Source organism: Streptomyces sp. NPDC054770, assembly GCF_053611985.1.
Genome location: NZ_JBSHBL010000005.1, coordinates 205,427 through 259,809, shown reverse-complemented (window position 1 = coordinate 259,809; position 54,383 = coordinate 205,427). Strand labels below are relative to the sequence as shown.

The following is a 54,383-nucleotide window of genomic DNA, read 5'->3' as shown; positions in this document are numbered from 1 at the left end:
CCCCGACGACCGCTGGTGGGACGACCCCTCCGGCGACCCGAAGTCCGACGAGTGGTGGGACGAACTGGACGGCAAGAGGCGGCCGCGCTCCTAGCCCGCCGGCCTGCTCGCCGGGTCCGCGGCGCGGATGCGCTGGGTGAGGAAGAGGGCCGCCCGGTCCAGCGCCTCGTCGGCCTCGTCGAGGACGCCGGCGTACGACTGGAACACGTGCGGGACGTCGGCGGTGATGTCGAGGACGACGTCCACTCCGGCCGCTCTCGCGCGCGCGGCCGTGCGCGTGGAGTCGTCCAGGAGTACTTCGTTGGTGCCCGACTGCAGCAGCATCGGCGGAAACCCGGTCAGGTCGGCGTGGACGGCCGGGCTGAGCAGGGGGTCGTGCGGGTCCCTCCCCCCGCGGTACATGGCCCCGGTGTGCTCCAGGGACTCCCGGGTGAAGAACGGGTCGAGGCCGGCCTTGGTGCGCATGCTCTCTCCCGTCCGGGTGGCGTCGAGCCCGGGTGAGAACGCCACGATCGCCGCGGGCAGCGGGAGGCCCGCGTCGCGTGCGGCCAGGCAGGTGGTGATGGTGAGGCCGCCACCCGCGGAGTCACCGGCGAACGCGACGGCCGCCGGGTCCGTGCCGCCGTCGAGCAGCGCGCGGTACGCACTCAGCGTGTCCTCGATCGCGGCCGGGAACGGATGCTCGGGGGCGAGCCGGTAGTCCAGCGAGAGGGCCCGGAAGCCGGTCCTGGCCACGAGGTTGCCCGTCAGCGACAGGGCGGTCTCGGGTGAGCCGAACACGAAGCCGCCGCCGTGGAAGTACAGGAGTGTCCCCGCCCGCGGCCCCTCGGCAGGTTCGACGAGCAGCGCGGGGCGCGGGCCCAGCGTCGTGGCCGTGGTGCGGATCCCCTCCGGGACGATCATCTCCGCCATCAGCGCCCTGAACCCGGCCCGGATCCCCTCGACCGACGGGGTTCCCACGGGCCGGGGCTGCCGCAGCCGCGCGTCGAGCAGCGCCCGCTGTTCCTTGCTCATCCCTGCTCCCCTCGGAAGTGCATGCCGCTACACTATATGCCGTGGCATATAGATCGGGTGATGACAGCGCCGACCTCCTGGGGTTCTTCCACGACCTCGTCCGGTGTGAGACGCGTCTGTACAACGCCCTCAACGACCGGCTTCGCGACCGGCACGGGATCGTCACGTCGCAGTTCGAGTTCCTGCGCCACCTCCGCGACCACCCGGGGTCCCGGGTGGGGGACCTCGCCGCCGCGTTCGCCATCGGGGTCGGGGCGACCAGCAAGAGCGTCGACCGCCTGGAGCAGCAGGGCTGGGTCGCCCGGCAGGCCAACCCGGCGGACCGCCGGTCGTCACTGCTGGTGCTGACGGACGACGGCGCGGCCCTCGTCGACGCGGCGGAGGCCACCGCCGCCGAGCGGCTGGCCGGGCTGGTCGCGGACACCCTCGGGGAGTCCGCCCCGGCCGTCGCACAGACCTTCGCGCAGCTCCGCGCCGCCCTGGAACGCGACGACGTCGGCACTCCCACCGGCTGACCCGCGCCCCGGCACGCCCCTAGTACACGAGGGCCTGCGTCCCGTCCTCCATCGCCTCCTGCACGAAGACCTGCGCGCCCGCGATCCGTACGCCCTCGATGACGTCCTTCTCGGTGATGTCCCGGCGGGCCGCGCACTGCGTGCAGAGCGTGAGCGTGCCCCCGGCGAGGATCGAGTCGATCAGGTCGGGGAGCGGGGCGGCGTGGGGGAGTTCGAACTCGGCGGCCCGGCCCGGCAGGGCGAACCACGCGGACTCGCCGGTCAGCCACATCGACACCTCGACGCCACTGGCCACGGCCACCGCCGCCACCGTGAACGCCTGCGAACACCGCTCAGGGGCGTCCGCCCCCGCCGTCACCTTGATCACCAGCTTCTTCGCCATGCCGGAAGCGTAACCACCGGCCGGGACGCCCGCCCGGGACGCCCGTGCTGGGCAGCGCGCCCGTCAGTATCCGATGGCCTCGCGGAGCAGCAGCACGGTGCCGCGCCCCGGGCGGGGGTCCGCGTTGAGGACGAGCAGACGGTTGACGGCGCTGGGCACCCCGTACACCTCCCGGGAGCGGACGTCCTCCAGCGGAAGGGCGTGCTCCTCGAGGCGGCGCAGCGCCGTGCTCAGGTCGGGCACCACCTTCTGCGCGCCGACGACCCAGACCGCGTGGCCGGCTCCGCCCGCGTTCGCGGGGAGCTGGCTGCCGCTGCCCGAGGCGAGGACGAGCGAGCCGGTCTCGGTGACCGCGGCGACGCTGTTGACGACGAACTCGGGACTGGCCACCAGCCTGCGGATCTCGTCGGCGCCGGTGGCCCGGTCGATCGCCAGCACGCGCGGCCTGACGGCGTCGTACCGGCCGCCGGCGTTGAGGTCCTCGTCGATGCCGGACAGCCGGAGCGTCTCGCTCGCCCCGGTGAGCACGCCGGCGCCCTCGGGGATCAGTTCCCCGACGCGGGCGCGCGCCGCCGCGGCGTCGTCCAGGATCTCGGCGGCGAACCCGTTGGCACGCAGCGCGGCGGCCGTCCGCTCCAGTCGTCCGGCCGATGCCGGGTCGGTGAACTCGCCGCGCGTGGTGGCCTGGAAGGCGTTCATCGAAATCCCCTCACTGTCCGCGTGCTGCTCTGGCCTGTTCTGGCCTGCTCTGACCGGTACGACAACGCAGCCTCGCGGAATGTGAGGCGGCGCGGACCTCACATTCCGGCGCGCTGTCCCGTCGTAACGGGTGGAGGGCACAGCCACAGGGGCGAGCGAGGGAGACGACCGACCATGACCACCGGAGCCGAGCCCGGCGACGAGCGGGGCGAGCAGGGCGGCGAGCGGAGTGATCCGGCACTCGGCGCGATCATGAGCGAGCGGCGTCGGCTGATCAACCTCGCCTATCGGCTGCTCGGGTCGCTCGCCGACGCCGAGGACGTCGTGCAGGAGACGTACGCCCGCTGGTACGCCATGCCCGCACGGGAGCAGCAGGCCATCGAGTCGCCCGGCGCCTGGCTGATGACGGTCGCCGGCCGCATCTGCCTGAACCTGCTCGGCTCCGCGCGGGCCAGGCGGGAGACGTACGTGGGCGACTGGCTCCCGGAACCGCTGCCCGAACCCACGGAGTGGATCACCGGGCGCCCCGGCGCCGACGGTACCGACCCGGCCGACCGGATCACCCTGGACGAGTCGGTGACGATGGCCTTCCTGGTCGTCCTCGACGCGATGACCCCGGCCGAGCGCGTCGCGTTCGTCCTCCACGACGTCTTCCGCTACCCCTTCGGCGAGGTCGCCGAGATCGTCGGCCGCACCCCGGCGGCCTGCCGCCAACTCGCCTCGTCCGCCCGCCGCCGCATCCGCACCGCCCGGACCCCCGCGGTCCCGGGGGCCGGACAGGCCGACATCGTCAGGCGGTTCAGAACGGCGTGGGAGGCCAAGGACATCGAGGCCCTGATCGGTCTGCTCGACCCGGACGCCACCGCGACCGCCGACGGCGGCGGGCTGGCCGTCACCCACCTGGACCCGATCGTGGGCGGCGAGCGGATCGCCCGTGCCTACGCCGAGATCGCCCGCGTGTCGGGCCACCGCACCACGTTCCTGGAGTGCACGGTCAACGGCCTGCCCGGCCTGGTCGCGCAGCAGGAGGGCGAAGTCGCGACCGTCTTCGCCTTCGAGATCGCGGCCGGCCGGATCAGGCGCATCTGGGCGGTACGCAACCCCGAGAAGCTCCGCCCCTGGCGGTCCTAGACGCGGGCGACCCGCACCGGGCCGCCCGTGGTGACCGACTCGACGGCCGCCAGGGCGACGGCCAGGGCCGCGCGGGCGTCCTCGCCGGTCACGGACGGGGTGCGGCCGGTGCGGACGGCCTCCGCGAAGTCGGCCAGTTCGGCGACGTAGGCGTCCCGGAACAGGTCCTGGTCGTACGTCGTGCAGTCGGCGCTGATGCCGTCGGGACCGTAGGCGGTGAGGTGGGTGCGGCGGATGTCCCCCAGGGTGAGCATGCCGTTCGAGCTGAACACCTCGCCGCGCACGTCGTACCCGTACACCGCCTGGAAGTTGGCCTCCGCCGTGGCCAGGGCGCCGTTGTCGAAGCGGATGGTGACGATCGCGGTGTCCAGCAGGCCCCGGTCCTTGAAGTCCGGGCGGACCAACGCGTCGGCCATCGCGAAGACCTCGACCGGTTCGGCGCCGGGGTTGAGGTAGCGCAGGGTGTCGAAGTCGTGGATGAGGGTCTCAAGGAAGATCGTCCACGGCGGGATGCGGGACGGGTCGGCGAGCCGCGGGTCCCGGGTCAGCGAACGCAGCAGCTGTGGCGTGCCGATGCCACCGGCGGTGATCCGCTCGTGGGCCGCGCGGAAGCCCGCGTCGTAGCGGCGGCTGAAGCCCACCTGGAGCGGTACGCCCGCCGCCCGCGCCGCCTCGACGGCCCGGTCGGCGTCGGCGAGGGTGATGGCCATGGGCTTCTCGCAGTAGACCGCCTTGCCGGCCTTCGCCGCGGCCTCGACCAGGTCGGCGTGGGTGCGGGCCGGGGTCGCGATTACCACCGCGTCGATGCCCGGGTCCGTGAACAGGTCGGCCACGTCGGTGTGGGCGGTGGGACAGCCGAGCCGGTCGGCGAGGGCCCGGGCGGCGCCCGGCGCGGGGTCGGCGAGGGCGCCGAGCCGGACGCCGGGGAGCCGGCGGGCGAGCGTCTCGGCGTGGAAGGAGCCCATGCGGCCGGTGCCGATGAGGCCGACGGAGAGGGCGGGTGACGTGGTCATGAGGGGCTTCCTTGTGTCCGTGGGGCGCTGGTCAGACGGTGAACGCGGTGCGGAACCGGCGGAGCGCGCTCTCGCTGTCCTCGCTCGCCCAGGCCTCCATCGCCACCGTGCCGTCGTAACCGAGGCCGGCCAGGGCGCGGGCGACCGCCGGGTAGTTGATCTCTCCGGTGCCGGGTTCGCGGCGGCCGGGCACGTCGGCCACCTGGATCTCGCCGATCAGGCCTGCGCCGTGCGCCTTGCGGACCAGCTCGATGAGATTCCCCTCGCCGATCTGGGCGTGGTAGAGGTCCAGGTTCATCCGCAGGCCCGGCCGGTCCACGGCGGCGACCAGGGCCAGGGTGTCGGCGGCCTTCGCGAACGGCACGCCGGGGTGGTCGACGGCGGTGTTGAGGTTCTCCAGCGTGAAGACGACACCGGCCTGCTCGCCCAGTTCGGCGATCCGCGTCAGCGTGTCCTGCGCGGCGGCCCACATCTCCTGCGTCGGCTCGCCCTTCACCGGGTCCACGGGCAGTCCGTCCCCGTCCAGGCCGGTGCCGTGCAGGTTGAGGCGCGGGCAGCCGAGCCGGTCGGCCGCGTCGATCGACTCCCGCGCGGTGCGCAGCAGTTCGGCCACACCGTCGGGGTCCGTGAGGTTGCCCCGCACATACCCGGTCATCGAGCCGAACTCGGCCGGGGTGCGGGCCAGCGCGTCGAGGTCGTGCCGGGTCCAATCCCAGATCTCGACCTGGAACCCCTCGTCGTGCAGCCGTCGCGCCCGCTCGTCGACGGGCAGGTCCCGGAAGACCATCTCGGCACAGACCGCCAGTGTGAACATCGTCGTTCGCCTCTCTCCGGGTTCTCGGGCCGCGGGCCGCGTTCGTCGCCTAGAACGTTCTAGATGCGCCCCAAGGAATGTTCCAGAACGTTCTAGAACGTTCTAGGGATGGCATGGAAATGGCAGGGCGGCCTAGAACGTTCTAGAAGCCGTCGCCAGTACGCCAGCCCGCGACGGCTGTGTCAAGACATGCGCTCCAGAACGTTGCAGTAGAACGTTGCAGTATCGCTGACCTGAGGATTCTCCTTCGTCTACGATCGCCCTCGGGCTGTCAGCGCATACGACCACGGAGGTTGCCGTGCCACCTACCCCCGGGGTTCCCGACGGCCGTCGGCCGACCCTCGCCGACGTCGCGGCCCGCGCCGGCGTCTCCACGGCGCTGGTCTCCATCGTGATGCGCGGTGTGGCGGGCGCGAGTGCGGCCACCCGCGAACGCGTCCTCCAGGCCGCCCGGGAGATCGGCTACCGCCCCGACTCCCGCGCCCGCCTCCTGCGCAGCAACCGCACCCACCTGATCGGCGTGCAGTTCGAGATCCAGGAACCCTTCCACACCGACCTGGTGGAGCGCCTCTACGCCGCCGCCGAGGCCGCGGGCTACCAGCTCGCGCTCAGCGCGGTCGCGGCCAGCCGCAGTGAGCGCCAGGCCGTCGAGTCCCTGCTCGGCGACCGTTGCGAGGCGCTGATCCTGCTGGGCCCGCAGGCTCCGGCCGCCCGCCTCGCCGAACTCGCCGCCCTGCTGCCCGTCGTGTCCGTGGCCCGGCGCCTGCGTCCCGCCGTCCCCGGCGTCCAGGTCATCCGTACCGCCGACGACGAGGGCGCCCGCCAGGCCGTCGACCACCTCGTGGCCCTCGGCCACCGGGACATCCTGCACATCGACGGCGGCCGGGCGCCGGGCGCGGCCGAGCGCCGCCGCGGCTACCGCACGGCGATGAACGACCACGGTCTCGCCGACCGTGTCCGGATCCTGCCCGGCGGCCTGACCGAGCAGGAGGGCGCCAAGGCCGCCCGCACGATCCTCGACGCCACCCCCTGGCCCTCCGCCGTCCTCGCCTTCAACGACGCCTGCGCCACCGGCCTGCTCGGCGCGTTCTTCCGGGCCGGGGTCTCGGTGCCCGGCGAGATCTCCGTGGTCGGCTTCGACGACAGCCGCCCGGCCCGCCTGCCCCACATCGACCTCACGACGGTGGCCCAGGACATTCCCCGGATCGCCGAACTGGCCGTGGCCGCCGCGACGGTCCGTCCGCAGAGCGGCGAACCGCGGATCGGCGAGGACGTGGTCGCGCCGCGGCTGGTGGTCCGGGGCACCACAGCGCCTCGCTAGCGTGGCGCCGATGTGCGTCCGGGGGTGGGAGTCGCACAGGTTCTCGGTCACAGTGGGCGTACCCGGTCGGGGAGAAGCCGGGGTGGGGGGAGAAGACCGATGACGGAACCCGATCTGTTCGCACTGGAAGCCGTCGTGGTGGGGCAGCCGAAGCGTTCGATGTGGCGCAGATACACAGGCCCCGTCCTGGCCGTGTCCACCGTGGCGGGAACCCCGCTCGCCCAGGTCGCGGACACGGACACCGACCACAAGCACTTCGTCCTCACGAAAACGTCCGGCGAGTTCATCGTGCGGATCGAGAAGCGTTCCTGGCCCGATCCGTTCGAGCAGTTCGGACCGGTGCGGTTCCACTTCCTCGACGGAGCGGACCGGGAGGTCGGCACCGCCGGTGCCCGCGGACTCGCCAAGTCCCGGCAGCTCAGCCTCCGGACGGAGCAGGGACGCCGGCTCCTTCTCGCACGGCAGGGTCTGCTGTCCGTCGAATGGCACCTCACCGAGACCGGCCCGGCAGGGGGCCCGGCACCGGAGATCCTTGGCCGGGTCACGGTGAGCACCATCGACTCGGGGACCGGGTTGCAGCAGTACGCCGTCGAAATGGCCCACCACCTGGACGCCTCCGAACGGCGGACCGTCGTTGCCTCGGTCGTCTCTCTGCACGTACTCCGCCGGCCTCCGGGCGAGGGCTCCGGGCCGGCCTGAGTGCGCCGCGGTCAACAGACAGCGGTGGGCGCCCGTCGAACGGCTCAAGCCGGGGTCAGTACCGCGTAGTCCGCGAAGACCCGCCGGTACCGCAGGTGCCGGGTCTCCTGCGTGTGCCGCCGCTGCCACTCCTCGACCTCGGCCGGATGCCCGCACACCCCCGACTCGGCCCCGCAGTCCTCGTCCTCCCCCGACACGCACCGCGCCGCGTACTCCGGCGCCGCGCTCGCGTCCTGCGCGATCACGTACGGCACGTACCGGAAGACCCGGCGGGTCACGGCTGGTGCTCCGCGCGCTGATGCTGGCGCAGCAGCACGTTCGCGTCGGTGGCCGCGCTGTGGTCGTGGGCGACCAGGGCGGTCTCCCGGCGGCCGCCCAGCTCCGTGCACTCGGTACAGCCGGGGACGGGCCAGGGCGGGCGGCTCAGGTCGTCCGGGTTCGGCGGTACGGCCCATGAACTACGGTCGTTCGCCGCGCGTACGCCCGCGCTGAGCCGCTCTCTGTCGGTGGCGGGCCGCAGCGTCGAGGGATGGGCCTGCCACTCTCTCCCTCCCCCCACGGGACGCAGCATCGCGTACGGCCCCGACTGGTCCCGGTACTCGCCGACCTGGTCGGTGGCGGTGTCGTAGAGCAGGGTTCCGGGCTCCATGGCATTCGCTCCTTTTGTCCAACATCTATACGAAATGCGAGAGTTGGACTACTCTGCGTATCGAGGCTGCTACGAGGATGGCCGGGAGGTGGGGTCGGCACGCCGAGAGGGACCGGTTCTTCCCCGTCTGGCGGCGCTAATTCCACAGATTCCACGGGGAATCAGGGAGGGGTCCGGTGCCGCAGAGGCGGGTGGTGACGGGACGCAGTCAGGAGCCCAGGCAGCGGTTCGCGGAGGAGTTGCGGTTGCTGAGGGCGGAGGAGGGGGTGAGCTTAAGGGAGCTGGCCGAGCGACTGGGCTGGGATCCGTCGCAATTCGGGAAGCTGGAGAACGGGCACACGCTGGGCGGACCGGAGGTGGTCCAGGCGCTGGATCAGTTCTACGGAACGCCGGGGTTGTTGCTCGCCTTGTGGGAGCTGGCGATGGCGGATCCGGCGCAGTTCCGGGAGCGGTATCGGCGGTACATGGTGTTGGAGGCCCGGGCGTTGAGCATGTGGCAATATGCGCCGAGCGTTCTTCCCGGGCTGTTGCAAACACCGGAGTACGCGAGGGAGTTGCTCAGGCAGGGTGGACTCACCGGCGATGAGCTTGAGGCACAGGTTGAAGCACGAGTCGGACGACGAGAGGTTCTCTTGAGGGAGGACCCGCTTCAGCTCCGTGTCATTGTCTCCGAGGCGGTACTGCGTACGCCGCTCCGGAGCCGTGAGGAATGGCGTGGGCAGTTGGAGCACGTGATCGTGATGGGGCGCCACTTCAACGTAACCATGCAGGTACTGCCGTTGGCCGCCGGGCTGCACACCCTGATCAACACCGACACCATCTTCCTCCGGGGGTCGGAGGGGCAAACTGTCGCCTGGGTCGAGACTGGCTATTCCGGCGAACTAGTGCAAGAAACAGCCGCCGTCGAACGGCTACTGCTCCGATACGATCGGGTACGTGATTTGGCCCTATCCCCGGACGAATCACGGCAGTTCATCGAACGGATGCTGGAGGAAGCGCCATGCGAGCCATCGACTTGAGCAGCATTACGTGGCGCAAGAGCAGCTACAGCAACCAGGACGGTGGTGAATGCCTCGAAGTCGCCGCCGGTCTCCCCTCCCTCGTCCCCGTCCGTGACAGCAAGGCCCCCTCTCGCGGAACCCTCCTCTTCGAAGCCTCCGCCTGGGCGGCCTTCGTCGAGGGCGTCGAGCGGGCCGGGCGCTGATGTTGGACTACGGCCTCGACCTCTCCGGCCTGGAGCGCGACCTCGCGCTGCCCGACCTGGTGGCCGAAGGCGATGAGCTCGACGCGCTGGTGTCGGCGCAGACCGACTGGTCGCTGCCGACGCCGGCGGCGGGTTGGACGATCGCCCACCAGATCGCTCACCTCGCCGCGGCCGATGCGAACGTCCTCGTCGCGATACGGACCCCGGACGCCTTCGACGCAGGCGGCCAGAACGCCGATCTCGTCGCCGCCGAGGGCGCGGCCAAACCCCGATCGGTGCTGCTGGAGGAGTGGCGGGCCGGGCGGGCCGAGGTGGCGACGGCGCTATGTGACATAGCACTGGACCGTGGGTTCCCCTGGTACGGCTCACAGCTCACCGCGACCCTCATGGTGCCGCTGCGCCTGATGGAGACGTGGGCTCACGGGCAGGACGTCTTCGACACGCTGGGGGTGCCGCACCAGGCGACGAGTCGGCTGCGCCATGTGGCCTCGTTGGGAGTGACAGGACGCGAACTGTCCTTCTTCGCCGCCCAACTGCCGCCCCTCACAGAGCCGTTCCGCATCGAGCTGGCCGGTCCCGACGGTCAGACCTGGGTCTGGGGCCCGGAGGACGCCGCGCAACGGGTTCGGGGCAGCGCCCTCGACTTCTGCCTTCGGGTCACGCACCGCAGGTCACTGGCCGAGACCGGCCTCACGGCGGTCGGCGAGGACGCGCAGAAGTGGCTCGAGATCGCTCGCGTATTCCTCTGATCACCGGTGATCACCGGTAGGCCGCGACCGCCACCCGCACGAACGACCGCAGCAACGGATTCCCGTCCCCCTCGGCCCACGCCACCACCACCCGGCTCGGCGGCATGTCGGCGACCGGTACCACCGTGAGCCCCGCTCCCGGGTCGTGGCCGGCCAGGGTCATGCCGACCGTGCCGTTCCAGAGCACCGCCTGCCGGCACTCCTGAACGGCCCGCACCACCGGCCCCTCCCTTGTCACCCCGCCGTTCCAGTACGACTGCCAGAGCCGGTCCGTGCCCTCCGGGAACCGGAACCAGCGCCGGTCGGCGAGGTCGGCCAGCTCCAGGCTCTCCCGGCCGGCCAGCGGATCGTCGGCACGGAGCAGCGCCCCCACCGGGTCGGCGCGCAACTCCCTCACCACCAGCCCTGTTTCGTCGAACGGCGCGCGGGTCAGGGCGATGTCGACGGCACCGGAGTGCAAGCCGCACGTGGGGTCCGTCAGGTCGGTCTCGCGGATGCGGATCTCGACGCCCGGGTGACGTTCGCGGTAGGCGTGAGCCAGCCGCCGTACGCCCGGATCCGTGCTGTCGCCCAGGAGGCCGACGGTCAGGACAGCGCTCCCCGCCGCCGTCGCGACCCGTACGCGCAGCCGCTCGGCCTGGTCCAGGAGCGCGCGGGCCTCGTCCAGCAGGACCGCTCCTACCGGGGTCAGGGCGACCCCGGCCGGCGACCGCTCGAAGAGCCGCGCGCCGACCTCGGTCTCCAGCCCCTTGATCGCACGGCTCAGCGGGGGCTGGCTCATATGGAGCCGTGCGGCGGCCCGACCGAAGTGGAGTTCCTCGGCGACCGCCACGAAATAGCGCAGCGTGCGTAGCTCCATGCAGCAACGATACCGACCGGGTATCGGGGCGGCGGAACAGGTCTTGGACGGCCGGACCGCCCCGGCCGTCGAATCGGAGCATGACGACTCACGACCACAACGACCATCCCGCGGTGTCCGTCGTCGGGCCCGGCGACGGTGAGGTGCTGATGCTCGGCGCCACCCGGATGCGCGTCCTGGAGGACGGGCGTACCACCGGGCACCGCCTCGGCCTCGCCGAGTCCGTGCTCGCGCCGCACACCCCCGGCCCGCCGCAGCACCGGCACGGCCGGCACGACGAGGGGTTCTACGTCGTCTCCGGCTCGGTGCGCTTCACCGTCGGGGACGAGGAGTACGACGCCACGGCCGGGACCCTCGTCATGGTGCCGCCCGGCGCCCCGCACACCTTCGCCAACGTCACCGGTGAACCGGCGGTCATGCTCAGCACGTTCACGCCCGATCTGTACGTGCAGTACTTCCGGGACCTGCGGGACCTGTTCGCGGCCGGCGAGGCACCGAGCCGGCAGGCGAACCTCGACGTGATGAGCCGTTACGCCACCGAGCCCGCCGACGTCTCATGAGCGTCGCGTACTGGACCGTGGCCGGTCTGCTCGCCCTCTTCTACCTCTACGGGGGCGGGCTGAAGATCGTACGGAGCCGGGAACGGCTGCTGCCGATGATGGCGTGGGTGGACAGTATGCCGATGCCGGCCGTCCGGGCCATCGGGGTGGTGGAGGTGCTCGGCGCGACCGGCCTGGTCCTCCCGCGCCTGATCGGCGTCGTGCCCTGGCCGGCCCTGGCCGCCGCGACCGGGTTCGTGGTCCTCCAGATCGGCGCGATCAGGGTCCATCTGCGGATGGGGGACCGTCGGATCGCCCTCAACCTCACGCTTCTTCTCACGGCGGCGGTGACCGGGTGGCTGGCGGCGGTTTCCTGATCGTAATTAATCTTTGGACAACTCGATGGGTCGACCATGAGTCTCCTGTGGGGCGTGGATCAAGGAATCCACGCTTCCGCTCTGCACAGGGGGGACGAAATGGACACATCAGAGAGACCATCAGAGAGACCATCAGAGACACCGCCAGAGACACCGTCCGAGGCGCCGCCGGAAGCGCCTGGGGAAACCGCGACGGAAACCGCGCCGGAAACCCCGCCCGAAATACGGAGAAGACGCCGTACCGGCGCACTGATCGCCACCGCCGCCGTACTCGGCATCGTGGCCGGTACCTGCGTCGGCTACCTCGTCCAGGCCGACCGCGGGCCCACCGCCCTGCCGCCCCTTTCCCAGCCGTCCCTCACCCAGGCGAAGGGTGCCGGTCCCGAGTCGCTGTCGGCCGTCCAGGACCGGCAGGTCAGGGCCGACGGCGATCTGCGCAGGCTGCTGCTGAAGAAGCCGAGGGGCGCGCGTGCGCCCCTGTTCACGACGGGCAGCGACGGCTGGATGAGCCTCGCCGACTACGCGGAGACGTACGACAAGCCCGCGAGCGGCTTCGCGGATCTCGTCGCCGGCGAGTTCCGGCGGGCGGCCGTCACGAACTGGCGGGAGAGCAGCACGTACAGCGTGGAGATCCGCCTGATCCAGTACCGCCAGGAGGAGACGCTCGGGGCGGCAGACGCGGCCGACAGCGGTTACTACTGGGCCGACAAGGACGCCGGCACGGACGGCCGGCCGATACCCGGCACCGGCGACGGCATGGCGTACGTCCACGACAAGCCCCACAGCAAGCCGGGTTACCTGGACGTGTACTCGGCCGAGGCGCACGCCTGGCGCGGTGACATCGCCATGGAGATCTGGGTCTACGACACGAAGCCGATCCCGAAGACGAAGATCATGGATCTGGCGAAGCGGCAGATGGAGCGGCTGTGAGCGAGGAACTGTCCGGTGTGACCGGCGTGACCGGTGAGGCCGACAGAGTGGGTGCGGCCGGTGAGGCCGGCGGTCGTCAGCGGCGCCGTACGGCCCGGATCGCCGGGATCGGTGTCCTGCTCGTCGCCGTCGTCGCAGGGGTCGCCGGTACCGCCGTGAGCGTGAACGGCGCCGACCGGGATCCGGGAGTCCCCGGCTGGGACCTGCCGAAGACGGCCAAGGGCAGGGCGAAGGAGGCGGCAGCCGGCGGAACCGGTCTGCAGGCCCTGCTGCTGCCCTACGGCACCAACGGGTTCGGGCGGGGCCCGGACATCGGGGAGTTCGGCGCCGACGCCCGGCTGTCCGGTCGCGAGGCCACCGACCTGCGCAAGGAGTCGATCAAGGATCTGCCCCGCTCCCAGCGCAAGGAGCTGGAGCGGCTGATCGACAAGCAGCAGACCAAGGGCATGGCGATGCGCAGCTACCTGAGCACCGAGACGCCGACGGAGGGCACGCCGTACTCGGACCGCGCCTACACCGTCGACATCGTGCTGTCGCAGCTGGGCGACCAGCGGACCGTGCGGAGCGTCGCCACGGCCCAGCAGGAGGTCTTCGACGCGCTGAAGATCTTCCGAAAGGGCCCGGAGGTGAAGGGGCACAAGGACGCCGCCTGCTTCCTGCCGCCCGCCGACTCGGCGGAGAAGCTCGACATGATGGTGTGCTCCGCGTACGTGGGCGACGTGCTGGTCAGCGCCACGGCCACCGGTGCCAAGCCGCTGGACGAGAAGGGTGTGGCGCTGTTGCTCGGCGAGCAGCTCGACCGGATCAAGAACCCGGGAATGGCGGTATGACCATGAACCAGCCCGAGCAGACCGAGCAACGCGTGGAGCCCGTAGAGCCCTTGGAGCGCGTGGAGCCCCTGCACGCCGTCGAGCCCGTCGAGCCCGTACAGGCCGTCGACCCCGTGCAGGCCGTGCAGGCCGTGCAGCCGGAGTCGGCCGTCGGCCCCCCGGTGAGCCTCCCGGTGACCGAGCCGCAGCCCGCGAGGAAGGACCGCCGTCGGCTCCGGGCCGCCCTCCGCTGGGTCTCGGCCGTGGCCGTCTTCGCCGTCGTCGGGACCGGTACGGCGTACGGCATCACGCGCGCGGACCGGACGGACGTACCCGGCCTGGCCACGCACTCCGACGGCCGCTGGGAGTACCCCACCCTGGTGAAGCCGCCGCTGCCGTCCGGCAGCCCGGCGCCGTTCGCCGAGGCCGACAAGGTGAACGCGCACTACGCCGACCTGCGCCGACTGGTGCTGCCCGCGCCCCGGGGCGCCACCGCCGACGGCGCCCTGCGCGGCACGGACGGCTGGCTGGCGACCAAGGACTTCCTGGCGCTCTACGCCGACAAGGCGGACCGCGAGGAGCTCGCCGGGAAACTGGCCGACTACGGGCTCCGGCACATCGCGGCCCGTGGCTGGACCACCCCGGACGGCACGCACACCGGGATCTATCTGCTGCAGTTCGGCAGTGCCACGATCACCGAGAAGCTGCTGAACACCGAGATGATCGTGCACGACGCGCCCGCCTACACGGTGCGCGGCGCCGACACCTACCTCTGGGACGAGAAGTTCCCGGACGCCGCCCGGATCGACGACGTCCGCCTGGCGCCGTACGTGGAGGACAAGCCGTACGGTACCGAGCAGATGCGGCTGGTCTACCTCGCGGCCGGCGACACCTTCGGCGTGATCGTCCAGTCCCGGAAGGGGGAGGCGCTCACCGTCCCCTTCCAGCAGACGGTGACGCTGCAGAGCGAGCTGCTGAGCTGACCTCGCCAAGAGCACCGGGCCCCGGCCGCGTAAGCTGGGGCCCGGCTCTCGTACGTACCCACCCTCGCTCAAGGAGCACCCGTGGAAGCCTTCTTCGAAACCCTGCTGGTCCTGGTCTGCGTCGGCGTCCTCGCCTTCGCCTGGCTGACCGTGAAGAAGCTGTACCAGGGCCAGCGCTGATCCACACCGTCGTCTAGGAAACCGCCGCCATGATCGAGATTCCGTCCGACCTGCACAAGGACCTGGTCCCGCTCGCCTTCCTGCTGGGCAGCTGGGCCGGCGCGGGTGTCCACGACTTCCCGGGCTCGGAGAAGTGCAACTTCGGCCAGGAGGCCACTTTCAGCCACGACGGACGGGACTTCCTGGAGTACCACTCCCAGACCTGGGTCCTGGACAACGACGGGAACAAGGTCCGTCCGCTGGAGACCGAGCACGGCTTCTGGCGCATCGACGCGAACCGCAAGGTCGAGGTCACGATGGTCCGCGACGAAGGCGTGATCGAGATCTGGTACGGCGAGATGGCCGACAAGAAGCCGCAGATCGACCTGGTCACGGACGCGGTGGCGCGGACCGCGGCCGCTGCCCCCTACAGCGGCGGCAAGCGGCTGTACGGCTACGTCAAGAGCGACCTGATGTGGGTCGGCGAGAAGCAGACCCCCGAGGTCGAGCTGCGTCCCTACATGTCGGCCCACCTGAAGAAGGTCGTCACCCCGGAGGACGTCGAGCGCTGGGCCAAGGCCCTCCCCGACGACATGCCGGACGACGGGATCGCGTTCTTCAAGTAGTTCTGGATTTCGGAAGTAGTCCTAGACTTTCGGTGTGGTGAGCACCGACTGGAAGAGTGACCTCAGGCAGCGCGGCTACCGGCTGACGCCGCAGCGGCAGCTCGTGCTCGAAGCCGTGGACACCCTTGAGCACGCGACCCCCGACGACATTCTCGGCGAAGTGCGGAAGACCGCGTCGGGGGTCAACATCTCGACGGTCTACCGGACCCTGGAACTCCTGGAGGAGCTGGGGCTGGTCAGCCATGCCCATCTGGGGCACGGCGCGCCGACGTACCACCTTGCCGACCGGCACCACCACATCCACCTGGTCTGCCGCGACTGCGAGAACGTGATCGAGGCGGACGTGGCGGTGGCCGCGGAGTTCACCGCGAAGCTGAGGCGGGAGTTCGGCTTCGAGACGGACATGAAACACTTCGCCATCTTCGGGCGTTGCAAGGACTGCACGCGCAAGAGAGCCAGGCCCGCAACCGTCCAGAGTTCAATTACCGAGTCGTAGGCTTACGCATATGAAGAGCCCTCTGCTGTCCCTGCCCGGTGCGGTATCCGCCGAGGGCGTGGACGAAGGCGTCGCCGCCCACTACGGCGACCTGTTCCGCGAGCAGCGCGCCCTCGCCGACGGCGCGGGTTTCGTCGACCTCTCCCACCGGGGGGTCGTGGCCGTCACCGGCGAGGACCGGCTGAGCTGGCTGCACCTCCTGCTCACCCAGCACGTCAGCGAGCTGCCCGTCGGCGAGGCCACCGAGGCGCTGATCCTCTCCGCGCACGGCCACATCGAGCACGCGCTGTACCTGGTCGACGACGGTACGACCGTCTGGGCCCATGTCGAGCCCGGCACCCAGGAGGCGCTGATCGCCTACCTGGAGTCGATGAAGTTCTTCTACCGGGTGGAGGTCGCCGACCGGACGGCCGACTTCGCCGTCGTCCACCTGCCGGCGGGTTCGATCGCCGAGGTACCGGACGGCGTCGTGGTACGCGAGACGGCGTACGGCCGTGATCTCTTCCTGCCCCGCGCCGACCTGGAGTCGTACGCCGCGAAGGCGGGCCCGGCGGCCGGGCTGCTCGCCTACGAGGCGCTGCGCGTCGAGCACCACCGGCCCCGGCTCGGCTTCGAGACCGACCACCGGACCATCCCGCACGAGCTGGGCTGGATCGGCACCGCGGTGCACCTCCAGAAGGGCTGCTACCGCGGCCAGGAGACGGTGGCCCGGGTGCAGAACCTCGGCAAGCCGCCGCGCCGCCTGGTCTTCCTCCACCTGGACGGCAGCGAGGTGCACCTGCCGCCGCACGGGACCGAGATCCGCGTCGCCGACGAGGGCGCGGACGGCCGGAAGATCGGCTTCGTGACGACGTCGGTACGCCACTTCGAACTGGGGCCGGTGGCCCTGGCGCTGGTCAAGCGCAACCTCCCGGCGGACGCCCGGCTGGTCGCGGGGGAGACGGCCGCGGCACAGGAAGTGATCGTCGAGCCGTAGCCCCGCCCCGGGGGTCGTCCACAGCCTGTGGATGTGCGCGAGCGCCCTGCGGGATATGCCGTCGACACTCCATAATCGGCAACGGGCGGCGACCACTTGGACACGGTGTGCACGTGTTCGACCCGGCGAGCGGCGTGCCCTCGGGGGGAGGCGCCGTGACACCGCAGGAGGAGTTCGCCGAGGCGCTGCGCGTCCGCCGGGAGGCCGCGGACCTCTCCCTCGCCGAGCTGGCCCGCCGGGTGCACTACAGCAAGAGCTACCTCAGCCGGGTGGAGAACGGCCTGCGGCCCCCGGGCCGGCTGCTCGCCGAGCGCTGCGACGCCGCCCTGCGGGCCGACGGCGCCCTGCTCGCCCTGCTGCCGCCCGGACCCGAGCAGCACGATCGACGGGACGAGCGGCGGGACGAGCGGCGGGACGAGGCCGACCGGTCCGTCCGCGGCACCCGGCGCCGCCCACCTTCCGACCCGGCCCCGGCCGTGCCCCCGCCCGCCCGGCCGAGCGGCTACGGCGCCGCCTTCGACCAGCACATCCGGCGCGGCGACACCCGTCACCTGCTCGGCGAGATGTACGAGGCGGGCCGGCACTACCAGGCCGCCTACGAGGCCGCCGGCGGCGACGCACTGGCCCGCGCGCACGCCGTCGTCCGCAGCGCCCGCCGCTGGTCCGACCCCGGACAGGTCGACCGCGACCTGCTGTTCCGCATCGACGCCTGCCTGGCCGCCCTGGCCGGCCGCGAGGACACCCGGGCCGTGGAACTGCGGCTCCAGCTCACCGCCCACCGGGCCAAGAAGCTCGCCATGGCCATCGGCGACGACACCGCGGTCACCGGCGCCGAACCCCGCACCGGCGCCCGGCTGGCCCGCCGGGCGCTGGCGGAGCTGCGCGACCGCGACCGCCGGCCACCCGGAGCGCGCGGCGGGGGCATCGGGGACGAGGCCCGCTGCGAGGTGCTGACCGAGACCCGCTGGGCGCTGTACGACTTCGAGCCCGCCCGCACCCTGCTCGCCCTCTCCACCGAACTCCGCGACCTCGCCGTCCGCTCGCACTCCGCCTACTTCCAGGGCGAGGCCCTGGTCGCCCTCGCCATCGACCAGCTGCGCACCGGCCGGGTGCCCGCCGCCGAGGCGACCCTCAGCCTGCACCGGGAGTACGCGGCCCGGCACCGCAGCCGGCTCGCGCACTGGCAACAGGGCACGCTGGACGCCCTGATGAGCCTGTGGCGCGGCGAGTTCGCCACCGCCGAGGAGTGGATCCTCGGGGAGGCCGGGCAGGTCGCGGCGGCGATGGAGGCCGGGCTCTCGATGCCCGCGGACAACCTCAGCCAGACCGTCCTCGGCCAGGAGTACTGGCTGCGCCACGAACAGGGCCGCCTGGCCGAGCTGTTCGCCTCCCCGCGGATGGCCGGCGTCCAGCGCCGCGGCTACTTCCCGGTGTGGCGGGCCGGCCTCGCCCTGGCCCTGTGCGCGACCGGACGGTACGAACAGGCCGCGGACCAGCTCCGGGCGTTCGCCGCCGACGCCGGCGACTTCACCCGGTTCCCGCCGAGCGGCTGGGCCCTGCCCACCGCGGCGACCCTCGCCCTGGTCTGCGCCGAGCTCGCGGAGCGCACCGACCGCCGTACCGAGCTGTCGGCGTACCTCCCGGCGCTGCGGGCCCTGCTCGACGCGCACGGCGACGAACTGGTGCTGGCCGGCTGGCCCACCGTGCTCCTTGGCCCCGCCGCCCGCTTCAGCGCCCTGCTCGCGCTCGTCGCGGGTGAGCCGGAGACCGCGCTCGGGCACCTCGCCCGTGCCGTACGCCTGGCGCAGCGCTATCCGGCGCAGCTGGCCCGGCTCCGCCTCGACGAGGCCCGCGCCCGGCTCCGTACCGGCTCGCCCGCCGCCCTGGCCACCGCCCAGGGCCTGGCCCGGACCGCGCTCGGCACGGCGGAGGAACTCGGCATGGCGGCGCTGGCCCGGGACTGCCGGGAGCTGCTCACATCTCCAGAAGGACGGTGAACGGGCCGTCGTTCGTCAGCGACACCCGCATCTGCGCCCCGAACCGCCCGGTCGCCACGGTCGCCCCCAGCGACCGCAGCTGTGCGACCACCTCGTCCACCAGCGGCTCGGCCACCTCGCCGGGCGCCGCCGCGTTCCAGGTCGGCCGCCGCCCCTTGCGGGCGTCGCCGTACAGCGTGAACTGGCTGACGACGAGCAGGGGCGCGTCGATGTCACTGCACGACTTCTCGTCCGCCAGCATGCGGACCGACCAGAGCTTCCTGGCGAGCTGGGCGGCCTTCTCCTTCGTGTCGTCGTGCGTCACGCCGACGAGCACGCACAGCCCCTCGCCCTCGATCGAGCCGACCGTCTCGCCGTCCACGACGACGCTCGCGCCGTCCACCCGCTGTACCACCGCTCGCATGCGGACCATCATGCCCGGTGCCCGCACGGCCCCCGCAGGGGGCTGCCGCGGGGCCCATTATTGATCCTTAACATCCCAACTAGGGCCGTTCGGGGGCACTCGGTCACATTGCGGCCACTTGGGGTGGCACCATGCTTCCACACGCCGGTCGAGGGGACGGTAGAGGCGTATGAGCACACCGAGTACCGGGCAACTGAGGACGCAGGGCACATCGAGCCTGCCTCGGCCGCCCGCACAGCGCGGCGAGGACATCCCGCTGCCCGTGGAACCGCCGGAGCACGACCTTGGCCGCCTGAGTCTGCCCGAACTGCGCGTACTGCGCCGGGACGCGCAGCGCGACGAGGCCGACCTGAGTTATGTACGACGGCTGCTCCAGGGCCGTATCGACATCCTGCGCGCGGAACTGGCCCGGCGTTCCCCGGCGGGCGCGGCCTCCGTCGTGGACCGCCTGCCGGAGATCCTCACGGACGCCCCGGCCCGCCACCGCTCCTCGGCCCGCCACGTCACGCTGGGCACCCCGCACAACGAGGAGTACGACAGGCTGGCCGCCGACATGCTGGCCGAGGTGGAACTCTCCGACCTGGAGGCCCGCACGGACACCGAGCTGACAGCGGCGATGGGCCGCCTGGTCCGCTACGAGCAGGAGGTGTCGAGGCGAAGGCAGCACCTGCAACGAACGGCGGACGACTCCAGCGGCGAGATCACCCGTCGCTACCGGGAGGGCGAGGCCCAGGTCGACGATCTACTGACGTAAGGCCGAGCGCCCCTTCAGGGGCGCGGCGAACTGCGCGACAAGCCCCCACCGGGCCCGCAGCAGAAATTGAATCGGCACCACCCCGGTCGAACACATACCGTGCTGTCATGACCGACGCCGTCGAAGTCCGCCCCATAACCGAATCCGAGTTCCAGGACTGGCAGCGGGCCCTGTCCACCGGTTTCCTCCGCCCGCCTCACCTCTCCGCCGACCAACTCGACGCCCGCCGAAGGCAGTTCGTGCCGGGCAGGCTCCTCGGCGCCTTCGACGGCCCCCGCTGCGTCGCGACGTTCCGCTCCTTCGAGCAGGAGCTGACCGCGGTCGGCGGCGCGACCCTCCCCGCCGACGCCATCTCGAACGTCACCGTGACCCCCACCCACCGCCGCCGCGGCCTGCTCACCCGCATGATGAGCCAGGACCTGGCCGCGGCGAAGGAGCGCGGGGACGTGGTCGCGACCCTGATCGCCGCCGAGTACCCGATCTACGGCCGCTACGGCTTCGGCCCGGCGACCACGCTCACGGAGTGGACGATCGAGGTCGCGCGGTCCGGCCTGGACCCGCGCTGGTCGCGTCCCGAGGACGGCGGCCGGATCGACCTCGTCGACGGCGAGGACGTCCGCAAGCTCGGCCCCGACCTGCACGAACGCATCCGCCGCAGTACTCCCGGCGCGGTCAGCCGCAACGAGCTGTGGTGGCTGGGGCGTACCGGCGTGATCCGCTGGGAGGACGACTGGAAGGAGCCCTACTTCGCGGTGTACCGCTCGGCGGCCGGCGAGGTGGAGGGCATGGTGTCCTACGAGTCGGACGACAACTGGCAGGGCAAGCAGCCCTACAACACCGCCGACGTGCACTGGCTGTTCGGCACGACCCCGGCGGCCGAGCGCGCGCTGTGGCACTACCTGTGCTCGATCGACTGGATCACCAGGGTGAAGAGCGGCTGGCGGTCGCCGGACGACCTGCTGCCGCACTACCTGCCCGACCCGCGTGCCGCGCGGATCACCAGCCAGGCGGACTGGCTGTGGGTGCGGATCCTGGACGTCGTACGGGCTCTGGAGGCGCGGACGTACGACACGGCGGGGTCGCTGGTGCTCGAGGTGGCGGACCGGCAGGGGCTGGCCGGCGGCCGGTTCCGGCTGGACGCCTCCCCCGATGGGGCGTCCTGCACCCCGACCACCGACGCCCCCGACCTCGCGCTCGGCATCGCCGAGCTGGCGAGCGTCTGGCTCGGTGACCAGTCCGTGGCGCGGTTGCACGCCCTCGGACGGGTCCAGGAAGAGCGAGTGGGCGCCGCCCGGGAGGCCGACGCCCTGCTGCGCGCGTCCGGGCGGCCTTGGTGCCCGGACATCTTCTGAGGCGGGTCTCCTTCCTCCAGGGGGCGGTACTCATCCGTAGCGAGCTGTGAAGTTGTGGCTGTGCGGGTCTGCCTGTGTTCGGTTGTCGGTGTTCAGTTGTGACTGTGCTGGTCGTGCGCCCCGACAGCCGGCCCCTGGTGGACCGGGCTCCCGGCTCCCCTCCGGAAGGGAACCCGGAGGGCCAACCGCCGAGGAAGTGTGACCATGTTGCATGAGTTGGCGACCAACTCCACAGTACTTATCTCCACTTGGATGCGACTCATAACCACCTTCCCGTGAACTGCCGAAAGATGGCGGGAAGTTGTACTGTTTGTCCGTGGACCCGGAACTCGCCTCCGTCAATGGACGGAAGAGGTCACAGCAGCCTCAGGCGTCACACCGTGAGGTGGCCGACGAACTGCGCACCCGGATCAGGTCCGGGGTGCTGCGGCCGGGCCAGCGCATGCCCACGCAGGCCAAACTGGCCGACGAGTTCGGCGTCGAACGCGGGGCCGTGCGGCAGGCACTGCGCATTCTGCAGTCGGAGCACCTGCTCACCAACGCATCGAAGGGCGCTCCGGCGACGGTGGCCCCGGGTCCGGGCCCGGCCCGGCTCGCGATGGGCCCGGAGGCGCCGCCGCAGCCGACCATGGTGGCCCTCACCCCTCGCATAGAGGCGGCCTTCGCGGCCTCGCACGTGAAGATCGACGCGCTCTGTCTGACCTCGGTCTCGCTCAACCTCGCGCTCGGCGGGCCGCTGCGGCTCATCCACGCGGGGCGACTGGAACCGGCCAAGATCGACGTCCGGGTGCTGCTGCCGAGCCGGAAGATCGACCTCGCGTTCCCGACGGCGGTGGACGCCTCGGCCGAGGACACGGTGCACGACCGCTGGCTGGCCCAGCGCAACGCCCAGGGCCAGGTGCTGCGGCACAACCTGCTGGCGCTGCGCGCCACGCACGGCATCGACGTGCACGTCACCTTCCGGGCCCTGCCGTTCACCCCGCCGGTCAAGCTGTACCTGCTCAACGGCGCGGAGGCGCTGTTCGCGTACTACACGCTGGGGCGCCATGAGCGGGAGATCGACCACGAGCACCTCCAGACGTACGACGCCGAGGGCACGCGGTCGATGCTCTTCGCCTTCGAACAGGGCGCGGGGCTGCGGGACACCGCCTTCGTGGACCAGTCCCGCCGGTGGTTCAACGCCCTGTGGGGGACGATCAGTTCGGAGCTGGAGCTGACGTCCTAGGCCCTACAGTGCGGGCCCCGCGAGCACCAGGGCGAGCAGGACGGCCCCGGCGGAGCTGAACGCCGGACTCTTGGCCTTGATCCCCACGGTGAGCAACAGCAGACCGATAATGCCAGTGGCACCGTACTTCGACTGGACGATCTGCTCGAAGCCGATGACGAAGACGGCGGAGAGAAGAGCGAGGGCGGCAGGCATGGTGGTTCCCCCTGTCAGTCGGGAAGCAAGGCTTCCGCCAACTCGATTGAGTTGGTAACCAACTCTGATTAAGTTGTCCCCAGTTGGCTACTACTTATAAACAACCTTCAAACAACTCCCGCCAGATGGATCAAAGTTGTAGCGTTTGGTCGTGACTCAGGAGAACGTGGCAGTGAACACTGGCAGCACACCTCAGGAGATCGCCGACTCCCTGCGGCAGCGCATCCGCTCGGGCGACCTCAAGGTGGGCGACCGCCTGCCCACCCAGGCCGAGCTGGCCGAGGAGTTCGGCGTGGAGCGGGGGACCGTACGCCAGGCCGTGCGGGTACTGCAGGACGACGGTTTCCTGGTCGACGTCGGCAAGGGCAGCCCGCCGCGCATCGCCGAGCCGAGGCCCCCGGCGCTCGACGAGCCCCAGCCGACGATGGTCGGCCTCGGCCCCCGCATCACCGAGGCGTTCGCCGCTCCGCACGTCCGCATCGACGCCGCCTGCCTCACCGCCCAGAGCCTGCTGCCGGCGCTCGCCGAGCCCCTGCGCATGATCCACGAGGGCCGGATCCGTCCCGAGCGCATCGACGTCCGCGTCCTGCTGCCGAGCCGGGACATCGCCCTCGCCTTCCCGACGGCGGTCGAGGGCGACGACGACACGGTTCACAGCCGCTGGCTCGGCATGCGCAACGCCCAGGGCCAGGTCCTCCAGTACAACCTCCAGGGCCTGCGCTCCACCCACAAGATCGACGTGAACGTCACCTTCCGGGCCCTGCCGTTCACCCCGCCGATCAAGCTGTACCTGCTCAACGGCGCCGAGGCGCTGTTCGCGTACTACACGGTCACCCGCCGCGAGGAGCAGACGGAGGACGGCCCGCTCGACATGTACGACGCCGTCGGTTCGGAGTCCCTCCTCTTCTCCTTCGAGGGGCGGGCCGGACACCGGGACGCCGCGTTCGTGGAGCAGTCGCAGAAGTGGTTCAACGCCCTCTGGGAAACCATCACGACGGACCTGACACTCTTCTAGTGACTTCTGATACGACGCAGACTGAACCGGTGGCAGCCAAGGGCAAGAACGCGACCGAAGAGATCACGGAAATGGCCAGAGGTGCCCGGTTTGTCCTTTGGGACTTCGACGGGCCGATCTGTGGTCTGTTCGCGGGCCATTCGGCGCAGGACGTCGCCGGCGGTCTGGTGCAGTGGCTGGAGGGCCGGGGCCTGCACGGTCTGGTCACGGAGAACGAACGCGACTCCCTCGACCCGCAGGTCCTGCTGCGCGCCGTGGGCCGCCGACACCCCGGCAGTGACCTGGTCGCGGAGTTGGAGGAACGTCTCACCAAGGAGGAACTGCGGGCCACGTCGACGGCGATGCCGACGCCCTTCGCGGACATCCTCATCCAGACCTGGCGAGCGCGCGGCGCGCGCATGGCGGTGACCACCGACAACTCCCCCCGGGTGGTCCGCGCCTACCTCGATGACCGCGGCCTCACCCCCTGCTTCGCCCCGCACGTCTACGGTCGCACCCAGGACCTGCACCACCTCAAGCCCGACCCGCACTGCCTCAAACGCGCCCTCAGCGCGATGGGGGCCGCACCCGATGAGGCCCTGATGATCGGCGATTCCCCCACCGACCTCCAGGCAGCCGACCAGGCAGGCGTGCCGTTCCTGGGCTACGCGCGTAACGAACGGAAAGCCAAGCTTCTGACCGAGGCCGGTGCGGGCCATGTCGTCGGCTCACTGGAGCCGTTGCTGGTGATGCTGCGGAACTAGGCGGCGGTCCGTGCGCCCCGCTGAACGAGGGCGTCGATCTGCACGCCGATTCCGAACACGTGGACACGCATGGCTTTCCGCTGCCCCGTGCCGCAGAACCCAGCCGATCTCTCGAGTCGGCAAGTTGACCGACGAGTTGACTGCTCTGGGCGGGAATGTTCGGTCGACCAACACCCGGGTCGCACGCAGTTGGCCGGCTGGTTGCCCGGTCGGGAGCCGTTTGCCGGGAGCCTTTGGGAGGTACGTACGGCGGGTGACGAAACGGACGGACGAGGATGGCGGCGCGGTTCGGCGGGTCTCGGACGAACTCCGGGTCCGGCTCGTCGACGGCGCCTATCCGCTGAACTCCTTCCTGCCGTCGCAGGGGGAGATCGCGAAGGAATTCCAGGTGTCCCGCGACACCGTGCAGCGGGCGCTTCGAGTGCTGCGCGCCGAGGGCTGGATCGAGTCCCGGCAGGGTCGGGGTTCCCGGGTCGTGCGGAGCCGGCGCATACAGTCCGCCACGCCCCGGGCCACCCGCTCCCGCCGTCCGATGACCCTGGGCCCGCTCATCGCCGAGGCCTTCGAGCGCGACGAAGTCGCCCTGGACATCGCCACCTTGACCTCGGAGAGTCTGGACGCGCATGTCCGGGACCAGGCGGAGCGGATCCGGGCCCGCATCATCACACCACGGAAGATCACCCTGCGGGTCATTCTCCCGGCCGAGACGCTCGCCATGCCCTACCCCCGGAACAAGGACGACCAGGACGATCTGCGCCTGCTGCAGCGCTCGCATGCCATCGCCCGGGCCCACACCGGCTCCCTGCGCAATGTCCTGGACCAGCTCCGCACCGAGGACCTGGTGCCCTCGGTCGATCTGGAGATCCGCCACACCGGATTCACTCCCACTTTCAAGCTCTACGTCATCAATCACGTCGAGGTCCTGCACGGCTTCTACGAGCCGATCCTGCGCACGGTGATCCTGGAGGACGGCGCCGAGGTGGAGGCTGTGGACGTGCTGGGCCTGGGTGTGACTCTCACCCACCACGTCCGGGACGCGGACCCGGACTCGGCGGGCTCGGCCTTCGTCGACAACGCGACCAGGTGGTTCGAGTCCGTCTGGAATCTGCTCGCCTCTCGGCCGTAGCTTCCGCGTGATCCAACGGGGTTTCTGTTGCGCTAGAGTGCCGAACCATCTGAGCAATCGCTCGGTCGCAGGCGTATGAGTGGATGGCTAACAGGCCGGCCTCGGACGACCGTGCCGACGGGTAGCCGTACAACTGAGCGACCTTTCACCCGCCAGGGTCACTCCACCGCCCCTCGACTCGTGTCGTGCGTCACCTGGACATACCGTTTCCCTGCCCAACCCACGCGATATCGCGCGTACCACCCCCGGAGCGACCAGTGGGTGCACCGCCTGTCCCCCCTGTCGCCACCGGGAGAGACACCAGCAGGCCTCTGCTTGACGACGAGTACGAGGCGTTCCTGGGGCATGCGGCGGAACAGGGGCTGGCGAGCAGCGGCTTCCACAACCAGAACTACGTCCTCCCCCTGACGGAGCCGATGGCCCGGCGGCTGGGCCGGGAATCCGGTGCCGCTGTGACCGTCCGGGTGCGTAGGACCGACGCCCTCTCCGTGGTGATCCGGACCTGGGACAACGAGGCGCCGATCCTGCGGGCGATCCAGGGCGTGCTGCCCAATGTGCCCGAGTGCCTCTTCGAGGGGAATCGCTTCACCATCCACAGCTTCGTGCCCGGAGTCCCGCTCTCCAGCGTCTGTGAGAACGACAAGCCGGTCGACGCCGTCCTGCTGAAGGACCTGGCGGGGCTGTTCGCCCGGATGACTCAGGTGCGGGGTACCGCGTTGCCGCCGCTGCCGTCGGTGTGGCCGCGCAACCACACGGACAGCCAGGGATTTCTGCGCGCGCTGGCCCGGATGGCCGACCTCCAGATCCGCCAGGCCAACGGGCCCGCGTACGGCTGGCTGTTCGCCGCCCTGGGCGTTCCCGAGGACGCCCTGCTCCGCTTCGCCGACCGGGTCCCCGCGCTGACCCGGCGCCCGTACAGCCTCCTCCATGCCGACCTGCACCGCGACAACCTGATCGTGTCGCCGGACGGCAGCACGCCCCTCAGCTGCGTCGACTGGGAGCTGGCCACCTTCGGCGACCCCCTGCACGACCTCGCGACCCATCTGGTCCGGATGCGATATCCGTCCCACCAGTGGGACGACGTCGTCGAGACGTGGGTGACCGGAGTGCGGGCGGTGCGGCCCACCGCCACCCATGGGGTGCACAAGGACCTGCGCCACTACGTGGACTTCGAACGGGCCCAGTCCGTCTACCCGGACGTGATGCGGGCCGCGAAGTCCCTGGCGGAGTCCTTCGACGAGAAGAACCTGCGCGAGGCGACGGCGGCAGTCCGCCGTGCGCTGGAGGCGGGCGCCGAGCCGCTGCGGCTGCGCACGGTGCCGGGCGACCGGGAGATCGAGCGCGTCCTGTTCCGCTGGGCCGCCTCCGCTCCGGCCTACGGGGCCGCCGGGCACGGCCGGATCGCCGCCGACTTCATGGAATGGCGGCAGGACCGGAGGGTCCCCGAGCACCCCGACTTCCCGCACTCCGCGGTGCGCGCGGCCCTGTTCCTGGAGGGCACCGCACCGGCCCGCCAGGTGTTCAAGGGCACCGCGCACCTCAACTCGGTGATCCGGGTGCCTGGCATCGGCTTTCCCGTGGTGATCCGCCGCAAGGTGCCGCACGTCTGCCGTCGTGAGCCCAGCTACCTCAGTGAGCACGCGGTGCTGCGCGCGATCGAGCGCTCCGGAGCCGCCGTGGCCGCTCCCCGCGTCCTGGCGCTGGGCGAGAGCCACTCCCGCTACCACGTCGCCTATTCCCGGGACCGCTTCGCCATCCACACCTATGAGGGCCCGGGCGGCGACACCGACCGCAACCCCGACCACCCGGTGCACGGTCTGCGCCCGCAGGAGGCCGACAGGCTCGTCGACCAGCTGGCCGCACTCACCGGGGTCGACCACACCCAGCTGGACCCCGCCTCCGGCGAGGGCGACTTCTACCGCTGGCTGACCGAACAACTCGTCGCCCTGGTCGCCGACCTTCCCAGGGAGTCCCAGCAACTGGCCCGCTTCGTGGGCCTCCCCGACGCCGCCCGGCTGCGGGAGATCCTCGCCCGGCACCGCGTCAGCCGGCGTGCCCCAGCCCTGCTGCACGGCGACCTCAACCCCTGGAACCTGGTCCGCCGCGACGACGGGCTCGCGCTGACCATCATCGACTGGGAGATGGCCCTGGTCGGCGACCCGCTGTACGACCTGGTGCGACACATGCACCTGACTCCCACCCGGCCGGAGATCCGGGACCGGATGTTCCGCCGCTGGGAGCGCGTGCTGGACGACAGGTTCACCGGCGACTGGGAGCGGGACTGGCGCGTGTACCGCTGGATCGAGATCGTCCGCTCGGCCTATGTCGATCTGGACCGGCTGGTCACGGGAGCGAGCCTGGACGCCCCCAACGTCCGCCGGGCCCTGGACTCGTACGCCATGACGCTGGTGGCGGCCAAGGGCTCCCTGGGCCTGCCCACCCGGGCGACTGCGGATCCGCATCTTGCCCGCGCTCTGACCTAGGGGGAACATGAGTGCTCCGAAAACCCGTTGCCCTCAGGCTTGTTGCGTCGGCCGGGCAGGGTTGCGCGGAGGGGGCGTGCATGTCCGGGCGGAACGGTGGTTCGGCGGACGACGTCGGCGTGTCGCGGCTGAGGCGCTTCCAGGAACGCGTCGAGCCGGTGGTGACCCGGGTGCTCCTGCTCGGCATCTTCGTCATCGGCCTCACGGCCCAGTTCGTGAAGCCGGTCGGTGACGCCCTGGAGGGCAAGGCCTATCTCGGCGGCGCACTGCTGAGCCTGGTCGGATACATCCTGTACGACCAGGTGAAGGAGCTGACCTCGTCGGTCCGCGCCCCGGCCCGGGTCCTGGTGAACTCAAGCCAGTTGGGAAACTTCGTGGAGGAGGCCTTCCAGGCCCGAAGGGTCGAGATCAGCTTTCTCGGCTACACGGGCGAGACGCTTCACAACACCCTGTACCACCATCTGGACGACCTCTTCGACCACCCCGGCTCCACCCGAAGGGTGCTGATCCGCATGCTGGTCCCGGACTTCGACAAGCCGATGACGGTTCCCTCGAAGGTGGGGGAGGGGGGCAAGCCCGTGGACGACCTCGAATTCCGCAAGCGCCTGGAGCGGCGATGCCGTGAGTACGACGGCGTACTCTCCCAGCTCGCGGAGCAGCTCACGGCCGCCGGCCGGGTACAGGTCGAATGCGAGTACCGCCTCTACCACGGCATCCCGCGCGACAAGATCTGCATCTTCAACCGTCAGCAGGTGCTGCACGGCCTGTACGACCTCTCCGCGCGGATGCGACTGGACCACACGGGCGACGAGTACTACGACCCCAAGGGCTACCGGACCGACCTGAACGTGTGGTCCCGGGAAGGCGCGGCCGAGGCGTCGGTGGCGAACTGGACCAAACAGTTCGATGATCTGTGGAACCTCGCGGAGCGCCCGCACTGGCGGCAGCGGGCCTCGGCCTGACCGCCGCTGCGTAGGCTCGCCCCATGGGTGAGATGGGCCTGCGTGAGCGCAAGAAGCGGCGGATGTACGAGGACGTGTCGGACACCGCCGTGCGGCTGTTCCTGGCGAAGGGGTTCGACGCGGTGTCGGTCGCCGAGGTGGCCGCCGCGGCCGGGATCTCCAAGCCGACGCTGTTCCGGTACTTCCCGGCCAAGGAGGACCTGGTCCTGCACCGGATCGCCGACCACGAGACGGAGGCGGCGCGGCTGGTCGCCGGGGCCGCGTCGCCGGTCGGTGCGGTGCGGACCCACTTCCTCGACGGACTCCGGCGCAACGACCCGATCACCGGGCTCAACGACCACCCGCAGGTGCTCGCCTTCCACACCCTGCTCAACAGCACCCCCACCCTGGTCGCCCGGCAGTACGCCTACCTGGAGCGGTCGGAGGCCGCGCTCGCCGAGGCCCTCGGCGGCACCCTGGACGCCCGGCTGGCGGCCGGCCAGATCATCGCCGTACAGCGGATCCTCGCGCAGGACAACTGGCGGCGGATCGCGGCGGGGGAGCGGGTGGAGGACGTGCGGGAGGAGGCGGTGCGGGCGGCGGAGCGGGCGTTCGGGCGACTGGAGCGGTCTCTGGAGGGCGCGGAGGGTGCGGAGGGCAGGGAGGGCGTGGAGGGCGTGGAGAGAACCGGCTGAGTTGCGGTAAAAAATTTAACCTGGTCACTTTTTCTCGTTTACGCTGTCCCCCATGCAGCAGGAACTCGACCGCGAACGCGCCTACCACGACACCTGCCGGGCCGCCCTCGCCCGCATGGTCGAAGGCGCCGTCGAGCACGTCGTCACCGGCGAGGACGTCTCCGCGTCCGGCGCCGACGCCGAAGTGCTCGGGTACCGGCTGCGCAGCCGGGCCAAGGAGATGCGCGAGCTGCCGGAGGGCCCGCTGTTCTTCGGCAAGCTGGACTTCGAGGCAGGGGAACACGCCGGGCAGAGCTACCGCATCGGCCGCCTTCGCATCAGCGAGGAACCGACCGCCCCGCCCCTCGTCGTCGACTGGCGCGCCCCCGTCTCCCGCGCCTTCTACCAGGCCGGCCCCGACGACCCGCAGGGCGTGGCGGTACGGCGGCGGTTCGGCTGGGCGCCCGGCAGCCGCGGTGCCTCCGCCGATCTCACGGGGCTGGAGGACGAGCATCTGGGCAGGGGGGAGTCCGGCACCGGGAGCGCCCTGCTCACCCACGAGATCGAACGGCCCCGCGTCGGCCCCATGCGGGACATCGCCGCCACCATCCAGCCCGACCAGGACGACCTGGTCCGCGCCGGCCTCGCCGACTCCGTCTGCGTCCAGGGCGCCCCCGGCACCGGCAAGACCGCCGTCGGCCTGCACCGCGCCGCCTACCTCCTCTACACCCACCCGCAGCGCATCCGCCGCTCCGGCCTCCTGATCCTCGGCCCCAACCGCACCTTCCTCTCCTACATCTCCGAGGTCCTCCCCGCCCTGGGCGAGACCGGCGTACGGCAGACGACCCTGCCGGAGGAGATCGGCCGGCACCCGGTCACCGGCACCGACCCCGAGCGCACCGCCGCGCTCAAGCACGACCCGCGGATGGCCGAGGTCCTGCGCCGCGCCCTGTTCGCGCACGTCCGCACTGCCGCCGTCCCCCCGCTCGCGCTCTCCGACGGCACGTACACCTGGCGGGTGCCGGCCGGCACCCTGACGGCGATCGTCGAGGCGGTGCGGGGCGAGGAACCGCAGTACGCCGTCGGGCGGGAGCGGGTGCGGGGGCGGGCGATGCGGGCCGTACAGCTCCAGGCCGAACGCCGGGCGGGCCCGCAGCCCGGCGCCTGGACCCGGCGGCTCGAACGCTCCCGTGCGATGAGCGCCTACCTCGACACCGTCTGGCCGAAGGTGCGCCCGGCGGAGGTGGTGGCCGGACTCCTCACGGACGCCGGGGTGCTGGCGGCCGCCGCCGAAGGAATCCTGACCCCCGGCGAACAGCGGGACCTGCTCTGGGCCCGCCCGCCGCGCTCGTACAAGTCCGCCCGCTGGTCGCCCGCCGACCTGGTCCTGCTCGACGAGGTCGCGGGACTCGTCGAACACCCCGAGGGCTACGGCCACATCGTCGTCGACGAGGCCCAGGACCTGTCACCGATGGAGTGCAGGGCGATCGCCCGCCGCGCGGCCTTCGGCTCCCTCACCGTCCTCGGCGACCTGGCCCAGGCCACCACACCCTGGTCCGCCCGGAGCTGGGACGCCGTACTGGGCCACCTGGGCAAGCCGGACGCGACCGTGGTCCCGCTCACCACCGGTTTCCGCGTCCCCGCGGCGGTGGTGGCCCTGACCAACCGGCTGCTGCAGCGCCTGGGCACCGACGTACCCCCGGCCAGGTCCTACCGCGGCGACGGCGAGGTGACGATCCGCCCGACGGACGACGTGCCCGCGGCGACGGTCACCGCCGTGCGGGAGGCCCTCGCCCACGAGGGATCGGTGGGCGTCGTGGCGGCGGACGCCCAGGTGACCGCCGTACGCGAGGCACTGACAGCCGCCGGCATCGACCCGGCGGGACCGGACGAACTGGGCGCACGGGTGGCCGTGGTCCCGGCGAGCGTGGTCAAGGGCCTGGAGTACGACCACGTGGTCGCCGTGGAACCGGCGGCGGTGGCGGAGGGGGAGGAGCGGGGGCTGCACAGGCTGTACGTGGTCCTGACGAGGGCGGTGTCCCGGCTGGACGTGGTGCACGCGAGGCCGCTGCCTTTTTGAGGCGCTTTTGGGATGGTTTTCGGGGGCGCGGGGCTGTATCAATTTGCGGCTCCGCCGCGTGGGCGCGAGCAGTCCCCACGCACCCGCAGCCGCCCGCCGACCTTCCTCGGCACTCCCTGCGATGCGATCCTGTCCCCCGATGCTCCTCTTCCCAGACATCGACGGCACCCTCATCCCCTTCGGCGCCCCGGCCGACCACCCCTACCCGGTCTACGAGACCGACCACACCCCATCGAACCCCCTGCTCACCCGCGTCGACCCCGCCCTCGGCCCCCGCCTGGGAGCCCTCGGCTGCGACCTCGTCTGGGCCACCACCTGGATGGACGACGCCAACGCCTGCGTCGCCCCCTGGCTGGGCCTGCCCCCGCTGCCGGTCGTGGAGTGGCCGGACGAGGAGGAGCCGTCGGCCCTGCTGCACTGGAAGACCAGGCCGCTGGTGGCGTGGGCGGGGCAGCGGCCGTTCGTCTGGATCGACGACGAGCTCACCGAGGCCGACCGCGCCTGGGTCGCCGCCCACCACCACGGGCCCGCCCTGCTGCACCGTGTCGACCACGAGTTCGGCCTGACGGAGGCGGACTTCGCGGCGCTGAAGGAGTGGCTGGCGAGCCGGCGCTGACGTCTCGCGCCCGGCTCCCCCCCGCTTACCACCGGTGCGGTGCGGACGCGGTGACGCACTCCGCGACGGTGTCGGCGAAGACCCGGGCGAGGGGAGTGAGGGCGTCCCAGCGGCGCACCGCCCAGCCGACCGGGAGGGGAGGCAGGCCGGGGACGGGGATGAGCCGGAGGGGACCGTCGTCGCCGGGTACCCGGTGGCCGGGCAGAGCGGGTACGACGGCGTGGCCGAGGCCGAGTTCCGCCAGCAGAAGGGCGGTGTCCCAGTCGGCGACACCGGTGTCGGAACTGCTCCGGACGCCCAGTTCGGTGAACGCGGCGTCGAGACGGGCGCCCGAGGTGGAGTTCTGCGGCAGCCGGATGAGACGGATGCCGGCGAGATCCGCCACCTCGATACGGGCCCGGCGCGCCAGCGGGTCGTCGGCGCGGACGGCCAGTACCCAGGGCAGGTCCACGACCGGGCGCTGTTCGATGCCGCGGACCGGGCTGCCGAGGGTGACCCAGGCGAGGTCCAGGTTGCCGGCGGCGAGGGCGTCGAAGCAGCTGCGGCTGGAGGTCTCGGTCTGGAACTCCAGGCTGACCTTCGGGTAGCGCTGCCGGAAGGCGACGACGGCCTCGGACATGAAGTGCCGTACGGTCGTCCCGCCCGTGGTGACGCGTACCGAACCGGTGTCGCCGTTGACGAGGTCCCCGAGGCGCCGCAGGGCCGAGTCCAGACCGGCGATGCCGTCGGCGGCCGCGTCGCACAGGACCCGCCCGGCGTGGGTGGGTACGACGCCTCGCGGCTGGCGTTCCAGGAGGCTCACGCCGGTCTCCCGTTCCAGCCGCTTCACGTGCTGGCTGACCGCGGACTGGGTGCAGGCCAGCTCGCGGGCGACGGCGCTGAGGCTGCCCGCCCGGCACACGGCCACGAAGACGCGCAGGTCGTCGAGAGTCATGGGGCCAAGCTACAGCTTGGGTCTGACGAGAAAACCATAGGATTGACTGGGGTCGCCGTTACTCGCGATGATCGGCGCAGGGCCCTGGGCGGCAACCCGTCCGGCGCCTTCGCGGGGTCCGGACCCGGGCGGAGGCAGCGGACGGGTGCCGACCCGAGCGACGGAAGGAACCGCCTCGTGTCCGCTTCCCCCGCGTCCCCCGCCGCCACCCGGGCCGTCGCGCTCCTGCGCGCCCTCGGCGCCGCCGGGACCGCCCACCCGGGCGGCACGCTCCTCGCACATCTCCAGCGCGTCCACGACCAACTCACCGCCTGGGGCGCCCGCCCCGCCCTCCGGCTCGCGGGCCTGTGCCACGCGTTCTACGGCACCGACGGCTTCCCCGTCGCCCTGCTGCCGCTGGACCGCCGCACCGAACTCGCGGCGGTGATCGGCACGGAGGCCGAGGCGATCGTGTATCTCTACGCCTCCTGCGACCGGAAGGCCACCTACCCGACGCTCGTGAACCCCGACGCGGCCTTCCACGACCGTTTCACCGGACGCGCCCACGTTCCCGGACTCCCGCTGCGCCAGGACTTCGCCGAACTGTCCGCCGCCAACGAACTCGACCTGGCCGGCATCGACCCGTCCTTCCGCGAACAGTGGGGAGCCGCCCTCCTCACCCTGTTCACCCGCCTCCGCCCTCTCCTGAGCCCACCGGCCTGGTCCGCCTGCCGCACCGTCCTCGCCGTAGACCCTCGTGCCCGGTAGGAAGGCCGTGGGGCGCACGTCAGTTGACCAGGTGGTGCGGAACCGTCAGGTCCTGGTGGGCGAACAGACCGGTCAGAGCGGCAGGATCCGGATTCGGATCCGCTCCGCGACAAGCCTCGGCGACCGTGTCGACGAGCAGGTCGTACTCGGGGCCGTTCGTCGGCCTCGGCCAAGGCGTCACCCTCGGCCTCGCCCAGGGTGCGGACGAGCAGTACTTCGCCGACACCGCCCGCGCGTTGGCATCCGACATGTCCCTCCTCGATGATGGTGCGGACGCTTCGTGATCGACAGTCACGAGCGGACCGGAGGGGGCCATGTGGATGTCACCGAGCGCGAGCTGACCGACCCTTGGGAGGGCGTACTGGTCGCTCCCGACCGCGGTAGTGACATCGGAGTCCTGGTCCTGGCGGGATCCAGCGGGCGTGTCGAGCGAGAGAGAGCGCGCATCCTTGCCCGACAGGGCATGACGGCCGTGTCGATCCGCTGGTTCGGCGGTCCGGGGCAGTCCCCGGGGATCTGCGAGATCCCCCTGGAGACCTTCACCGCCGCCGTCGACCTCCTCCGGCTGAACGGGGCACGACGCATCGGCATCGTGGGCGCTTCCAAGGGGGCTGAGGCGGCTCTGCTCACGGCAGTGCACGATCCGCGCGTGGACGTCGTCATCGCGATCTCGCCCACATCCCGGGTCTGGTGCAACATCGGACCAGGCCGCGACGGAGCAGGGCACCCCTATCGATCGTCCTGGACATGGCGAGAGCGGGCGCTGCCCTTCGTCCCGCTGGACGATTCCTGGACTTCTGCAGGGCCGGACGGTGGGCCGATCGCCATCCGCGGGTGGTACGAACTCAGCGAGCGGACGTTCGCGGATCTGCTTCCTCCAGCGGAGATCCCCGTGGATGACGCGCGGGCCGATCTGCTGCTCGTCGCAGGCGGCGACGATGCGATGTGGCCGTCTCTTCCCTTCGCCGAACAACTGGCACAACGCCGACGCTCGGTCGGGGCCCCGGTGCGTCTGATCGCTCGCCACGATGCAGGCCACCGCCCCCGTTTTCCCGGCGAGAGCCCGGCGCCGGCATCCCCACGCTTCCAGTACGGAGGCACGCCCGAAGCCGACGCGCTCTTGGGGACGGTCGCCTGGCCCCATGTCCTCGACGCGCTCCGGAGCAGTGGCTGACCCGCCCTCCGGTTGGCGCCGCGGGCTTGGGCCGGGCCGTCCCAGGCGCGGGCGACACGAGTTCGCTGTCGTGGGTTCAGAGCTGCGGCGGCTTCCACCAAGTGGATCCAGGACGAGTCGTACGTGATGCATATGGGACGCGTACCCGACCCCTGCGATATTGGCGGGAGCTGACGGCTCTTGTGTTCCATCTCGCAGAGGAGGGCTCGTGGAGGACCGTTCCCAGGGACCGCGGATCGGCGACGCGTTCGGCCTGCAGCTCTCGGACGCGGTGCGCCTGGGGCGGCCGGTGACGGCGTTCGTCGAGCGTTCGGACGGACTGATCGCGCCGTCCGGCTCGGCCCAGTGGCTCGACGACGAGCAGAAGTGGCCGCCGGCCGTCCGCGACGCCCTGGCCGGGGTGCGGGGACCCGTGCTCGACGTGGGAGCGGGCGGGGGCAGGCACGGCGGACATCTCGCCCGCAGGTCGCTGCACGTGACGGCACTGGACACGTCGGAACTGGCACTGCGCATCTGCCGGGACGCCGGGGTGACGGAGACCGTGTGCGGTGACGTGACGGAGACGGAACGCCTGCTGCGCGGGAGGCCGCCGTTCCGGACCGTGCTGCTGCTGGGCAACAACGTGGGACTGCTCGGCTCCGTCGCGCGGGGCACGGGCATCCTTCGGCAGATGTACGCCGTCACCTCGGACGACGCGGTGATCGTCGCGGAGGGCAGGCGTCCGGTGGCGGGCACCCCGGAGAACCGTGCCTACGCCGAGCGCAACCTCGCCGAGGGCAGGTTGCCGGGCGAACTGGTGATGCGCCTGCGGTACGGGATCACGGCCACCGAATGGTTCCCCTACCTCTTCTGCGGTCCCGAGGACCTGGAGAGCATCGCGGCGTCCGCGGGGTGGAAGCTGGGTGGTGTACGGGACTTCCGTTACCCGGAGGCCCCCTCCGGGGCGCCCCTGCTGTCGTACACGGCGGTACTGAGCAAGAACGGCGGGTGAGCCGGAGCGGGGTCAGGCCTGGGGCCTGGTACCGCGGATCGCCACTCGCCGACCGTAGCGGGCGTGGGGGTAGTAGTCCCACACAGCGTGGTGCTGGACGCAGCGGTTGTCCCAGAAGACCAGCGTCTTCGGCTGCCAGCGGACCCGGCAGTGGAGCAGGGGCGTTCGGGCGACATGGGCGTACAGCATGTCGAGGACCGCTGTGCTCTCCGCCTGGGACAGCTGCGTGATCCGGGACAGGTAGGGCTTGTTGACGAAGAGCAGCTTGCGGCCGGTGTCGGGGTGGCGGACCACGACGGGGTGCTCGTTGCGCGCGATGTCGGCCCCTCGCGGCGGGGCCTGTCCTTTCCGGAACCAGGGCAGTGCGCCGTCGTGCAGGGCGGTCAGCCCCTCCAGGAACGTCTTCATCGCCGGTGACAGCATGTCGTAGGCGAGACACATGTTGGCGAACAGCGTGTCGCCGCCGGCCTCCGGCACCCGGGTGATGTGGAGCATCGAGCCGAGGTAGGGCTCGGCCAGGGCGGTGCCGTCGACGTGCCAGCCGTCTCCGGCGACCCAGGTCGACTTGTCGTCCGCACTGATGTCGAGGAGGTAGGGGTCCGCCCCCTCGGCGGCGACCGGCATGGGGTGGAGAGCCCCGAAGAGTCCGGCGAACCGCTTGTGGCCGTCGGAGTCGAGGTCCTGGTCGCGGAAGACGATCACGTGGTGGGTGAGGAAGGCGTGCGTGACGTCCCTTTCCTGCTGGGCCGTCAGCTCCTTGGACAGGTCGAGACCCGAGATCTCCGCGCCGAGCAACGGAGTCAGCGGTTCGACGGCGATCGTGTCGTAGCCGTGCCGCGTCCGGGTGGTGATGCGTTCGACGGCGTCCAGCTCGAACCGTTCCATGGGTCCTCCCGCTGTCGGTGTCAGGACGCGTCCGTGCGGCACAGCCAGCCGTTGATGGCGAACCGGCTGTCCGCGTAGTCCCCGCCAGGACAGCTGACCGGCATGACCTCGTGCAGGGCGGAGGGCAGGAAGAAGACCACGCTGTTGTGATCGGGGGCGAAGTCCCGGTACGTACAGTCCTCCCGGCGCAGACCGTCGTGGTGGACGTTCAGCGGCATCGCGGAGTCGTACATGCGCAGAGCACCGCCGGTGAAGGGGACCGGGGTGCGGTGCACGTAGTACACGAAGGTCACCACGCGCTTGGCGGCCAGGACGCCCCTCGCCGCGTCCTGGGAGCTGACGTCCTGATGGGCGCGGTAGAAGTCACCGTCGTTGTGGACGTTCAGGGTGAACGTCGGCCTCGTGCCGGCACAGGAGACGCCGAGGACCTTCTCGACCTGGCCGATCACGGCGTCGATGCCCCTCAGCAGCTCCGGGGCGGAGAAGTCGCGGTGGGCCAGGGAGCTGCGGGTGCGCTTGTCCAGCTGGTTTCCGCGCACGCGGGCGGGGATCAGGTCCTCCCGGGTGGCCGATACGGCCCGGTGCAGCAGCCGGTCGGCCGTCGGAGCGGGCAGAAAGTCCGCGATCCGGCAGACTTTTGTCGACGACTGCCATATCGCGTCGGCACTCAAGAGCGCTTGCGGCTCCGCCGTAATGTCGAGCGCCTCGGGCATCACATTCCTCCATGCCTTTTGTGTTCCGTCGGGCCGTCATCGCGGCACATGGCCGGGGCCGCGAATCTAGTGAGCTTCCGGATGACGAGTCAATTGCTTGTGTGCGCGGGATGCGGAACGCGTATGTCATGCGTATGCGTTGCACACGGATGCTTTTATGTGCACGACGCGTATGTGGTTCGTACAAACGGCGGTCAGACTCGTCGTCATGCTTCCGTCGAACGGTGCGCGAATTCCAGATTTCGCCCTGGTCAACCCATTCCTCGCACAGTTGGGTCTGGGCGAGCTGTCGCCGGACCAGGTGGTCACGCATCCCGGCAGGCACCGGAAGTGCTCGGGCATCACCACGCGTGGGCACGGAGTGTTCGTCAAGCAGCTGAACGCGTCGCTCGGTCGCCCGGCTCCGGGGATCAAGAGGGTCAGGTCGTTCGAGGCGCTGCGGGTGCCCGGGCTGTCCGGGGCCGCCCTCCTGGGCGCCGACGACGAGCACAACCTGCTGGTCTTCGAGCTGGTCGAGGACGCCGAGCCGGCCGACCTGCTGGCGCGTGAGGGCAGGTTCGACGCCGGACTGGCCCGCCGGCTGGGCGAGATGCTGGGGGTGCTGCACGAACAGCGGCCCGAGGAGGGCTCCGTCGACACCTCGCCTTCGCCTTATCCGCCGCTGAAACCGCTGGACGGACTGTCACTGGGCCAGTACCAGGCCGCCAGTGCGGCGGTGCTCCAGGGATGGCGTCTGGTGCAGCGGGACGAGGAGGTCAAGGAAGCGCTCCGCGCGGTGCGCCGCGACGAGGAGCGGGCATCGAAGGTGCCCACGCACGGTGACTTCCGGCTCGACCAGGTCCTCGTCTCCGGACAGCGGACCCACATCATCGACTGGGAGGAGTTCCGCCTCGGTGACGCGGCCCACGATGTGGGGATGTTCGTCGGGGAGTGGCTCTACCAGGCTGCCGACCGGGCGGCCCGCGGGGTGCACACGGGGCCCGTCGGCGAGTCCGGAACCGTACTCGGGGTCGGCCGCGAGGAGGTCATGGCCCGGACCACGGTCGAACTGCGGGCGGTCCAGCCCATGGTGGGCGAGTTCTGGTCCGGTTACCGGTCGGTGCGCGCGACCGTCGATCACGATCTGGCGCGACGGGCCGCGCTGTTCGCCGGATGGCATCTCTATGACCGGATGTTCAGCGTGGTGGCCAAGCTGAGTGTGCTGAGCATGACCCAGTACGTGGCCAATGGGATCGGACGCAAAGCGCTGCTCATGCCGGAGCAGATCGTCAGCCTTCTGGAAATGGGTGAGGTCGATGTCGCAAGCAGGTGACGTGCTGCTGCCGGAACTCGAGAATGCCCTGGAAAAAGTCGAGGTGCAGTCCGACGGTATGGCCGCCCATGTCGACGGCTACGCACTCGAGGCGAACAGCCCGCGCCATCTCTCGGTCCTGCTCAGATGGAGCCTTTACGAATTCCTGCACTCGGGGCGCACGCCGGACACCTACAAGTCGAAGGACATAGTCCGCGACCCCCTTCTGGAAGCCGAACTGTCCCGGGTCATGCCGCACCGGGAGACGGTCACCAGCGCCCGCGTGGACGGCCGCCGCGAGGGCGAACTGCTGGTCTCGATCGACGGCACGCGGGTGTGGGTGCCCGACGACCACAAGGTCGCCGACGCCCCGGGCGACGGCGAGGTGGTCTACGTGAGGATGCCGGCCGCTCGTCCCGCCCTGTCGCCCGGCTTCTTCCTCTGCGACGGCAGCCGCGGGCGGTCCGTACGCAGACCGGTCCTGCGTCTCTACGCGCACCTGCGGAGCATCGACAGGGTGCCGGACGTATGGGCGGCGGTGCTGAACTGCCTGGAGGACAAGGGCGTCACCTACCGCGCCAAGGTGTCCTCCTCCCCGCTGGTGCTCCCGCGCCGTGACGCACTGGTGGTCTTTCTGGGGCCCGAAGGCCGGCATGCGGTGCCGGACGTCGTCGACGCGCTCGACGGGCTGCCGGGGGTCGGGGACGAGGTCTCCGTGTTCGCCCGGCGGCTCGCGGCGGGAGTCTCCGTGGCCTGGCACCCCTTCGCCCCGCGCGGCCGCGGCCCGTCCGGGCTCAGCTTCGGACAGCACCGGGCGACGGCCGTCGCCCAGGGGCTCGTCGACCACCGCATCGGAACCCGCGGGGGCTCCCGCAGCGAGGCCGTGGCGGAAGCGCTGCGGGAGGCCGGAGTCGACCCGGTCGCGCCGTTCCGCAACCAGGACTCGCCGGAACTCGACTTCGCCCGCACGGACCTGTCGCCGGCGCTGGGCTGACCGCACGAACGGCACCACGGGCACGCAGAGCACTCGGGGCCCGCACACAGCACCAGCGGAAGGGGACGGGGGGAACATGGGCGGATTTTCCGGGGAACTTGCCGCGGACCTGCGCGCGCTCGTCTCCCCGTACGGTGTCGTCTCCGAGGTCCTGCCGGGGGCACCGCTCCGAGGCCTGGGCGAGCTGTCCATCGCCTCGGCCAGGGTGAACGGCGCACCGGGTGTCGAGCGGCCCGACGAGTTCCGGGGCTCGGGCCGCAGCCTGACCGGACCGGACACCGCGGAGCTGATCGCCGTCGCCGAGGCGGCCGAACGGTACGCGGGCGCCGACTTTCCCGGCTGCGAGGAGCGATGGGCGACGGTCCGCGAACTGGACGGACCGGTGCTGGACATGACGGCCCTGCCCCGCTGTTCGGAACGCGAGTACGCGAGCGGCAACTGTCCGGTCGTCCCCTTCCGGGCGGAGGATCCCGTCCGATGGCAGCGGGGGCTCGACATGGTCACCGGAGAGACCGTGTGGGTGCCCTCCGTCATGGCGCGCCACGGCGTGCGCCGGCTCGCTCCCGCGGAGCGTTTCTGGAACCGGATCTCCACGGGCTACGCGGTGCACTCCGACCCCGCCGAAGCACTGCTGCGCGGTCTGTGCGAGGTGTGTGAACGGGACTCGGCCGCGGTCGTCTGGCTGCAGATGCTGCCCCTGCCGCGCATCGAGATCGAGCACCCCACGCCGGCGCTGTCCGCTCTGCTGGCCCACGGCGAACGGCACTTCGTCTCGACGTGCTTCTACGACGCGACGACGGACACCGGCGTACCCACCGTCTACTGCGTGCAGGTCGCCGAGCACGACGACTCCTGCCGCCGATCGGTCGGCTGCGCCGTCGGACGCGATCTCACCGAGGCGGCGGAGAAGGCACTTCTGGAGTGCGTACCGGCGCGCGCCCTGTTCCACCGCGCCGACTCCGGCAGCTACGCCCTGGTCATGGCCGGAGCACAGGCCATGGGCCGCCCGGAGCGACAGCACGCCTTCGACTTCCTGCTGCAACAGAGCCGCACGCGCCGGGCCGAGGACGGCGCGAGCCTGCCCAGGCACCCGGGCGAGGCCCTGGCACAAGTGCTCCGGGCGCTCGCGCAGCGGGGCATGCAGGCCGTGGCGGTCGACCGGACCACCCGCGAACTGGCGGCGGCGGGGCTGACCGCCGTGTGCGTCGTCGTGCCGGCGCTTCAGCCCCTGACCTTCCACCGGTACGGGCAGTACCGGGCCCATCCGCGCCTGTACTCGGCGCCCGTCGCCATGGGATACCCCAGCCGGCCGGAGGAGGAGTTGAACCCGTGGCCCCAGCCCTTCCTGTGATCGCCACCGGAGGCTTCGGCGAGCGAGTCGCCCGGCTGCTGACCGAGACCCGCCCGGGGGCCGAGGTGCTCTCCGCGTCCGACGCCGGACTCCGGCGGGCGTTCGGCCCGTTCCGCGGTCCCGTGGTGCTGGCCGCCTGGCGGCCCGAGCCCGGTCTGTGCGAGGAACTCGACGCCCTGGCGTACCGGCACGGACGCAGCTGGCTCCCGGTCGTCCTGGAGACCGCGGTCATCCGTGTCGGCCCGCTGGTCCGTCCCCCGTACGCGCCTTGTTTCGGCTGCTACCGACGCCGACGCGGCCAGCACGACCTGCAGGCCCGCACGACCTCTCTTCTGACGGACCGTTACGACCGGGACCCGCACTGCGGTCCCGGAGGTTTCCTGCCTCATCACGCCAGGGCTGCCGCGGCCCTCGCCGCGGCGTACGCGGACGGCGCACCCGGGACGGGTACGGGTCTGGTGAGCACCATCAGGCTCCGGGAGTGGGGGGTCGAGGCCCACCCTGTCGTGCCGTGCCACGGGTGTACGCGCTGCGGCTCCCACGGCATGTCCGACACGGGACTGAAACGGCTCAGGGCGGCTCTCCCGGCACCGTCGGCGCTCTCGGAGGTGCCGCGATGAGCGCCGCCGTGCCGGATGGCACCCGGACCGTGCCCGCGCTGTGCCGTGGGCTGGTGGTCGTCGAGGCCACCGACGGGATGGTGATCGAGGGCGGACCGCACCGGATGCTGCTGAGCGGCGCGGCCGCCTCCGGCTTCCTCGGTGCGCTGCTGCCCCTGCTGGACGGACGGCACGAGCCGGACGAGCTGAGCGCGCTCCTCGACGTCGAGCCTGCCGCCGTCCTGCAGGCGCTGGAACTGCTGGACGACTGGGGCGTGCTGGAGGCGGGCACCACCGCGCGGGAGGAGGCGGTGCCGGAGCCGACCCTGACGTACTACTCCCGCACAGCCGCACTCGCGGGCGGGCACGGGTCGGCCGCGTCGGTGCTGGACGAACTCGCGCGTTCCCATGTCCGGTTGATCACCGGTGCGGAGCTCACGCGCGTCCTGACGGAAGACCTGACGGCCGCCGGCGTGGGCACGGTGTCCACGGCAGGAGAAGGCGGGGTCCCGCACGGCTGCGATCTCGTCGTGGTCGCCGACGGGGCCGGCGAACCGGCGCGCCTGGCGGCACAGGTGGCCACGGGATGGCAGGACAACGTCCCCGTCCTGCGGCTCGCGGCGCACGACGGCGCGGTCGAGGTGGGTCCGCTGTTCTGGCCGGGAGAGTCCGCGTGCGTCGACTGTTTCCGCCGCGGTGGCGGGACCGGCGGCCGCGAGGGCGGCGGTCAGGAACTGCTGGCCGCTGCCGCCGCCATGGAAGTGCTCGCCGTCCTCGCCCGAACGACACCCGTGACGACGTTCAACGCCCTGGTACGCACCACGACCGCAGGAGGCCGCACGGAGCGCCGCCTGGTCGCGCCCGACCCCTCCTGTCCGACCTGCGGGGACTGCGGTGACCGGGCGCGGGACAACGGCGTACGGCTGATCGAGACGTACGAATGGCATGTGGCCGCCCCGCCCCTGCGGCTGATGCCCGCACCGCGTCCGCTCGCTCCCCTGCGTGCGCGGCGCCGAGAGGCTTCGCGGTCCCGCGTCGCGCTGCCCACGTCACCGGCGGGGCGCCTGCCGGCCGAGCCCGGCACACCGCCACCGGCCGGCCCGGAATGGCTGGTGCCACTGGCGGCGATTCTGCCGGACGTGGTCGCCGCGACCGCCGTGGACGGCGGGGATCCCTCTTCGGACGGCAGCGGACCGGTCTGCGTCCACGGCTCTGTCCATGTCTACGTCCTGACCGATCTGGCCCCTCTCGGACTGCCCGGCCGGATCTTCCGGTACGACGAGGCCGGTCACCGGCTGCTGTCCGTACGGGCCGATGCCCCAGCGTGGAGAGGTGCCTTGCTGTCCTCCGGGCCCCCTGTCGCGGACCTGGACGCGGTGGTCGCGGTCGTCGCGGACACCGGCCCGCTGGCCCCGGAACATGGTGACGGCGCCTGGCGGGCGGCACACCTGGGCGCCGGAATCGCGGCGCTGCGGCTGGCCTGCGCCGCGATGGAGCGACAGCTCCCGCTCACCTTCGGGCTCGGGTGGAGCGAGGACCTGCCCGCGGTGCTCGAACTCGACCCGGCGAGAGAGAGCGTGGCGGCGGTGGCCGGACTCGTGGCCGGCCCGAGGGCTGAGGAGGCCATCGCATGACACTGCCGTCGATGGCCGACGTGGTCGCCTCCGTGGCAGACGCGTGCCATGGTCCGCGGCCTGCGGCGCACGGTCCCGCGTCGCACGGGAGCGCGGGGTGCCGGAGTGAGCCGCCCGGCCGCGGGCGAGGCGAGCGGGCGGTGGCGGACGTGGTGGACACCGCGTTCCGGCACCACCGGGCGGCGGTGCCGGACCAGACTCCGTTCGCCGTCCTGGTGACGACGGGCCGCGTCGGACAGGGCGTGCCGCGCGCCGGGTTCGCCACGGCCGACGCCGTCGTACCGTTCGCGGTGGACGGTTCGTGGACCGATGTGCTCGCCGGCAGATATCAGGGTGCCGAGCGTCTCTTCCTCGTCTGTGCCGACTTCCGGAGGATGTCCGGTCCCCGGGCCTCCGTGACATACCCCCAACTGCTCCTCGGAGCCGGGGCACTTGCCCAGGCCCTGCGGATTGCCGCCGACCGGCCGGAGACGGGCGCCTGGATCCACACCGGCAGTCTCCGTCCCGTGACTTCGGCCGTACGACGCCGGTACCCGGGGATGCGTCATCTGCTGACCGTCGTTGCCGGCCCTTTCGATGGGAGCCCCACATGACAGCAACCGTTTCCACCGGCGGGGCGGCCCACGGCGCCGAACCCGTCGCGACGCACCCGGATCCGGTCTTCATCCTCTCCCCGCCCCGTTCGTTCTCGACCATCGCGCTGGCGCTGCTGGCGGGGCACCCGCAGATCTTCGGATTCCCCGAGATGCTGGTCTTCGCCAACAGGACGGTGGCCGATCTCGTCGGCGAGGACGGCACGGAGGCGGAGCGCTTTCCGCCGGAATACCGCAGGACCCGCCTCAGCGGGGTCTGTCGTGCCATCGCCCAGCTCCACGAGGGAGAACAGTCCGCACCAGCCGTCTCCCGCGCCGAAGACTGGCTGAGGGCGCGCCTCGACTGGCCGACGCCCCGGGTCCTCGGCCACTTGCTCGACCTGGTGAGCCCGCAGATCGGGGTGGAGAAGTCCCCCGACACGGTGGCCACGGACGACTCCCTGGACCGCTGCTTGAGCAGCTACCCGAAAGCCCGTTACATCCACCTGACCCGGCACCCCGTGACGACACAGCGTTCGATGCACACCCAGAACCAGCAGTACCTGACCCACCGGAAGGTACGCGTGGTCGGGGCCGCCTCCTCCTGGTACCTGTCGCACCTGCGCATCATGCGGACGCTCGGCGACCTGCCTCAGGAGCAGTGGATGAGGGTCCGCGGCGAGGATCTCGTCAACGAGCCCAGGGTCTGGCTGCGCCGGATCCTCGACTGGCTCGGACTGGAGAGCGGTGAGGCGGTCATCGACCGGATGACACATCCCGAGTCATGGCTTTTCGCCCACAACGGCCCCACCGGAGGGCTGTACGGAGGCGATCACAAGTTTTTCAGCGCACCCGATCTCAGACCGGTTCCGGACCCGGGGCCGGTGACGTTCGATCCCGAATGGGATCTGCCGGACGAGATGTGCCGTCGAATGACGCTCCTGGCACACCAATTGGGCTACTGAGTACGACCGGAACAAAGGGGTGATGCCCGTGCGGAGATTCTCGCACTCCTGCCCGGTCAGGTCTCCGCCGCAAGGCGTGGAGACCCGACCGGTCCGAGAAGGAAGAACGAGAAAGGAGAACTGCTTTGTCCCCGTTGCAGGAAATCATGGTTCGTGACGTGTCCGAAGCCGGCTGGGAGTCGCTGGTGACCAGCGCTCTGAGGGGTATCGAAGAGAGCCCCGGCTGGACCGACTGCTGGCCGACGGGCAGCACCACGGACGCGTGCTGCACGACGTCACCGGCCGCACCCGAGCCGACCATCTGAGTGCTCACGCACTGAGCGGAACGCGGCATTCCCGGCTCCATGGGAAGTGCACTGCCGCGTTCCGCTTGTTGCTCGCCTCACCGGCAGTGCTGTGGCAAGAGGACGGCAAGCCGATGGCCAGCCCGTGCTGCCAGGATCGTGGCCGTCGGATTCCCCTGCCGGACGGGTACTGCGGGCGGCCGGGGTGGCAGGGAGAAAGTGAGTTCCGGAACGGGGAGGGTCGGTTCAGTGGCAAGTCCATTGACATTCCACATACTCGGCGTGGTAGAGGCCAGGAACGGCGCGGATCTCGTCCCGCTCAGCGGGAAACAACGCTCTCTTCTGGCAGTGCTGTTGCTCCAGGTGAACTGTACGGTGACCAACACGCGCCTCATGGACGCGGTCTGGGGAAGACCGCTGCCCGCGGCCCCCGAGACACGGGTGCGGACCCTCGTCTCCGAACTACGACGGTCCCTGTCCCGCCACGGCTTCGACGGCATCCAGACCAAGCCGTCGGGGTACGTCATCCGGGTCGAGGACAGCCAGCTCGACCTCACCCTGTTCCTGGCCAAGGTCCGGCAGGCGCGGGAGGCCGTGATAGACGGCATGCCCGGCGCGGCGCTGAAGGCGTACGACGAGGCGCTGGCGCTGTGGGGCGGCACCGCGCTCACCGGGGCGAGCGGGCCGTTCGCCGACGGGGAGGGGGCCCGCCTGGAAGAACTGCGGCTCACCGTCATGGAGGAGCGCTTCGGGGCGCTGCTCCAGCTCGGGCGGCCCGCCGAGGTGGTGAGCGACCTGAGCCGGCTGGTTCTGCACCACCCCTTGCGGGAGGGCCTGCACGCCCAGCTCATGACCGCCCTCTACCGCAGCGGACGCCGCAGCGAGGCGCTGGATCTGTACCGTTCGCTGCGCAGCCGGCTTGTCCAGGAGCTCGGCATGGAGCCGCTGACCGAACTGCGCGACCTCCAGCAGCAGATGCTCAGCAGCGTGCCGGTCTCCGAGCTGGCCCCGCACGAACAGCGCACCGCTCCGGCGTACGCACGGCGGCGCTGAACAGGGAAGAATGCCGTGCTGACCAGCCTGCTGCGCGCACATGTCCGGCGGCGACTGCCGTCGCTCGCCCTGATCCTGGCCTTCCAGCTGGCCCAGACCACGGCCGCCCTGTGTCTACCGGCGCTCAACGCCGATCTGGTCGACCGCGGAGTGGTGCCCGGTGACATCGGCCACGTCCTGCGCGCCGGGGCCTGGATGGCGGTGGCCACCGTGGTGCAGCTGGCGGCCTCGGTCGGCGCCGCCCGGCTCAGCGCCCGTACCGCCCTGGCGATCGGCCGGGACCTGCGCACGGCGGTCTTCGGCCGTGCCCTGGCCTGCGCCGAGCACGAGGTGGACCGCTTCGGCGTGTCCTCCCTCGTGCTGCGCACCACCGGCGACGTCCAGCAGGTACAGGTGCTGTGCCTGACCGCGTGCACGGTGCTGGTCACGGCGCCCTTGTTGTGCCTCGGCGGCATCGTGATGGCACTGCGGCAGGACGTGGCGTTGTCCGGGGTCGTCGCGGTCGTCACCCCCCTGCTGGCCCTGACCGTCGGGTGGTTCGTGCGTCGGGCCCGCCCCCTCTTCCGGGACCTGCAGCACTCCCTCGACGTCTCGCACCGCGTCCTGCGGGAGCAGATCACCGGCGTGCGGGTGGTCCGGGCCTTCGCTCGGGAGGCCCATGAGCGCGAGCGGTTCGAGCGGGTGAACAGCGGCCTGCTGACGGCGGCGCTGCGGGCCGGGCGCCTGATGGCCGCCCTGCTGCCCGTCGTCATGCTGGTCACCAACGCCTCGGCCGTCGTCGTGGTGTGGGCCGGCGGACACCGGATCGCCGAGGGCACCCTGCGGGTCGGCGCACTGACCGCCTTCCTCACCTACCTCACCCAGATCCTGGCGTCGGTGATGGCGGCGGGTTCCCTGTTCGTGCTGCTGCCCCGCGCCGAGGCCAGCGCCGAGCGGATCCGGGAGGTCCTCGGCGCGGACCCCCGCCCGGCCCTGACCGCAGGACCGGGCACGGGGCGCCCGCGGACCGGCCGGCTGGAGCTGGTGGACGTCGGATTCCGGTATCCGGGCGCGGAGGAGCCGGTGCTCCGCGACGTCACGCTGACCGTGCCGCCGGGCCAGGTCCTCGCCGTCACCGGGTCCACCGGAGCCGGCAAGTCCACGCTGCTCGGTCTGATGGTGCGCAGATTCGACGCCACGTCCGGAGCCGTCCGCCTCGACGGCATCGACGTCGGCGTGCTCGGCCGTGGCGATCTGGCCGACGCGATCGGCTACGCACCGCAGCGTCCGCACCTCTTCTCCGGCACCGTCGCCTCCAACCTCCGCTACGCCCGACCCGACGCGTGCGACGAGGAGTTGTGGCAGGCGCTGCGCGCGGCCTGCGCCGACTCCTTCGTGGCCGGGTTGCCGGGCGGCCTCGACGCCCCGGTGCTGCAGGGCGGCAGCAACTTCTCCGGAGGGCAGCGCCAGCGGCTGGCCGTGGCCCGGGCCCTGGTGCACCGCCCCGTCCTCTGCCTCCTCGACGAACCCTTTTCCGCGCTCGACCAGGCCACGGAAGCACGGCTGCGGACGGCACTGGGCAACGCGGGAACGACCGCGGTGATCGTGACCCAGCGAGTCTCGGCCCTGCGCGCGGCCGACCGGGTGGCGGTGCTCGACGAGGGCCGGCTAGTCGGCGTCGGCCCACATGCCGAACTGGTCGAGTCCTGCCCGACGTACCGCGAGATCGTCCTGTCCGCGACGAGCAGGGAGGCCGCCTAGTGGCCGCCGGCCGGAAGCGGGTGTCCTCCGGGTGGCCGGGGCGCGGATCACCCGTGTTCCGGCGGACCGCCGTCCGTCTGGTCGGGCTCCTCGCGGCCCGGCGCCGTTCCGTCCTGTCCGCGCTCTGCTTCGGCGCCGCCTCGGCAGGGCTCACCGCACTCGGGCCGAGATTCCTGGGGCGCGCCACCGACCTCGTCGTCAGCGGTTCGCTCGGCGCCCGGGCCACCGCCGGTGACACGTACGGGTCGGTGGGCCGGGTGCTGTGCTGGGCACTCCTGGCGCACGCCGGTGCCGCGCTCTGCGCCCTGCTGCAGTCCAGGATCACCCTCCGCGTCGTCGGCGGACTCGTGCACGACCTACGCGCCGAGGTCGGACGCAAGATCGAACGCCTGCCGTTGTGCCATCTCGACGGCAGGCCGCGCGGCGACACCCTCAGCAGGGCCACCCTCGACGTCGACAACATCGCGCAGTCCCTGCAGCAGACGCTCGGTCAGCTCGTGGTGTCCCTGCTGACGGCGTTGGGCGTGCTCGCCGTGATGACCTGTACGTCGCCGCTGCTCACCCTGGTGGCACTCGTCAGCGTGCCGCTGTCCGGGACAGTCGCGGCACGCCTGGCCCGGCGCGCGCAGCAGCACTTCACGGCCCAGCGCACCGCCATGGGAGCCCTCAGCGCGTACGTCGAGGAGACCTACTCGGGACACGCGCTGGTCACCGTGTTCAACCGCCGGGAACAGGCCGAGCGACGGTTCGTCCGGCACAACGGCGACTTCCACCGCGCGAGCCTGCGGGCCCAGTACCTCTCGGGCCTGATCCCGGTGGCCATGGCGTCGGTCGCGAGCCTCACCTACGTCCTCATCGCGGTCGTGGGCGGGCTGCGGGTGGCCGCCGGGGCGCTGTCCATCGGCACGGTGCAGGCGTTCGTGCAGTACGCCCGGCTCCTGGGGCAGCCGCTCGGGCAGTTCGCCGGTACCGCCAACCTGGTGCAGTCGGCGGTCGCCTCGGCCGAGCGGGTCTTCGAGCTGCTCGACGCCGACGAGGAGGCTCCCGATCCGCGGCCCGCGCCGCTTCCGGGGCCGGCCCGCGGCCATGTGGTGTTCGAGCGTGTCTCCTTCTCCTACGCCGCCGAGCGGCCGCTGATCGAGGACCTGTCGCTGACCGCGGAACCCGGCGACACGATCGCGGTGGTCGGCCCCTCCGGAGCGGGCAAGACCACGCTGGTCAATCTGCTGCTGAGGTTCTACGAGGTCAGCGGCGGCCGCATCGTGCTGGACGGATGCGACATCTCCCGGATGCCCCGGGCCGAACTGCGCGGCCGCGTCTGCACCGTGCCGCAGGACCCCTGGCTGTTCACCGGCACCATCGCCGACAACATCGCCTACGGCGCCCGACGCGACGTCACCCGGGAGGAGGTCGTCGAGGCGGCCCGGGCCGCACACCTGGATCACCTGGTGCGGGTCCTGCCCGCCGGCTACGACGCGTTGATCGGCGAGAACGCGACCCAGATCAGCGAGGGTGAGCGGCAACTCATCACCATCGCGCGCGCCTTTCTCTCGAATGCGCCGGTGCTCGTGCTGGACGAGGCGACCTGCGCCCTCGACAGCCGCACCGAGATGCTGGTCCAGCAGGCCATGCGGGGGCTGCGCGCGGGCCGTACCAGCCTGGTGGTCGCACACCGCCTCGCCACGGTCCGGGACGCCGACGTCATCGTGGTCATGGACGACGGCCGCATCGTCGAACGAGGAACGCACACCGAGCTGCTGGCGGCGGGAGGGGCCTACACCCGGCTCTACGAGGCCCAGTTCAGCCGGTCAGGACGAACCGCACCGGAAACCGCTTGAGTCCTCCGGAGAAGGTCGTCGTCAACTGGGCCGGGGCGCCCACGCACTCGGCCGACACCAGCCGGGGAAGGAGCTCGGCGAAGAACGACTCGATCTCCAGCCGGGCGAGCGAGGCGCCGAGGCAGTGGTGGGCGCCGTGTCCGAAGGCGAGCTGGCGGTTCGGGGTGCGGCGTACGTCGAAGCGGTGCGGGTCATCGAAGACCGACTCGTCGCGGTTGGCCGACGGGTAGGACAGCAGGACGGCGTCACCGGCCCGGATCAGTACGTCGCCCAGCGGGAAGTCCCGGCGCGCGGTGCGCATGAAGGCCTTGACCGGAGTGACCCAGCGGATCATCTCCTCGACGGCGGTGGGCAGATGGGCCGGATCCGCGCGCAGCGTCCGCAGCTCGCCGGGATTCTCCATCAGGGCCCGCAGGCCACCCGCGAGGGTGACGCTGACCGTGTCGTGACCCGCTGCGACCAGGATGACGAACTGCGACAGCATCTGGTGATCGTCCAGCAGGCGTCCGTCCAGCCGGGCATTGGCGATGACCGAGGCCAGGTCGTCCGTGGGGCGCCTGCGCCGGTCCGCGGCCAGCTCGAGGAAGAACGTGTAGAAGCGCCGTACGGCCGCGATCCGCTGCTCCGGCTGCAGGGACCGGCGCGCCGCGGGGGTGAAGGGGCGTACCTCGTCGGCGTGGGATTCGTCCAGTCCCAGCAGGGCGAGCAGCACGTCGAGGGCGTAGACGTCGCAGACCTCACCGACGAACTCGCAGGTGTCGGTCCGCTGCGCCAGCCGGTCCACGGCCCGGCGTGCGAGTCCTGCGATCCACGGGGCCAGCCGGGCGACGGACTGCGGTGTGAACTGGGCGGCCGTCACCGAACGCATCTGCCGGTGCTCGGGGTCGTCCAGGTGTGCCAGGGGGCGCAGCAGTTGCCGTCTTCCGTTCTCGGCGGCGAGCGCGTCCTGCCGGGCGGGGATCAGCATGGGGCGGGGTTCGCTCAGGAAGACGTCGTTGCGCCGTTCTATCTCCCGGATGTCGGCATGCCGGGTGATGGCCCAGAACGGGTTGTAGCCGGGCGGCGTCACCCAGTGGACCGGGGCTTCACGCCGCAGGAGATCGAGGGCCCGGTGCAGACGTTCGTCGTCGGCGTATGCGGTCGGATCGGCGAGCGTGACGCCGGCCTCGGCAACGGATATCGACACCCGAGTCCTCCCTGCGTGAGTGCGCATTCTCTTTCTGCTGAGCGGCGTTGATCCTCTCAGCTGGTCCGCGTTACGAAAAGGACCGCCTTCGTTTTCTGTACCTCTTTCGTATGAGGCGCGTACATCGCGCGTCGAGAATGGTTTGCATGGCGGACCGAGTGGTGGAGCCGAGGGGGGGCGTAAATCGGTGATCGTGCTTGGCTATAACGGATTCACCCGGAGTTCCGAGCTCTTCGGCCGCCTCTACGGGGCGACGGGGGTGGACCGCCATCAGCTGATCGGACACGACGCGGCCGCGGCCCTGATGGTGGACGGCGAGGTCGTGGCGGCGGTCGAGGAGGAGCGGCTCAGCAGGGTCAAGAAGACCTCGGACTTCCCGGTCAACGCGATCCGGTGGTGCCTGGAGCACGCCGGGCTCGGTCTCGACGACGTCGACGTCTTCGCCTTCCCCTGGCGGTTCGTGCCCGAGGTCGCCGATCGCATGATCGCGGAGATCTCCGACAGTGCCATGCCCGTGGTCACGAAATTCGACCAGCTGAGCCGCACGGGGGACCTGTTCACGGGGATGCTGGGCCGGGCCGCCGTGCACGCCGACTTCATGGCGCGCATGGACCACCCCCTGGACCCCAACAGGCTGGTCCTCGTGCCGCACCACACGGCACACCTCATGTGCGGGGCCTACCTGGCCGGCGTCCGCGACGCGGCCTTCCTGGTGAGCGACGGACGGGCGGAGACGCGGTCCGCCGTCGTGGGCGAACTGCGCGACGGCGTCGTCCGGATCTTCGAGCAGGGCTGTGTCGACATGAACAACTCCCTCGCGCTGGCCTACGGAAAGATCACCCGTTACCTCGGCTTCGTGCCGAACAACGACGAATACAAGGTGATGGGCCTCGCCGCCTACGCGCCGCCGCCGACCCGCAACCCGCTCCTGACCAACGCCGTCCAACTGCACGAGAACGGCTCGTACACCGTCTTCATCCCCGGTGAGAAAGAGGCCTACTACAGCTTTTTCGACCGGATCTTCGGGGGCGACAGCGAAAAGCGCGAGGAATTCGCATTCCGGGTCGAGGTCGCGGGGCTGGCCCAGCACATGGTCGAGGCCGTCACGGCCCATCAGGTCCGGGTCCTCGGCGCGGCGACCGGTCTGGAGACACTGCTTTTCGAGGGCGGCCTCGCCCTCAACTGCGTCGCCAACACGAAGATTCTGCAGAGATCCTCCTTCGCCGGTGTGGAGGTGGGTTTCGGAGCCAGTGATCCGGGCGTCGCCATCGGCGCGGCGGTCCAGGTGGCGGGCCTCGGCAACCGCCCCGCGAACGCCCCGGCCACCGCGTACCTCGGGCCGGGCTACGCCGACACGGAGATCGTCGACGCCCTCGACGAGCACGCGGAGGACGTCACATGGGTCGAACTGGACGAGGACGAGGTCGTCGGCAGGACGGCCGAACTGCTGGCCGGGAAGACCGTGGTGGGCTGGTTTCAGGGGCGTATGGAGTACGGGCCGCGCGCGCTCGGCAACCGCAGTATCCTCGCCAACCCGCAGTTTCCCGACATCAAGGACGTCATCAATCTGCGGGTGAAGCACCGTGAGCCGTTCCGGCCCTTCGCGCCCGTGGTCCTGGCCTCCGACGCACCGCGCGTCTTCGACATGGGCAAGAAGGCCACGTCACCGTACATGACCTTCGTCTTTCCGGTACGCGAGGAGTACCGCGACCGGATCCCCGGCGCCTGCCACGTCGACGGCACCGCCCGGATCCAGACCGTCGACGACGCGGGCAACCCGAAACTTGCCGCGCTGCTACGGGAGTTCACCGCACGCACCGACGTGCCGTGCCTGCTGAACACGTCCTTCAACGTGGCGGGAGAGCCGATCGTCTGCACACCACGGGACGCCCTCGCGTGTTTCCTGAACACCGAGATCGACCATCTGGTGATGGGCCGTCACCTGATCGCCAAGAGGAGCGGCCGGCATGCCTGACGACCGCGATCCCTGGACCGCCTTCGCCGACCGAGGGCCGACTCCGCGGCCGCGCAACGCCGCAGGCGAGACCACGTGGTTCAACTGGACCCAGTACCCCGACCACGGACCGGGTCCGGAACTGCTGGGCGAACCGGAGACCGTGCTCGACCTCGGCTGCGGCGGCGGCCGCAACACCGCCCATCTGGCCGTGCGAGGGGCCCGCGCGGTCGGTGTGGACTTCTCCCCCGTCCTGCTCGCCCAGGCTCGCGAACGCTGGAGCGAGGTGGCGGGACTGCGTTTCGTGGAGCGGGACGCGGTGGGCTACCTGGCCGAGACCGACGCACGGTTCGACGCCGTCTGCTCGGTGTACGGCGCCGTCTGGTTCACCGACCCCGACCTGCTGCTCCCCCTCGTGCGCGAGCGGCTCGCGCCGGGGGGAGTCCTCGTCTTCTCCCACGAGCCGCCGATCAAGGGCTGTTACGGCGCACAAGGCACCTACATCCGCCGGAAGGGCGGCGGCCCCCCGGTGCCCGTGGTGCGCTGGGCCCACACCTGTGAGCAATGGCGGGACATCCTCGCCCGGCACGGCTTCGTCACGCTCGACACCGAGATCGTCGAGGCCCCGGATCCCGCCTATGTCCCCACCATGCTGGTGCGGGCCGTGCCGTCGCGCTGAGCGACGGCCGCGGTTGGCGTCCCGGACGACCGAAAGGAGGTGCAACCCATGGAGAACACCAACGAGGTCCTGCTCGTCGAGGTGGTCGAGGAGGAGGGCGAGCCCTGCCTCTGCTACGACGCCCCGTGAATCTGAGCTGCCGTGTCCCGTGGCGACGGCACGGGACACCGCCCCGACCCGCGCCAACCGCCCCGCCGAGCCGCCCGCGACGTGGAGTGGGGGTCCGTGCAAAATAGCCAGATAGACCCCGG

Annotated in this window: 59 protein-coding genes (1 of these 59 cut by a window edge); 44 read left to right on the top strand and 15 right to left on the bottom strand. The window is 71.2% G+C overall.

The window, feature by feature from the left end:
- Positions 1–94 carry the final stretch of a DUF3099 domain-containing protein gene (locus tag ACWGKQ_RS07845; protein WP_453290992.1) on the top strand. Its footprint begins 170 nt before the window's first position, so only the last 94 of its 264 coding nucleotides appear in the window; its start codon lies off the left edge, out of view; the stop codon is at positions 92–94.
- Here the strand turns inward: ACWGKQ_RS07845 and ACWGKQ_RS07840 are convergent.
- The gene (locus ACWGKQ_RS07840) at positions 91–1,014 is read right to left on the bottom strand and encodes an alpha/beta hydrolase (RefSeq protein WP_453290991.1); all 924 of its coding nucleotides are present in this window, start codon (positions 1,012–1,014) and stop codon (positions 91–93) included. The genes ACWGKQ_RS07845 and ACWGKQ_RS07840 overlap by 4 nt on opposite strands.
- Positions 1,015–1,055: 41 nt before the next feature.
- On the opposite strand from ACWGKQ_RS07840, the gene ACWGKQ_RS07835 reads away from it, so the two are divergent.
- Positions 1,056–1,529 carry a MarR family winged helix-turn-helix transcriptional regulator gene (locus ACWGKQ_RS07835; protein WP_453290990.1) on the top strand — a complete coding sequence of 158 codons (474 nt, stop codon included), beginning with the start codon at positions 1,056–1,058 and terminating at the stop codon, positions 1,527–1,529.
- A 19-nt stretch (positions 1,530–1,548) separates the two neighbouring features.
- Here the strand turns inward: ACWGKQ_RS07835 and ACWGKQ_RS07830 are convergent, their stop codons facing one another.
- Both ACWGKQ_RS07830 and ACWGKQ_RS07825 read right to left on the bottom strand, forming a co-directional pair.
- Positions 1,549–1,911, bottom strand: coding sequence for a DsrE family protein (locus ACWGKQ_RS07830; RefSeq protein WP_453290989.1), 363 nt, complete (start codon positions 1,909–1,911; stop codon positions 1,549–1,551).
- Positions 1,912–1,974: 63 nt separating this feature from the next.
- The gene (locus ACWGKQ_RS07825; protein ID WP_453290988.1) at positions 1,975–2,610 is read right to left on the bottom strand and encodes an LUD domain-containing protein; all 636 of its coding nucleotides are present in this window, start codon (positions 2,608–2,610) and stop codon (positions 1,975–1,977) included.
- Between the two features lie 174 nt (positions 2,611–2,784).
- Between ACWGKQ_RS07825 and sigJ the strand changes: the two genes are divergently transcribed.
- Positions 2,785–3,741: an RNA polymerase sigma factor SigJ gene (sigJ, locus tag ACWGKQ_RS07820; RefSeq protein WP_453290987.1), complete on the top strand. Its 957-nt coding sequence runs from the start codon at positions 2,785–2,787 to the stop codon at positions 3,739–3,741.
- Here sigJ and ACWGKQ_RS07815 read toward each other — a convergent pair.
- Together ACWGKQ_RS07815 and ACWGKQ_RS07810 are read right to left on the bottom strand one after the other, a co-directional pair.
- Positions 3,738–4,754 carry a Gfo/Idh/MocA family oxidoreductase gene (locus ACWGKQ_RS07815; RefSeq protein WP_453290986.1) on the bottom strand — a complete coding sequence of 339 codons (1,017 nt, stop codon included), beginning with the start codon at positions 4,752–4,754 and terminating at the stop codon, positions 3,738–3,740. The two genes, sigJ and ACWGKQ_RS07815, sit on opposite strands and share 4 nt — an antisense overlap.
- Positions 4,755–4,785: 31 nt before the next feature.
- A complete protein-coding gene (locus ACWGKQ_RS07810; RefSeq protein ID WP_453290985.1) occupies positions 4,786–5,568 on the bottom strand; it encodes a TIM barrel protein in 783 nt (260 codons plus the stop codon).
- Positions 5,569–5,866: 298 nt separating this feature from the next.
- Here ACWGKQ_RS07810 and ACWGKQ_RS07805 point away from each other — a divergent pair, with 298 nt between their 5' ends.
- Both ACWGKQ_RS07805 and ACWGKQ_RS07800 read left to right on the top strand, forming a co-directional pair.
- Positions 5,867–6,889, top strand: a complete 1,023-nt coding sequence (locus tag ACWGKQ_RS07805) for a LacI family DNA-binding transcriptional regulator (protein ID WP_453290984.1) — start codon at positions 5,867–5,869, stop codon at positions 6,887–6,889.
- Between the two features lie 99 nt (positions 6,890–6,988).
- Positions 6,989–7,588 carry a hypothetical protein gene (locus ACWGKQ_RS07800; RefSeq protein WP_453290983.1) on the top strand — a complete coding sequence of 200 codons (600 nt, stop codon included), beginning with the start codon at positions 6,989–6,991 and terminating at the stop codon, positions 7,586–7,588.
- Between the two features lie 44 nt (positions 7,589–7,632).
- Here ACWGKQ_RS07800 and ACWGKQ_RS07795 read toward each other — a convergent pair whose 3' ends face one another.
- On the bottom strand, positions 7,633–7,866 hold the full coding sequence (locus ACWGKQ_RS07795) for a DUF7848 domain-containing protein (RefSeq protein WP_453290982.1): 234 nt from the start codon (positions 7,864–7,866) through the stop codon (positions 7,633–7,635).
- On the bottom strand, positions 7,863–8,237 hold the full coding sequence (locus ACWGKQ_RS07790; protein ID WP_453290981.1) for a hypothetical protein: 375 nt from the start codon (positions 8,235–8,237) through the stop codon (positions 7,863–7,865). Before ACWGKQ_RS07790 ends, ACWGKQ_RS07795 begins: the two co-directional genes overlap by 4 nt.
- Before the next feature lie 176 nt (positions 8,238–8,413).
- On the opposite strand from ACWGKQ_RS07790, the gene ACWGKQ_RS07785 reads away from it, so the two are divergent.
- From ACWGKQ_RS07785 to ACWGKQ_RS07775, 3 genes are read left to right on the top strand one after another with little or no spacing between them, the layout of a single operon-like run.
- The gene (locus ACWGKQ_RS07785; protein WP_453290980.1) at positions 8,414–9,256 is read left to right on the top strand and encodes a helix-turn-helix domain-containing protein; all 843 of its coding nucleotides are present in this window, start codon (positions 8,414–8,416) and stop codon (positions 9,254–9,256) included.
- Positions 9,238–9,441 (top strand): DUF397 domain-containing protein, encoded by a 204-nt coding sequence (locus tag ACWGKQ_RS07780; RefSeq protein WP_453290979.1) that lies wholly within the window; start codon positions 9,238–9,240, stop codon positions 9,439–9,441. The genes ACWGKQ_RS07785 and ACWGKQ_RS07780 overlap by 19 nt, the downstream gene beginning before the upstream one ends.
- Complete coding sequence (locus tag ACWGKQ_RS07775; protein WP_453290978.1) at positions 9,441–10,190, top strand: maleylpyruvate isomerase family mycothiol-dependent enzyme; 750 nt, start codon at positions 9,441–9,443, stop codon at positions 10,188–10,190. Before ACWGKQ_RS07780 ends, ACWGKQ_RS07775 begins: the two co-directional genes overlap by 1 nt.
- 10 nt (positions 10,191–10,200) lie before the next feature.
- Here ACWGKQ_RS07775 and ACWGKQ_RS07770 read toward each other — a convergent pair whose 3' ends face one another.
- Entirely contained in the window at positions 10,201–11,049 is an 849-nt protein-coding gene (locus ACWGKQ_RS07770) for a LysR substrate-binding domain-containing protein (RefSeq protein ID WP_453290977.1), read from the bottom strand.
- A gap of 80 nt (positions 11,050–11,129) precedes the next feature.
- On the opposite strand from ACWGKQ_RS07770, the gene ACWGKQ_RS07765 reads away from it, so the two are divergent.
- The 9 genes from ACWGKQ_RS07765 to ACWGKQ_RS07725 all read left to right on the top strand — a co-directional run bounded on the left by ACWGKQ_RS07765 (position 11,130) and on the right by ACWGKQ_RS07725 (position 18,941).
- Entirely contained in the window at positions 11,130–11,609 is a 480-nt protein-coding gene (locus tag ACWGKQ_RS07765; RefSeq protein ID WP_453290976.1) for a cupin domain-containing protein, read from the top strand.
- Positions 11,606–11,965: a DoxX family protein gene (locus ACWGKQ_RS07760; protein ID WP_453290975.1), complete on the top strand. Its 360-nt coding sequence runs from the start codon at positions 11,606–11,608 to the stop codon at positions 11,963–11,965. The genes ACWGKQ_RS07765 and ACWGKQ_RS07760 overlap by 4 nt, the downstream gene beginning before the upstream one ends.
- Positions 11,966–12,244: 279 nt before the next feature.
- Positions 12,245–12,895 (top strand): hypothetical protein, encoded by a 651-nt coding sequence (locus tag ACWGKQ_RS07755; protein WP_453290974.1) that lies wholly within the window; start codon positions 12,245–12,247, stop codon positions 12,893–12,895.
- On the top strand, positions 12,892–13,725 hold the full coding sequence (locus tag ACWGKQ_RS07750; protein ID WP_453290973.1) for a hypothetical protein: 834 nt from the start codon (positions 12,892–12,894) through the stop codon (positions 13,723–13,725). Before ACWGKQ_RS07755 ends, ACWGKQ_RS07750 begins: the two co-directional genes overlap by 4 nt.
- A complete protein-coding gene (locus tag ACWGKQ_RS07745; RefSeq protein WP_453290972.1) occupies positions 13,722–14,687 on the top strand; it encodes a hypothetical protein in 966 nt (321 codons plus the stop codon). Before ACWGKQ_RS07750 ends, ACWGKQ_RS07745 begins: the two co-directional genes overlap by 4 nt.
- 209 nt (positions 14,688–14,896) lie before the next feature.
- Positions 14,897–15,472 carry an FABP family protein gene (locus ACWGKQ_RS07740; protein WP_453290971.1) on the top strand — a complete coding sequence of 192 codons (576 nt, stop codon included), beginning with the start codon at positions 14,897–14,899 and terminating at the stop codon, positions 15,470–15,472.
- A gap of 34 nt (positions 15,473–15,506) precedes the next feature.
- Positions 15,507–15,968: a Fur family transcriptional regulator gene (locus tag ACWGKQ_RS07735; RefSeq protein ID WP_453290970.1), complete on the top strand. Its 462-nt coding sequence runs from the start codon at positions 15,507–15,509 to the stop codon at positions 15,966–15,968.
- A 10-nt stretch (positions 15,969–15,978) separates the two neighbouring features.
- The gene (gene ygfZ / locus ACWGKQ_RS07730) at positions 15,979–16,944 is read left to right on the top strand and encodes a CAF17-like 4Fe-4S cluster assembly/insertion protein YgfZ (protein WP_453290969.1); all 966 of its coding nucleotides are present in this window, start codon (positions 15,979–15,981) and stop codon (positions 16,942–16,944) included.
- 155 nt (positions 16,945–17,099) lie between these two features.
- The gene (locus ACWGKQ_RS07725) at positions 17,100–18,941 is read left to right on the top strand and encodes a helix-turn-helix domain-containing protein (protein WP_453290968.1); all 1,842 of its coding nucleotides are present in this window, start codon (positions 17,100–17,102) and stop codon (positions 18,939–18,941) included.
- Here ACWGKQ_RS07725 and dtd read toward each other — a convergent pair.
- The gene (gene dtd / locus ACWGKQ_RS07720; protein WP_453290967.1) at positions 18,919–19,344 is read right to left on the bottom strand and encodes a D-aminoacyl-tRNA deacylase; all 426 of its coding nucleotides are present in this window, start codon (positions 19,342–19,344) and stop codon (positions 18,919–18,921) included. The two genes, ACWGKQ_RS07725 and dtd, sit on opposite strands and share 23 nt — an antisense overlap.
- 169 nt (positions 19,345–19,513) lie before the next feature.
- Here dtd and ACWGKQ_RS07715 point away from each other — a divergent pair, with 169 nt between their 5' ends.
- The 3 genes from ACWGKQ_RS07715 to ACWGKQ_RS07705 all read left to right on the top strand — a co-directional run bounded on the left by ACWGKQ_RS07715 (position 19,514) and on the right by ACWGKQ_RS07705 (position 22,675).
- Entirely contained in the window at positions 19,514–20,098 is a 585-nt protein-coding gene (locus ACWGKQ_RS07715; protein WP_453290966.1) for an RsiG family protein, read from the top strand.
- Between the two features lie 107 nt (positions 20,099–20,205).
- Positions 20,206–21,450 (top strand): GNAT family N-acetyltransferase, encoded by a 1,245-nt coding sequence (locus tag ACWGKQ_RS07710; protein WP_453290965.1) that lies wholly within the window; start codon positions 20,206–20,208, stop codon positions 21,448–21,450.
- Between the two features lie 310 nt (positions 21,451–21,760).
- A complete protein-coding gene (locus tag ACWGKQ_RS07705; protein WP_453290964.1) occupies positions 21,761–22,675 on the top strand; it encodes a winged helix-turn-helix domain-containing protein in 915 nt (304 codons plus the stop codon).
- A 3-nt stretch (positions 22,676–22,678) separates the two neighbouring features.
- On the opposite strand, the gene ACWGKQ_RS07700 is transcribed toward ACWGKQ_RS07705, so the two are convergent.
- Complete coding sequence (locus ACWGKQ_RS07700; RefSeq protein WP_453290963.1) at positions 22,679–22,870, bottom strand: hypothetical protein; 192 nt, start codon at positions 22,868–22,870, stop codon at positions 22,679–22,681.
- A 145-nt stretch (positions 22,871–23,015) separates the two neighbouring features.
- Here ACWGKQ_RS07700 and ACWGKQ_RS07695 point away from each other — a divergent pair, with 145 nt between their 5' ends.
- From ACWGKQ_RS07695 to ACWGKQ_RS07660, 8 genes are all read left to right on the top strand, one after another.
- On the top strand, positions 23,016–23,885 hold the full coding sequence (locus tag ACWGKQ_RS07695) for a FadR/GntR family transcriptional regulator (RefSeq protein ID WP_453290962.1): 870 nt from the start codon (positions 23,016–23,018) through the stop codon (positions 23,883–23,885).
- Entirely contained in the window at positions 23,834–24,628 is a 795-nt protein-coding gene (locus tag ACWGKQ_RS07690) for an HAD family hydrolase (RefSeq protein WP_453290961.1), read from the top strand. Before ACWGKQ_RS07695 ends, ACWGKQ_RS07690 begins: the two co-directional genes overlap by 52 nt.
- A 253-nt stretch (positions 24,629–24,881) precedes the next feature.
- Positions 24,882–25,754 (top strand): winged helix-turn-helix domain-containing protein, encoded by an 873-nt coding sequence (locus ACWGKQ_RS07685; protein ID WP_453290960.1) that lies wholly within the window; start codon positions 24,882–24,884, stop codon positions 25,752–25,754.
- 257 nt (positions 25,755–26,011) lie between these two features.
- Positions 26,012–28,237 (top strand): phosphotransferase family protein, encoded by a 2,226-nt coding sequence (locus ACWGKQ_RS07680; protein WP_453290959.1) that lies wholly within the window; start codon positions 26,012–26,014, stop codon positions 28,235–28,237.
- 80 nt (positions 28,238–28,317) lie between these two features.
- Positions 28,318–29,199 (top strand): hypothetical protein, encoded by an 882-nt coding sequence (locus tag ACWGKQ_RS07675; protein WP_453290958.1) that lies wholly within the window; start codon positions 28,318–28,320, stop codon positions 29,197–29,199.
- 23 nt (positions 29,200–29,222) lie between these two features.
- Positions 29,223–29,873 (top strand): TetR/AcrR family transcriptional regulator, encoded by a 651-nt coding sequence (locus tag ACWGKQ_RS07670; RefSeq protein WP_453290957.1) that lies wholly within the window; start codon positions 29,223–29,225, stop codon positions 29,871–29,873.
- A gap of 52 nt (positions 29,874–29,925) precedes the next feature.
- The gene (locus ACWGKQ_RS07665; RefSeq protein WP_453290956.1) at positions 29,926–31,932 is read left to right on the top strand and encodes a HelD family protein; all 2,007 of its coding nucleotides are present in this window, start codon (positions 29,926–29,928) and stop codon (positions 31,930–31,932) included.
- A gap of 139 nt (positions 31,933–32,071) precedes the next feature.
- Complete coding sequence (locus tag ACWGKQ_RS07660) at positions 32,072–32,548, top strand: HAD domain-containing protein (RefSeq protein ID WP_453290955.1); 477 nt, start codon at positions 32,072–32,074, stop codon at positions 32,546–32,548.
- Between the two features lie 25 nt (positions 32,549–32,573).
- Here the strand turns inward: ACWGKQ_RS07660 and ACWGKQ_RS07655 are convergent, their stop codons facing one another.
- The gene (locus tag ACWGKQ_RS07655) at positions 32,574–33,482 is read right to left on the bottom strand and encodes a LysR family transcriptional regulator (RefSeq protein WP_453290954.1); all 909 of its coding nucleotides are present in this window, start codon (positions 33,480–33,482) and stop codon (positions 32,574–32,576) included.
- 177 nt (positions 33,483–33,659) lie between these two features.
- Between ACWGKQ_RS07655 and ACWGKQ_RS07650 the strand changes: the two genes are divergently transcribed.
- A complete protein-coding gene (locus tag ACWGKQ_RS07650; RefSeq protein WP_453290953.1) occupies positions 33,660–34,229 on the top strand; it encodes a DUF6817 domain-containing protein in 570 nt (189 codons plus the stop codon).
- Positions 34,230–34,248: 19 nt separating this feature from the next.
- Here ACWGKQ_RS07650 and ACWGKQ_RS07645 read toward each other — a convergent pair whose 3' ends face one another.
- Positions 34,249–34,479, bottom strand: a complete 231-nt coding sequence (locus tag ACWGKQ_RS07645) for a hypothetical protein (RefSeq protein WP_453290952.1) — start codon at positions 34,477–34,479, stop codon at positions 34,249–34,251.
- 30 nt (positions 34,480–34,509) lie between these two features.
- Between ACWGKQ_RS07645 and ACWGKQ_RS07640 the strand changes: the two genes are divergently transcribed.
- Positions 34,510–35,403: an acyl-CoA thioester hydrolase/BAAT C-terminal domain-containing protein gene (locus tag ACWGKQ_RS07640; protein WP_453290951.1), complete on the top strand. Its 894-nt coding sequence runs from the start codon at positions 34,510–34,512 to the stop codon at positions 35,401–35,403.
- A gap of 208 nt (positions 35,404–35,611) precedes the next feature.
- Positions 35,612–36,394 carry a methyltransferase domain-containing protein gene (locus ACWGKQ_RS07635; RefSeq protein WP_453290950.1) on the top strand — a complete coding sequence of 261 codons (783 nt, stop codon included), beginning with the start codon at positions 35,612–35,614 and terminating at the stop codon, positions 36,392–36,394.
- Between the two features lie 12 nt (positions 36,395–36,406).
- Here ACWGKQ_RS07635 and ACWGKQ_RS07630 read toward each other — a convergent pair whose 3' ends face one another.
- Both ACWGKQ_RS07630 and ACWGKQ_RS07625 read right to left on the bottom strand, forming a co-directional pair.
- A complete protein-coding gene (locus ACWGKQ_RS07630) occupies positions 36,407–37,279 on the bottom strand; it encodes a TauD/TfdA dioxygenase family protein (protein WP_453290949.1) in 873 nt (290 codons plus the stop codon).
- A 20-nt stretch (positions 37,280–37,299) separates the two neighbouring features.
- On the bottom strand, positions 37,300–37,992 hold the full coding sequence (locus tag ACWGKQ_RS07625; RefSeq protein ID WP_453290948.1) for a 2OG-Fe(II) oxygenase: 693 nt from the start codon (positions 37,990–37,992) through the stop codon (positions 37,300–37,302).
- 208 nt (positions 37,993–38,200) lie between these two features.
- On the opposite strand from ACWGKQ_RS07625, the gene lxmK reads away from it, so the two are divergent.
- The 11 genes from lxmK to ACWGKQ_RS07570 all read left to right on the top strand — a co-directional run bounded on the left by lxmK (position 38,201) and on the right by ACWGKQ_RS07570 (position 50,313).
- Complete coding sequence (gene lxmK, locus ACWGKQ_RS07620) at positions 38,201–39,304, top strand: class V lanthionine synthetase subunit LxmK (RefSeq protein WP_453290947.1); 1,104 nt, start codon at positions 38,201–38,203, stop codon at positions 39,302–39,304.
- On the top strand, positions 39,288–40,277 hold the full coding sequence (locus tag ACWGKQ_RS07615; protein WP_453290946.1) for a T3SS effector HopA1 family protein: 990 nt from the start codon (positions 39,288–39,290) through the stop codon (positions 40,275–40,277). The genes lxmK and ACWGKQ_RS07615 overlap by 17 nt, the downstream gene beginning before the upstream one ends.
- A gap of 76 nt (positions 40,278–40,353) precedes the next feature.
- Positions 40,354–41,628 (top strand): YcaO-like family protein, encoded by a 1,275-nt coding sequence (locus tag ACWGKQ_RS07610; RefSeq protein WP_453290945.1) that lies wholly within the window; start codon positions 40,354–40,356, stop codon positions 41,626–41,628.
- A complete protein-coding gene (locus ACWGKQ_RS07605) occupies positions 41,607–42,248 on the top strand; it encodes a TOMM precursor leader peptide-binding protein (protein WP_453290944.1) in 642 nt (213 codons plus the stop codon). Before ACWGKQ_RS07610 ends, ACWGKQ_RS07605 begins: the two co-directional genes overlap by 22 nt.
- Entirely contained in the window at positions 42,245–43,861 is a 1,617-nt protein-coding gene (locus tag ACWGKQ_RS07600) for a hypothetical protein (protein ID WP_453290943.1), read from the top strand. Before ACWGKQ_RS07605 ends, ACWGKQ_RS07600 begins: the two co-directional genes overlap by 4 nt.
- A 140-nt stretch (positions 43,862–44,001) precedes the next feature.
- A complete protein-coding gene (locus ACWGKQ_RS07595; protein ID WP_453290942.1) occupies positions 44,002–44,454 on the top strand; it encodes a hypothetical protein in 453 nt (150 codons plus the stop codon).
- Positions 44,451–45,398: a sulfotransferase family protein gene (locus tag ACWGKQ_RS07590; RefSeq protein WP_453290941.1), complete on the top strand. Its 948-nt coding sequence runs from the start codon at positions 44,451–44,453 to the stop codon at positions 45,396–45,398. The genes ACWGKQ_RS07595 and ACWGKQ_RS07590 overlap by 4 nt, the downstream gene beginning before the upstream one ends.
- Positions 45,399–45,556: 158 nt before the next feature.
- Positions 45,557–45,703 (top strand): hypothetical protein, encoded by a 147-nt coding sequence (locus ACWGKQ_RS07585; RefSeq protein ID WP_453290940.1) that lies wholly within the window; start codon positions 45,557–45,559, stop codon positions 45,701–45,703.
- Positions 45,704–45,742: 39 nt separating this feature from the next.
- Complete coding sequence (locus ACWGKQ_RS07580) at positions 45,743–46,735, top strand: AfsR/SARP family transcriptional regulator (RefSeq protein ID WP_453290939.1); 993 nt, start codon at positions 45,743–45,745, stop codon at positions 46,733–46,735.
- 15 nt (positions 46,736–46,750) lie between these two features.
- Entirely contained in the window at positions 46,751–48,475 is a 1,725-nt protein-coding gene (locus ACWGKQ_RS07575; RefSeq protein WP_453290938.1) for an ABC transporter ATP-binding protein, read from the top strand.
- 53 nt (positions 48,476–48,528) lie between these two features.
- Positions 48,529–50,313, top strand: a complete 1,785-nt coding sequence (locus tag ACWGKQ_RS07570; protein ID WP_453290937.1) for an ABC transporter ATP-binding protein — start codon at positions 48,529–48,531, stop codon at positions 50,311–50,313.
- Here ACWGKQ_RS07570 and ACWGKQ_RS07565 read toward each other — a convergent pair.
- Positions 50,276–51,499: a cytochrome P450 gene (locus tag ACWGKQ_RS07565; RefSeq protein ID WP_453290936.1), complete on the bottom strand. Its 1,224-nt coding sequence runs from the start codon at positions 51,497–51,499 to the stop codon at positions 50,276–50,278. The genes ACWGKQ_RS07570 and ACWGKQ_RS07565 overlap by 38 nt on opposite strands.
- 187 nt (positions 51,500–51,686) lie before the next feature.
- Here ACWGKQ_RS07565 and ACWGKQ_RS07560 point away from each other — a divergent pair, with 187 nt between their 5' ends.
- The gene (locus ACWGKQ_RS07560; protein ID WP_453290935.1) at positions 51,687–53,474 is read left to right on the top strand and encodes a carbamoyltransferase family protein; all 1,788 of its coding nucleotides are present in this window, start codon (positions 51,687–51,689) and stop codon (positions 53,472–53,474) included.
- Positions 53,467–54,132 carry a class I SAM-dependent methyltransferase gene (locus tag ACWGKQ_RS07555; RefSeq protein ID WP_453290934.1) on the top strand — a complete coding sequence of 222 codons (666 nt, stop codon included), beginning with the start codon at positions 53,467–53,469 and terminating at the stop codon, positions 54,130–54,132. Before ACWGKQ_RS07560 ends, ACWGKQ_RS07555 begins: the two co-directional genes overlap by 8 nt.
- Positions 54,133–54,383: the final 251 nt, after the last annotated feature.

What these genes read in the sequence shown, in the direction of transcription:
- ACWGKQ_RS07840 (WP_453290991.1), bottom strand. Translation starts at nt 1,014, where the DNA reads ATGAGCAAGGAACAGCGGGCGCTGCTCGACGCGCGGCTGCGGCAGCCC.
- ACWGKQ_RS07830 (WP_453290989.1), bottom strand. Translation starts at nt 1,911, where the DNA reads ATGGCGAAGAAGCTGGTGATCAAGGTGACGGCGGGGGCGGACGCCCCT.
- ACWGKQ_RS07825 (WP_453290988.1), bottom strand. Translation starts at nt 2,610, where the DNA reads ATGAACGCCTTCCAGGCCACCACGCGCGGCGAGTTCACCGACCCGGCA.
- sigJ (WP_453290987.1), top strand. Translation starts at nt 2,785, where the DNA reads ATGACCACCGGAGCCGAGCCCGGCGACGAGCGGGGCGAGCAGGGCGGC.
- ACWGKQ_RS07815 (WP_453290986.1), bottom strand. Translation starts at nt 4,754, where the DNA reads ATGACCACGTCACCCGCCCTCTCCGTCGGCCTCATCGGCACCGGCCGC.
- ACWGKQ_RS07810 (WP_453290985.1), bottom strand. Translation starts at nt 5,568, where the DNA reads ATGTTCACACTGGCGGTCTGTGCCGAGATGGTCTTCCGGGACCTGCCC.
- ACWGKQ_RS07800 (WP_453290983.1), top strand. Translation starts at nt 6,989, where the DNA reads ATGACGGAACCCGATCTGTTCGCACTGGAAGCCGTCGTGGTGGGGCAG.
- ACWGKQ_RS07790 (WP_453290981.1), bottom strand. Translation starts at nt 8,237, where the DNA reads ATGGAGCCCGGAACCCTGCTCTACGACACCGCCACCGACCAGGTCGGC.
- ACWGKQ_RS07780 (WP_453290979.1), top strand. Translation starts at nt 9,238, where the DNA reads ATGCGAGCCATCGACTTGAGCAGCATTACGTGGCGCAAGAGCAGCTAC.
- ACWGKQ_RS07775 (WP_453290978.1), top strand. Translation starts at nt 9,441, where the DNA reads ATGTTGGACTACGGCCTCGACCTCTCCGGCCTGGAGCGCGACCTCGCG.
- ACWGKQ_RS07770 (WP_453290977.1), bottom strand. Translation starts at nt 11,049, where the DNA reads ATGGAGCTACGCACGCTGCGCTATTTCGTGGCGGTCGCCGAGGAACTC.
- ACWGKQ_RS07765 (WP_453290976.1), top strand. Translation starts at nt 11,130, where the DNA reads ATGACGACTCACGACCACAACGACCATCCCGCGGTGTCCGTCGTCGGG.
- ACWGKQ_RS07760 (WP_453290975.1), top strand. Translation starts at nt 11,606, where the DNA reads ATGAGCGTCGCGTACTGGACCGTGGCCGGTCTGCTCGCCCTCTTCTAC.
- ACWGKQ_RS07745 (WP_453290972.1), top strand. Translation starts at nt 13,722, where the DNA reads ATGACCATGAACCAGCCCGAGCAGACCGAGCAACGCGTGGAGCCCGTA.
- ACWGKQ_RS07740 (WP_453290971.1), top strand. Translation starts at nt 14,897, where the DNA reads ATGATCGAGATTCCGTCCGACCTGCACAAGGACCTGGTCCCGCTCGCC.
- ygfZ (WP_453290969.1), top strand. Translation starts at nt 15,979, where the DNA reads ATGAAGAGCCCTCTGCTGTCCCTGCCCGGTGCGGTATCCGCCGAGGGC.
- dtd (WP_453290967.1), bottom strand. Translation starts at nt 19,344, where the DNA reads ATGCGAGCGGTGGTACAGCGGGTGGACGGCGCGAGCGTCGTCGTGGAC.
- ACWGKQ_RS07715 (WP_453290966.1), top strand. Translation starts at nt 19,514, where the DNA reads ATGAGCACACCGAGTACCGGGCAACTGAGGACGCAGGGCACATCGAGC.
- ACWGKQ_RS07710 (WP_453290965.1), top strand. Translation starts at nt 20,206, where the DNA reads ATGACCGACGCCGTCGAAGTCCGCCCCATAACCGAATCCGAGTTCCAG.
- ACWGKQ_RS07700 (WP_453290963.1), bottom strand. Translation starts at nt 22,870, where the DNA reads ATGCCTGCCGCCCTCGCTCTTCTCTCCGCCGTCTTCGTCATCGGCTTC.
- ACWGKQ_RS07675 (WP_453290958.1), top strand. Translation starts at nt 28,318, where the DNA reads ATGTCCGGGCGGAACGGTGGTTCGGCGGACGACGTCGGCGTGTCGCGG.
- ACWGKQ_RS07670 (WP_453290957.1), top strand. Translation starts at nt 29,223, where the DNA reads ATGGGTGAGATGGGCCTGCGTGAGCGCAAGAAGCGGCGGATGTACGAG.
- ACWGKQ_RS07665 (WP_453290956.1), top strand. Translation starts at nt 29,926, where the DNA reads ATGCAGCAGGAACTCGACCGCGAACGCGCCTACCACGACACCTGCCGG.
- ACWGKQ_RS07660 (WP_453290955.1), top strand. Translation starts at nt 32,072, where the DNA reads ATGCTCCTCTTCCCAGACATCGACGGCACCCTCATCCCCTTCGGCGCC.
- ACWGKQ_RS07655 (WP_453290954.1), bottom strand. Translation starts at nt 33,482, where the DNA reads ATGACTCTCGACGACCTGCGCGTCTTCGTGGCCGTGTGCCGGGCGGGC.
- ACWGKQ_RS07645 (WP_453290952.1), bottom strand. Translation starts at nt 34,479, where the DNA reads ATGTCGGATGCCAACGCGCGGGCGGTGTCGGCGAAGTACTGCTCGTCC.
- ACWGKQ_RS07630 (WP_453290949.1), bottom strand. Translation starts at nt 37,279, where the DNA reads ATGGAACGGTTCGAGCTGGACGCCGTCGAACGCATCACCACCCGGACG.
- ACWGKQ_RS07625 (WP_453290948.1), bottom strand. Translation starts at nt 37,992, where the DNA reads ATGCCCGAGGCGCTCGACATTACGGCGGAGCCGCAAGCGCTCTTGAGT.
- lxmK (WP_453290947.1), top strand. Translation starts at nt 38,201, where the DNA reads ATGCTTCCGTCGAACGGTGCGCGAATTCCAGATTTCGCCCTGGTCAAC.
- ACWGKQ_RS07615 (WP_453290946.1), top strand. Translation starts at nt 39,288, where the DNA reads ATGTCGCAAGCAGGTGACGTGCTGCTGCCGGAACTCGAGAATGCCCTG.
- ACWGKQ_RS07610 (WP_453290945.1), top strand. Translation starts at nt 40,354, where the DNA reads ATGGGCGGATTTTCCGGGGAACTTGCCGCGGACCTGCGCGCGCTCGTC.
- ACWGKQ_RS07600 (WP_453290943.1), top strand. Translation starts at nt 42,245, where the DNA reads ATGAGCGCCGCCGTGCCGGATGGCACCCGGACCGTGCCCGCGCTGTGC.
- ACWGKQ_RS07590 (WP_453290941.1), top strand. Translation starts at nt 44,451, where the DNA reads ATGACAGCAACCGTTTCCACCGGCGGGGCGGCCCACGGCGCCGAACCC.
- ACWGKQ_RS07580 (WP_453290939.1), top strand. Translation starts at nt 45,743, where the DNA reads ATGGGAAGTGCACTGCCGCGTTCCGCTTGTTGCTCGCCTCACCGGCAG.
- ACWGKQ_RS07555 (WP_453290934.1), top strand. Translation starts at nt 53,467, where the DNA reads ATGCCTGACGACCGCGATCCCTGGACCGCCTTCGCCGACCGAGGGCCG.